Below are 55,728 nucleotides of genomic sequence, written 5' to 3'. Positions count from 1 at the left end.
TGGTGTAGCCGTCAGGTTCGGCGCGGGCGACGTTACCGGCGCCAAGATTGCCGCCGGCGCCGGCGACGTTCTGGACGATCACCTGCTGGCCGAGATCCTCCGACATCTTCTGGGCGACGATGCGGGCGACGACATCGGTCGAGCCGCCGGCCGCGAAGGGCACGACCATGGTGATTGCATGATCGGGAAAATCCGCAGCAGCGGCAGACGCGCCTGTTGCAAAGGCCGCAAGCACACCGAAACCGAGCGCAAGGCCCGCACGTCGCGTCATATCGAAAGGCGCCATTCCTATCTCCTCCCAAGAATCTCAACTGTAATTTCCCCACCCCGGGGCAGGAAGAGGGTAGGGCAGGAGACGCGAATGACAACCGCGGGGAGGCGCGTGACGGGTGAGACTTTAGTCGCTATCGGCGCAGTAGCGACGACCGCTTATTTCGCGCCAGCGAGCACATCTTCGTTGGCGGCGTCGAATTGCAGCCGCGCCAGCCGCGCATAGATGCCGCCGTGGCGGATCAGGCTCTGATGCGTACCCTCCTCGACGACGCGACCCTGATCCATGACAAGGATGCGGTCGGCCTTCAACACGGTTGCCAGGCGATGGGCGATGACGAGCGTCGTGCGGCCGTCGACAAGGCCGTCGAGCGCCTTTTGCACCAGCGTCTCGCTTTCGGCGTCGAGCGCGGAGGTTGCCTCGTCGAGCAGCAGCACGGGTGCATTCTTCAGGATGGCACGCGCGATGGCGATGCGCTGGCGCTGGCCGCCGGAGAGGGTAATGCCGCGTTCGCCAACCTCGGTCTCATAACCCTGATCCAGCCGGGTGATGAATTCATCGGCCTGGGCGGCGAGGGCTGCGGCGCGGATTTCGTCACGCGAGGCTCCGGGACGGCCGAAAGCGATGTTGTCATGGATCGAGGCGGCAAAGATGGTGACATCCTGCGGCACGATGGCAATGCGCTGGCGCAATTCGTCAGGGGTCGTCAGCTGCGCGTCGACACCATCGATCTTCACGCTGCCCTGCTGCGGATCGTAGAAGCGTAACAGCAGCGAGAAGACGGTGCTCTTGCCGGCGCCGGAAGGGCCGACGATGGCGACGGTCTCGCCTGGCGTGATGGCGAAGCTCAACCCATGCAGCGCCGATTTGCCGGGGCGCGAGGGATAGGCAAAGTGCACATCGGCAAATTCGACGCGGCCAAGGCTGGGCGAAGGCAGAGCCTGCGGACTGGCGGGGGCGGCGATCGGCGAAACTTCGTCGAGAAGCTCGGTCAGCCGGTCGGCGGCGCCGGCTGCCTGCGAGAGCTCGCCCCAGACCTCCGACAGCGCGCCCAGCGAACCGGCGGAGATGACGGCATAGAGCAGGAACTGGCCGAGCGTGCCTGCCGAAAGCGTGCCGGCAAGCACGCTGTGGGCGCCGACCCAGAGCACGGCGACGACGCTGCCGAAGATCAGCGTGATGGCGATCCCGGTCAGCAGCGCGCGCGAGCGGATAGCGGCGCGGGCCGCCTCATAGGCGGATTCGACGGCGGTGCCGTAGCGCGTCGCTGCGGTATCCTCCCCGTTGAAGGCCTGGACGGTGCGGGTCGCGGCGATCGTCTCGTTGGCGAAGGCGGAGGCATCGGCGAGCGTATCCTGGGCGGCGCGGGAGCGTTTGCGCACCGAGCGGCCGAAAGCCACGAGCGGAAAGACGATCAGCGGGATCGCCCCGATGACGAGGCTCGAAAGCTTCGGCGAGGTGACGATCATCATGCCCATGGCGCCGATGCAGAGGATGAGGTTTCTGAGCGCCACCGAGGCCGTGGCGCCGACCGCGGATTTGATCTGCGTCGTATCGGCGGTCAGGCGCGAGACGATCTCGCCGGACTGGTTGACGTCGAAGAAGGAAGGCGACAGCCGCGTCACATGGGAAAAGACGTCGCGGCGAAGATCGGCGACAATGCGCTCGCCGATGGTGATGACGAAATAATAGCGCAGCGCGCTCGCCACCGCGAGCACGACGGCCATGATCATCAGCATGGCGAAGTAGCTGTTGATGAAGCGGCCGTCGGACTGGGTGAAACCGTGATCGATCATGCGACGCACGGCGAGCGGCAGCGCCAGCGAGGTGATAGCCGCCAGCGCCAGCGACGTCAGCGCACCGGCCACCAGGCCTCGATAACGCATGACGTAGGGCGTCAGCCTGCCGAGCGGCCGTAGCGACCGCCTTTTGTTTTCCTCAGCCCGTGCCTGCTCTGCCAAATCGTCTCCGATCACCCGCAGGACCCGCGCAATGCGACCTGTTGGCTCTTGTTATCTAAGCGCCCTTCATGTATAGGCACGCCATCCTAATGGGAAGCCGTAGCCATCACGACTGCGGCTTCATTTATTCAATCGGTTCGGTGGCCGCAACTGCATGCGGCAAATTGAACTCCGGTATCGCAGGAAGATTGTTATGAAGGCAGGCATCCATCCCGACTATCACGTGATCAAGGTGGTCATGACCGATGGCACCGAATACGAAACCCGCTCGACCTGGGGTTCGGAAGGCGCTGTCATGAACCTCGAAATCGATTCCAAGTCGCACCCGGCCTGGACCGGCGGCAACCAGCAGCTCATGGACCGCGGTGGCCGCGTTTCCAAGTTCAACAAGCGTTTCGGCGGCCTCGGCCTCTAATCGCTTCTGCTCGACGGAATTCGAAAAGAGCCCGGTTTTACCGGGCTTTTTTGTGTGGCTCGGGAACCGGTGTTCATAGGCAAACAAAAACCGGCCGCGTCAGACGCGGCCGGTTTGAATGAATACTCGCAGATCTGGTCAGTTGTTGCCGAAGGCGGTCTGCAGCAGGGAAAGCTGGGCCTGGACGCTGTTCTGATTATCGTGAACGATCACGGCTTCGGACGGGCGGTAGATCTCGCGGTCGAGCAAGGCAATGCGGTTCTGCAGACGCAGCGAGCGCTCGACGAGGTCGCGGAAGGATTCCGGCAGGTCGCCCCAGCCCGGCGCGGCGCGATCGACATTGAATCCGTCGAGGCGAACCTTGTTCTTCTCGGCCAGCACCTGGTCACGGGACATTTCGCCGTTGTTGACGGCGCGCTGCAGCAGCAGCCAGGAGGCCATCTGCATGAGACGGGTGGTGAGACGCATCGATTCCGCGGCGTAGAGAACCGAGGCCATCCGCGGCAGAACCTTGGAAGCGGCGCGGCCCTGGCCGTCGAGATAGGCGGCGGTCTCTTCGACCAGCGACATGCCTTCCGCATAAAGTGCCTTGAACTGCGAGGATGCAGCGGCGCGACCTGCAAAACTGATCGTGTTCAATCCAACTTCCGACATCGCAATAGTCCCTGTTGCACGCAGCTACATATATTCAGGTAACGCGGGCGCCGACAGAAAAGTTTCCGAGCCCGGTTTTTATGACTTTAAGATGGTATCATTAGCCCAAATGCGCAAGCCGTTTCTTAAGAAAGGGTTAATCTCCACAGTTTCGTGGAGAAGCGCCGGGCACAAGGAAAAAGAAGAGCCGCAAACGCGGCTCTCAAGGTAAAACAGGGAGAAAAATCAGACCAATTCACCGCTTGGAAAACTGTCTGAAATCCAGAGAAAATCTGGATGAGTACAGTAATACCTTATAAAGCTTAATATTTTATTAACATTGTGCCGAAGCAAGACTTGAGGCGGGCTCATTTATCCGCCTATAGCCTTGTTTTTCGGGGGTTTATCGGATCACGAGCGGAAGAAGCCTTCCGCGGCCTGCCGCCCGGAGGCCTTGCGGGCGGCCTCGGCTTCGAGGCGGGCGATCTCCGCCTTCAGCAAATCCACCCGCGCCTTCAGTTCGTCGACCGAAAGCATGGAGAGATCGGCGCCGATCTCGTGGGCGGTCTTCTTCTGCGGCCGGTCGTCATCGATGAAGCTCATGGGTTCCTCCTCCGTTGCTGCCTCGAAAATAAAGACCCAAAGCGCGAGGAGCGAAGCTGAAAGATCGCGACGCGCTTTAGAGCGATTCAGCTTTTCATAGAAGCGCAGAACCGCTCTAGCTTTTTGCTTTATCGCAATTCCGGACGGAAAACCGCTTCGCACTTTTCCTGGAATTGCTTAGCCGAACTTTACAGCAGGATCGCTGCTTTCGGGAGACTTCCCCGTTTCAGAAGGTTTGCCGGTTTCGGCCGCTTTGCTGCTGCCGCGATCGGCGAGCGACATGCTTTGCGGTGTCAGCATCGGCGAGGTGCCGGTCGGGATCGTCGTATAGGCGTCGCGATCGCTGGCCGGGACGGCGGCGCGGATGCGGCTCCGGATGATGGCGTAAACGGTGATGAGCACGTGGGCGATGGCGGTGACCAGGAAAAGTGCATGCGGGGTAATCATCGACATGACGGGGCCGCCGATGGTCGGGCCGATCACCGTGCCGATGCCGTAAAGCAGCAACAGGCCGCCGGAGACCTTGACGAAATCCTCCGATGCAGCGAAGTCGTTCGCGTGGGCGACGGCGATCGGATAGAGCGTGTTGGCCACCGCGCCGTAGAGGACGACGAGCCCGATCAGCAGGGCGGGCGACGTCGGGTGGATCAAGAAGATCAGCAAGCCGGCAAGGGCGGCGATCCCGGACATGGCGGCGAGCACATAACGGCGGTCGATGCGATCGGAAAGCCGGCCGGCCGGCAGTTGCATCACGGCGCCGGCGAAGATGGTGGCGCTCATCATGACGGCGATGCTGGTATCGGAGAGGCCGGCGCCGGCGCCGAAGACGGCGCCGAGCGTGCCATAGGCGCCGTTGGCGATGCCGACGAGCAGGATGCCGAGGCAGGAGACCGGCGAATTGCGATAGAGCGCCGGCAAGTCGAGGCGGACCGCCTTCAGCGGCTGCGGCGAAGCGGCGGTGGAAAGCGTCGTCGGCAGCATGGCGATGCAATAGAAAATGCCGCAAATCATGAACAGTACCGGTGTGCGCACATCCTCGAGCGGGATCATCATCTGGCCGCCGACGACGCCGAGCAGCGTGATGCCGATATAGAGCGAGAAGATCGCGCCGCGGCTCTCGTTGCTGGCCCGCTCGTTCAGCCAGCTTTCGATGATCATCGAGGTGCCGGCGGTGGAGAAGCCGGTGACGGCGCGCAGGACCACCCACCAGATCGGATCGATGATGATTCCGCTGACCAGGGCGATGATGGCGATGATCGAGATGAAGCCCGAGAAGGCTCTGACATGGCCGACGCGGCGCACCAGTTTCGGCGCCACCAGGCAGCCGATGACGAAGCCCCCGGCCCATGAGGTGCCGAGCAGGCCGAGCGTCGTGGTGGCGTAACCTTCGAGATTGCCGCGCACGGGAAGCAGGATGCCCTGCAGGCCGTTGCCCATGAATAGGAAGAGCGTGCCAAAAAGCAGCGCGGCGACGGACAGAAGGTTTCTCTTCATTTCCCCAGACTCGGTCTCAGTGATTTTGGAATGACATAAGGCATGACCTGCGTCAGCCCAGCCTCAAGATGATTGATTGTGCCCCGGAATGTCTTTACGGCGTGCGAAGCACCTGTGTTGGCGCGGAAAAATGTCCGTCCTGTGACATTCCGAAAAATGGAAAAAATAAAGCATGACAAAGCTGATAGCCTTGCTGCTCATCCTTGCCATGGCGATACAACTGATCAAGCCGCTCGGGCTCCCCGGCCTTAGGCGGCGGACGGATTTCTGGAAGATCGCGCTGATCGCTTTCGGGATCTGGGCACTGGACCTGCTCTTGCGCGATTTCCTGATGTAGGCCTGTCGTCGGCCTGCGATCGTCAGTCCTGCAGGATGATTTCCCCGCGCATGACGGAAACGCAGCCACCCGAGATGACGACATCTGTAACGATGCCATTGGACTTCGTGACATCGAGGGCGATGATACTGCGCCGACCCATTTCGACGCCCTGTTCAACGGTGATGCGGACGTTCATATACGCATCAGGCGTAAGCGAGACAAGATAGGCGCCGAGGGCGGCTGAGGCGCTGCCGGTTGCCGGGTCCTCGGGCACGTTGTCGAGCGGTGCGAACATGCGGGCGCGAATATGCCAGGGGTTTTCAGATGTTCTGGCATAGACGAAGAGGGAGAAATCATGGCCGCTCGTCGTCTGGCGGCCGGCAGCCGCCTGGAAACCGGCAAGGTTGGGGCGAGCGGCGGCCAGCGCTTCAAGCCCGCTCACTTCGGCCACGGCGAAATTCAGGCCGACTGAGGCAAAGACCGGCGCGTGGGTGGTTTTGACGATGGCGCCGGGCTCGAGCGAGACGCAGCGGGCGATGGTTCCTTCGGCAATGACATCGCCGATCGCCAGCGGCTGCGGTGCGCGGATGGCGGTGGCCGCGACCCTTCCGCCGCTGCGTTTCAGGTCGACTTCGACGATGCCGGCCTTTTCCTCGAAGCGCAATTTTTCGCCGAGCGGCTTGCCGAAGATCTCCGCCTGCTGGCCGAGCACAAAGGCGGTGCCGACATTCGGATGGCCGGCGAAGGGAATTTCCATCGTCGGGGTGAAGATGCGCACGCGGGCGGAATTTTCCGGATTTTCCGGCGGAAGGACGAAGGTGACTTCGGAATAGTTGAACTCGGTGGCGATCTTCTGCATCGCCGCATCGCTCAGGCCCCGCGCATCGGAGATGACGGCAAGCGGATTGCCCTCAAAACGGGTGGAGGTGAAGACATCGACGGTGACGTAGGAGAGGGTGTCCATGGCGGCTCCTGTTGCGGCTGAGGCTATGGATAAGCACGATTTTCCGGCGAGGCGAGCCGGTTTCTTGTCGCCGTGACAATGCAAGAAGGGGCGGCAACGATGTGTTGCCGCCCCTTTTTCATCCGAGTTAAGGCTGCTGAAAAATCAGGCCGCCTTTTCCAGGTCCTTCTTCCAGCTGCCCTTGGCGGCGAGGCTGTTCATCTCGGCGCGGTGGGTGAATTCGCGCTGGCCGGCGGCGACGTTCTCAGGCTTGCCGTTCCAGGCCTTGAGCGCGCTGTCCTGCAGGGCGCGGCCGTAGGAGAAGGTGACGAGCCAGGGTAGGTCGGCGCTGGAATTGATGGCGGACAGGTGCGCGGTTGCTTCTTCCGTGGTCTGGCCGCCGGAGAGGAAGGCGATGCCGGGAACGGCTGACGGAACAGTCGCCTTCAGCACCTTGACCGTGCGCTCGGCGACTTCGGCGACCGAGGCCTTGCGGGCGTTCTTGCCGTCGATGACCATGTTCGGCTTCAGGATCATGCCTTCGAGGCTGACGCGGGCATCGGCCAGTTCTTCAAACACGATGCGCAGCGTGGCTTCGGTGACTTCGGCGCAGCGGTCGATGTTGTGGTCGCCCGGCTTGCCGTCCATCAGGCATTCCGGTTCGACGATCGGCACGATCTTGGCCTCCTGGCAGAGGGCGGCATAACGGGCGAGCGCCTGAGCGTTGGCGCGGACCGAGCCGCGGGTCGGCAGCGACGAGGAGATGGCGATGACGCCGCGCCACTTGGCGAAACGGGCGCCGGCTTCATAATAGCGGGCAAGCCGTTCGCCGAGACCGTCGAGGCCTTCGGTGATGGTTTCGCCAGGAAATTTGGCCATCGGCTTGGCGCCGGTGTCGACCTTGATGCCGGGAATGGAACCGGCAGCGCGGATGATGTCGACGAAAGGTGTGCCGTCTGCGGCCTTCTGGTAGAGCGTCTCTTCGAACAGGATGACGCCGGAGATATATTTCTTCATCGCCTCGTCGGAGCGGAAGAGCATCTCGCGGTAATCGCGGCGGCTCGTTTCGGTCGATTCGAGATTGATCGTGTCGAAACGCTTCTTGATGGTGGAGGTCGATTCATCGGCAGCAAGCAGTCCCCGGCCGCCCGCAACCATCTGCACTGCAATGTCTTCCAGTCGTTCGCTCATTCGATCTCTCCACAGCGTTAAACATCGGCGGTTTAAGAATATAGGACGGCGATAACAGAAGTTTATAGAGAGGAAAATGGAAGCCTAAGTCACTGAAACGATTGAAATCAATTCAATCGTTTGAAAAAGTGGGATTTCTTTCAGCCCGTGAGCAAAAGACCGCGGAAGGCCCTTCGCCGCAGCGGTCTATCCACATGTAAAACCTGTCAAATCAGGCTGAGGGCGTTGCGCGCCCTGTTCGGCGCGCAAAGGACGCGACAGCATTTCGAACAGAGGCATCGGCCCAAATATCGGGCCGATGCGCAGGCAGTTACCGGCCGGCGTTCAGGACGGCGACGCCGGGAAGCTCCTTGCCTTCCATCCATTCCAGGAAAGCGCCGCCGGCTGTGGAGACATAGGTGAAATCGTCGGCAACGCCGGCATGGTTCAGCGCCGAGACGGTGTCGCCGCCGCCGGCAACCGAGGTGAGTTTGCCGGCGGCGGTGCGGCCAGCGGCGTATTTCGCGGCAGCGACGGTCGCGGCATCGAAGGGCTCGATCTCGAAGGCGCCAAGTGGGCCGTTCCAGACGAGAGTGGAAGCGCGCTCGATCCAGGCGTTGATGGCCTGGACGGATTTCGGGCCGACGTCGAGCACCATGGCATCGGCCGGAATGGCCTCGATATCGACCGTCTCGTTGGCGGCACCCGCCTTGAACTCGCGGGCAATCACGCCGTCTTCCGGCAGAATGATGGCGCAGCCTGATGTCGCGGCCTCGATCATGATCTGCTTGGCGGTTTCGGCAAGGTCATGCTCGCAGAGCGACTTGCCGACATTGGTGCCGCGGGCGGCGATGAAGGTATTGGCCATGCCGCCGCCGATGACCAGTGCATCGACCTTTTTCACGAGGTTCATCAGGAGGTCAATCTTGGTCGAGACCTTGGCGCCGCCGACGATTGCGACGACCGGGCGGGCGGGATCACCGAGGCCCTTTTCCAGCGCCTCCAACTCGGCCTGCATGGTGCGGCCGGCATGGGCCGGCAGGTGGTGGGCGAGGCCTTCGGTCGAGGCATGGGCGCGGTGGGCGGCGGAGAAGGCGTCGTTGACATAGATGTCGCCGTTGGCGGCGAGCGCCTTGGTGAAGTCGGGATCGTTCTTTTCCTCGCCCTTGTGGAAGCGGGTGTTTTCCAGCAGCAGGATATCGCCGTCATTCATCGCGGCGACGGCGGAGGCGGCAGCCTCGCCGATGCAGTCGGAGGCGGTCGACACGGCATGATCGAGCACTTCCTCGACCGAAGGGGCGATCAGCGACAGCGACAGATCCGGCGAAGGGCCGTCCTTCGGCCGGCCGAAATGAGCCAGCAGGATCACCTTGGCGCCCTTCTCGGACAGTTCGAGGATCGTCGGCGCCACACGCTCGATACGCGTCGTATCGGTGACCTTGCCGTCCTTGACCGGGACGTTGAGATCGACGCGGACGAGAACGCGCTTGCCGCGGATGTCAGTGAGATCGTCGAGAGTCTTGAAGGAAGGCATGGGGAGATCCAGTCTTGGTTGGCGGAAATTGCGCCGACCATAGCAAGGATCATTCGAGACGCAAGGCGTTCAGCGACCGTTTTCGTGTGTGCCTTCGTCGCGTCCGGCCGCTGCTTTCGGAGCGGCTTCGGAGGCTGCGGCTTCTCGCTTCCGGCGCCCCTTCAGCCGGTCGCGGATCCGCGCGATAATGTCTTTGAGATTGATAAAGATCGGCAGGGTGATCGCCGGTTCGACGGCTTCGAGCGACATGCCGACGGAGGTGACGTGGTCGTGCTCATCGAGATCGCGGACGATCAGGATGATCGAACCGAGACGGACGCGGTCGGCATAATCGGCCTTGCCGCCGAGGCGCTGCCGCATCAGTTCGGCGATGGTCAGGCCCTTTTCGGATTCGTTGAGCAGGCCGGGGCCATAGGCGGCGTCGAGGTCGGCTGCGGGGCGGGCAGGGGAAAGCGCGAAGGCGCCGAAGAATTCGGCATCGTCCTCATCCACCGGCGCACGGCTGGCGAAAAGCCGGTCGAGCAGGCGGGAATAGCTCGGCACGATGAAGAGATAGACGAGATCGTTTTCGCGCAGCCGTCCGGCATATTGATAGCGCATCGACTTGCCGTCGCGGATGACGAGCGAAGGGGTTGCCCAGCGCGGAATGCGCTCGCCGCGCAGCACCGGGCTATCCTTGATGACGCGGTAGGAAAGCAGCTCGTGATTGGCGGCACCCGGCAGATCGACCTCGACCTTGTCGACCGCGCCGATGCGCGGCGGAATAATCAGGCCGAGCTTCTTGGCGACGGGTTTGATCGTCCAACCCTGGACGAGCAGCGAGACCAGCACGATGATGAAGGCCGTGTTGAAATAGATCTGGCCGTTTTCCAGGCCGCCGAGGATCGGCATGATGGCGAGCAGAATGGAGACGGCGCCGCGCAGGCCGACCCAGGCGACGAAGCCGATCTCCTGCTGCGTGTAATCGAAGGGGAGCAGCGACAGCCAGATCGCTAAGGGTCGGGCGATGAAGATCAGGAAGAGGGCAAGCAGAATGGCCGGCACGATGATCACCGGGAATTGCGACGGCGTGGCGAGCAGGCCGAGCACCAGGAACATGATGATCTGCGCCAGCCAGGTCATGCCGTCCTGGAAGCGTTTGATGGTGCCGATCGCCTGCATCTTGCGGTTTCCGGCGTAGATGCCGGCGACATAGACGGCGAGGAAGCCGCTGCCGCCGACCGCGCCGGTGAAGGAGAAGACGAGCAGGGCGAGCGCCAGCACGAAGATCGGCGTCAAGCCGCGGTCGGTGTCGAGCTTGCTGACGATCAGCACGATCATCATGCCGCCGAGCAGGCCGAGAATGACGCCGAGGCCCATCTGCTGCACGAACATGGCGAGCATGCCGATATTGATGCCGGCGTAACGTTCGCCGCTCGCCAGCACCTCGACGAGAGCGATGGTCAGGAAGATCGCCATCGGGTCGTTGGTGCCGGATTCGACCTCCAGCGTCGAGCGCACCTTGTCGCGGATATTGATGCCGCCGATGCGCAGCAGGAAGAAGACGGCGGCGGCATCCGTCGAGGCGACGATCGAGCCGAGCAGCAGGCCTTCCAGCCAGGTGAAGTTCAAGAGCCACATGGCGGCGAAGGCAAAGAGCGAGGCGGTAATCAGCACGCCGACCGAGGCGAGTGCCAGAGAGGGCACGGCCGCCAGCCGGAAGGCGTGCATCGGCGTGCCGAAGCCGGAATCAAACAGGATGACGGCCAGCGCGATGGAGCCGAGAATATAGGCGAGGTAATTATTACTGAACTCGATGCCGAGGCCGTCGACGCCGGCGGCAAGGCCGATCATCAGGAAAAGCAGCAGTAGCGGGGCGCCGAACCGGAAGGCGAGCAGGCTTGAAAAAGCGGCAAGAAGCACGAGCGCCGTCGACACCAGCACCACGATATAGAACGCTTCCATGCCCACCCCTTTCCATCGACTGCTTGACGAGGATAGCCACGTCAGGCCGACTCGTCGTAATCCAACCCCTCCTCACGCGTGGCGGCCCATCAGTAAACGGCAAAACGTCAGAGAAGGGTAGGCCTTGCGGGCTTAACCTCGTCGCGATGCTGCATCATGCTGCTGAACGGCTGCCGGACGGCCAACCGACACGGAATGCTACGGGAGAAAATCTCTATAAAGAATGTATAGGAAAATCAGGCGAGAGCAGGGCAAAAGAGACGCGCACAGATTTTTCCTGCCGGTCCGCCGCCGCTCTGCTATCCCAACACTGCCTGAACTATGATGATGGCGAGAAATGCAAGGCCGATGAACGCGGCAACCCAGATAACCAGACGATTAGCCTTTGCCAGAACGGCAGGTCGGACGTCCCGCTTGGGATGAAACCGCTGCCGCCGCTTGAGGGTGGTGTGGGACAAGCGTTTCTGCGCCCCTGCCATTTATCGCCTCCGCTTGGATCATTTCAGCCATTGTGCAGCGCTATGCATCTCTCAATCTATCACGTTTGGCCAGCGGATTGCCAACCGTGATTCTATCCTTGCGGTCACACCGCCCCGTCGCTTCGAAACGGCTTTCAAAGCCGGAAACGATGCTGATCGACTGTCAGTCTTCGGTGTCTTCGCTCTCGTCGGTCAGATCCTCGACCGGAACCAGGAAAACGACGAACTCGTCGTCGATGGTTCGTTGCGGATCATCGTCGAATTCATAGGCGTGCTCGACTTCGCTGGCTTCCTCTGCGGTCGCCTTGCGCAGGCTGAGCGCGGCCTTGCGGTCCCACAGCGGCTTGCCCTCGGACTCCAGGATCGTCAGGTCATCGCGAAAATCTTCCGCCTCGAAGAAATGCGTCGCTTCCTCGTGGTTTTTCGAGCGAAAGCTGGCAATGGCGCGGCCGGCGATCTCAACGGTAAAGTAATCCATCGATCTCTCTCTATCTCCCCGGCCGGCGATGCCGTTCAGGGCTTGGTGCGCCACCAGATTTTACAATCGATCCGGCGCAGTGACTATAACAAAACGGCCCGGTTTCCCGGGCCGCTTGCGAATATTCAATCGTCAGGCTCTCAGATGAGCTTGGCGAAAGCGACTGCCGTGTCGGACATGCGGCTGGAGAAGCCCCATTCGTTGTCGTACCAGGACAGGACGCGCACGAAGTTGCCTTCCATGACCTTGGTCTGATCGGTTGCGAAGATCGAGGAGTGGCTGTCGTGGTTGAAGTCACGCGAGACCAACGGCTCGTCGGTGTAGCCGAGGATGCCCTTCAGCTTGCCGTTTGCGGCAGCCTGGATGGCTTCGTTGATTTCGCCGACGCTGGTCGCCTTCTTGGCGACGAATTTGAAGTCGACGACGGACACGTTCGGGGTCGGAACGCGGATCGAGGTGCCGTCGAGCTTGCCCTTCAGATGCGGCAGAACGAGGCCGACGGCCTTGGCAGCGCCCGTCGATGTTGGGATCATCGAAAGGGCGGCGGCGCGGGCGCGATACAGGTCCTTGTGCATCGTGTCGAGCGTCGGCTGGTCGCCGGTGTAGGAGTGGATGGTCGTCATGAAGCCGTGGTCGATGCCGACGGCGTCGTCGAGCACCTTCACGACCGGCACCAGGCAGTTGGTGGTGCAGGAGGCGTTGGAGATGACCAAGTGCTCCTTGGTGAGCTGGTCATGGTTGACGCCGAAGACGACGGTCAGGTCGGCGCCATCCGCAGGCGCCGAAACGATGACGCGCTTGGCGCCGGCCGTCAGGTGAGCGGCGGCCTTGTCGCGGGCGGTGAAGATACCGGTGCATTCCATCGCGATGTCGACGCCGAGTTCCCGGTGCGGCAGCGTTGCCGGATCCTTGATCGCTGTAACCTTGATCGGCTTGCCGTTGCCGACGATGATCGTGTCACCCTCGACCTTCACCGTTGCCGGGAATCGGCCATGGATCGAGTCGTAGCGCAGCAGGTGGGCGTTGGTTTCGACGGGGCCGAGGTCGTTGATGGCGACGACTTCGATGTCGGTGCGGCCGGATTCGACGATGGCGCGCAGGACGTTGCGGCCGATGCGGCCGAAACCGTTAATGGCAACCTTGACTGTCATGTTCATTCACTCCCGATAGAGTAGGGCCCGAAAGATGGGGCCTGGAATTGAGGAGATGGAGAGCGCCTCAAGGCGCCCTCATTAAAGCTTTGCTTCCGCGGCCGCAACGACGGCGTCGGCGGTGATGCCGAAATGCTTGTAAACGTCCTTCACCGGGCCGGAAGCGCCGAAGCCCTTCATGCCGACGAAAGTGCCTTCCGGTCCGATAAAGGCATCCCAGCCTTCGCGGACGGCGGCTTCGACGGCGATCTTGACCGGCGAGTTGCCGAGGATTTCCTTGCGATAGGCGTCCGGCTGCTCGAAGAACAGTTCCGTGCAGGGAACCGACACGACGCGCACCGTGACACCCTTGGCTTCAAGGGCCGCGCGGGCGGCAACGGCGATTTCGACTTCCGAGCCGGAGGCGAAGATCGTCACCTTGGCGTCGGCATTGCCGGCCAGCGTATAAGCACCCTGCTCGCAGAGATTCTTTTCGCTGTATTCGGTGCGGACCGGGCTGAGGTTCTGACGCGTCAGGGCAAGGCCTGAAGGACGGTTGTGCGTCTTGACGGCGATCTGCCAGCATTCCGCCGTTTCCGTGGCGTCGGCCGGACGGAAGACCATCAGGTTCGGGATGGCGCGCAGGCCGGCGAGCTGTTCGACGGGCTGGTGCGTCGGGCCGTCTTCGCCGACGCCGATCGAGTCATGCGTCAGGACGTGAATGACGCGGATGCCCATCAGCGCAGCGAGGCGGATCGGCGGGCGGCAGTAATCCGAGAAGATCAGGAAGCCACCGCTGTAGGGAATGAGGCCGCCATGCAGCGCAATGCCGTTCATGGCCGAGGCCATGCCGTGCTCGCGGATGCCCCAATGCATGTACCGGCCGGCAAAATCCGTCGGCGTGATCGAGTGCATCTGGCTGGTCTTGGTGTTGTTCGACGGCGTCAGGTCGGCGGAGCCGCCGAGCGTTTCCGGCAGGAAGCCGTTGATGACCTCGAGCGCGTCTTCCGAAGCCTTGCGGGTGGCAACGGTCGGCTTGGTCTCGGCAAGCTTCTTCTTATAGCTGCTGATTGCGGCATCGAAGCCTTCCGGCAGTTCGCCTGCCATACGGCGGGTGAATTCGGCCCTGGCCGGAGCCTTGGCCACACCCTGCTCCCAGGCGTTGACAAGATCGACGGAGCGGGCGCCGGCTGCACGCCAGCTCTCCAGGACGTCCGAGGGGATGACGAAGGCTTCGGACTCCCAGTTCAGCGCCTTGCGGGTGGCGGCGATTTCCTCGGCGCCGAGCGGGTTGCCGTGGACCTTATGGGTGCCCTGCTTGTTCGGGGCGCCGAAGCCGATGATCGTCTTGCAGGCGATGAAGGTCGGTCGGTCGGACTTGTGGGCAGCTTCGATCGCTTCGGCGATCGCGGCCTGATCGTGACCGTCGATCTCGATCGTGTTCCAGTGAACGGCCTTGAACCGGGCGATCTGATCGGTGGAATCCGACAGAGACACGGCGCCGTCGATGGTGATCGAGTTGTTGTCCCAGAACAGAACGAGCTTGTTGAGCTTCAGGTGGCCGGCAAGCGCGATGGCTTCGTGACTGATGCCCTCCATCAGGCAGCCGTCGCCGCAGATCGCATAGGTATAGTGATCCTGAAGATCGGAACCGAACTCCTCACGCAGCTTGCGTTCGGCAATCGCCATGCCGACTGAATTGGCAATGCCCTGGCCGAGCGGGCCGGTCGTCGTTTCGATGCCGGTGGCATGACCATATTCCGGATGGCCGGCGGTCTTCGAGCCGAGCTGGCGGAACTGCTTCAGATCCTCGATCGTCATGTCGGGATAGCCGGTCAGATACAGCAGCGAATAGAGCAGCATCGAGCCGTGACCGGCTGAAAGCACGAAGCGATCGCGGTTCGGCCAATGCGGCTTCTTCGGATCGAACTTCAGATATTTGGTGAACAGGACCGTTGCCACATCGGCCATGCCCATCGGCATGCCCGGGTGGCCGGAGTTCGCCTTTTCGACGGCGTCCATGGCGAGGAAACGGATCGCATTCGCCATCCGGTCGTGTTGTTCGGGAGAGGTCATGGCTTTTCCGCAAGTTCCGGGTGTCGGGGGATGGCCTCGAGCCTCCAAGACCATCGAGTGAAAGCGGCAGACACATAGCAGTTGGCGCTGGCAAGTCAATAAATGGGGCGCCAAATCCCGGGCAGGCCGCCGCGATTTTTGACATTTGATCGCGCGATTGTACAAAAGACGAATCTTGTGCGGCGAGGATGTCTGAAACGCTCATCCACAGGATAGGCCGGTGGGCAAGTGACAGGATTTATTGACGGGCCGTCGGCGAGCTGCATATCCTTTTGAAATCGCAGGATCGGCGCGGCGTGCCGATTCGCGGATCCTGCGCGGGAATCGGGAAGGCATGATGCCCACAGGCAAAACCATGGAAGCAGCGCTCAACGAATTGAGACAGGCGATTTCAGGCCTCGAAAACGCCGTCGACATGCGTGTCGAGCGGGAGCGCGATCAGGGCGAGATCGAGGGCGAGGTGCGGCGTGTGCACGCCGACCGCTCCCGGCTGGCGCAGGAGCTCGATCAGGCCGAATTCCGTGCCAACCGGCTGGAGGAAGTCAACCGCGAGGTATCGCGGCGGCTGGTAACGGCCATGGAAACGATCCGCGCGGTTCTGGACCGCTAGAACAGGATGATTTTAGGCCAAGTTGGCCCAATATCTGAATCCTGTTCTAATTTGAAAGTTGAGCATGATGTCATGAGAAAACCGCTCACACTTTTCGGCACTATGTTCTCTTAGAAAGATTTTGGCATGGCGCAGGTAACGGTAACGATCGACGGCAAGGCCTACCGCATGGCCTGCGAGGAAGGGCAGGAGGATCACCTGACCGACCTCGCCACGCGTTTCGACCGCTATGTCGGCCATCTCAAGGGGCAGTTCGGGGAAATCGGCGATCTCAGGATCACTGTTATGGCCGGGATCATGATCATGGACGAGATCGCCGAGCTGACGCGCCGCGTCGCCGGGCTGGAATCCGAACTCGAGTCCTTGCGCGGCAACCGCGACACGGTGCTTGCAGCCACCGCCCGCACCGAGGAAAATCTCGCGGCGGCGCTCAGTGAGGTTTCAAGCCGCATCCGCGGCATTACCGACAAGCTGAACGGCCGGCCCGCCCCCGACCTCAATTGATCTTCAATTAAATAAGAACGACCTGCCGCCGCCACTGGCGCGTCAGCGTAAACGACCTTATATATCGCGATGCGGTCTGCGCCTCTCGACAGGAACCACAATCCCTGGGGCCATACTCGATCCAAAGGGAGCTGTCCCTGGCCAGGCCCGTGGGCCTGGGCACACGGCGCCCACCTACGTTTGTAGGCACCCAGGATCGTAAACATCCATCGGTGGTCGTGGATCGCACCTTCCCTTCCAGCTTTAGCGAAGATGCCGGCCCGACCGGGCGAACGCGGCCACCTAATCGGCCGGATAGGGGCCTTCGTCAAAGACCTTGTCGTGGTAGCCTTTCGAACCGACTTCCCGCGCCAGCGGGCTGCGCCATTCCCTGTTGTCGCCGAGGCAATCGAGCACGAAACGGAAATCATATCGCGGCTGCCAGCCGAGTTCCTGCCTTGCGCGGTCGTTGACATAGACGCGGTCGAGTGTCGGAAACATCTTCCAGCCGCGTGATGCATAGAGGGCGCCCGCGTCCGGGAACAGTCGTTCGACGATTTGAGACGCGTCGCGCCTGATCGCGGCAAGATCGTCTAATGAAAACGGCGTCGTGGCCGAGATGATATAGCGGCCGAAGCCGATTGCCGGCGCCTTCTCGAGCGCCAGCATATGGGCGCCGACCACATCGGCGATGTCGACGCGGCGGTGAAGAAGCTCGTTGGCCTGTGCATTCTCCGCCGAATAGCTGCCGCGAATGTCAGGATCGTCGTCGCTCTCGGGAAAGAAACGCGATGTCCTAAGAATGATGACCGGCAGGCCGGAGTTGCGGGCGAAGATTTCGCACAGACCTTCGGCGGCGAGTTTCGTCACGCCGTAGATGTTTTTGGCGACCGGGAGCACATCCTCGGTCACCCAGGCCGCCGGTTCGCCGGCCGCCGGCGTCAATGCCGCGCCGAAGGTGCTGGTGGTGCTGGTGAAGACGAAGCTGGCAACGCCCGCGGCGACCGCCTCTTCGAGCATGTTCAGCGTGCCGCCGGCATTGGTGTCGAGGAAATCGCGATTGCCGTGAGTTGCCACATGCGGCTTGTGCAGTGTGGCGGCATGCACGACATGCCGGATGCCCGACATCGCCCGCCTGAGGAAAGCGCGATCGGCAATCGAGCCGGCCATGTCGGTGAAGGCCGAGGGTTTGATATCGATGCCGCGCGCCGGCAGGCTTTGCGCTCGCAGGCTGCGCATCAGCGCCTCGCCGAGATGGCCGGCGCTTCCCGTCACCAGTATCGTCATCGCACGCCTCCTGGGTGTTTCTGACGAGGCTATGAGGGCCGGGATTGCCAGGCAACGCATGAATTATGCATGGGGGTGCAGGAAAACTGTAGGCCCGATCATTATTCCGGCTGGCCTTCGAGATCGCTTTTCAACCGGTCGAGAATCGATAGAGCGTGCCCGGCATAGGCGCTGATCCAGCGGTCGTGGATGTGCTTGATCGGCAGGCTGTTCAGGTGGTTCCAGCGTTCGCGGCCCTCTTTCCTGGCGATGACCAGGTCGGCGTCCTCCAGCACCTTCAGATGCTGCATCACCGTGCAGCGGTCCATCTGCGGAAACATCTCGCAAAGCGTTCCCGTGGTGCGGGGGGCGTCCTTGAGCAGGTCGAGGATTTCGCGGCGGCGGTGATGCGCCAGCGCCTTGAAAACGGGGTCGTCGGTCGATTCGCTTGACATGTTATGTTTTTATAACATAATGGCGTCAAGTACAATGGAAACAGGCACAATGGAGAAGAGGAGAAGCACCATGTCTCTCGGAATCCGCGTTTCCGGCCGTATCGGCCGTCCCGTCGCCGAGGTGTTCGACGCCGTCGTCAACCCGAAGAAGCTCAGCAGCTATTTCACCACGATCGGCGGGGCGAGCGCGCCGCTCGTCAAGGGTACGACGGTGACCTGGTGGAAGGACGCCCAGGTGGAGGTGGTCGAACTCGTGCCGGAAAGCCGCATCGTGCTCAGCTGGGATGGCGGCACCGGCGACGACAAGACGAGCTATAAGACGTCGGTCGAGATGAACTTCAAGCCACTGGAGGATGGCGGCACCTTGGTGACCATCGCCGAGAGCGGCTGGCGCGAGGACGATGCCGGCCGGCGCGGCACCTATCTCAACTGCGAAGGCTGGACGCAGATGCTCTGCTGCATGAAGGCTTTCGTCGAATACGGCATCAATCTGCGCGAGGGCATGTTCCTCAGCGAAATGAAAGGAGAGCCGGCCAGTGCGCCGGATGCCTGAGCGGTAAATCGGTCTAAGGCGAGCGGCGGCGTAATCGTCGCATTCGCCATCGGGGCCGAGACTTCGCTTGCCTGTCACACTGCGGGTGCTAATTTCCGGATTCGATACTTCATCTCGATTTCCAGGAGATTTCATTATGCAGCTTGGCATGATTGGTTTGGGCCGCATGGGCAACTACATGGTCCAGCGGTTGATGCGGGGCGGTCACGAATGCGTCGTCTACGACGCCAGGCCGGAAAGCGTTGCCGAACTCGCAGGCCTCGGTGCGACCGGCAGTGCTTCGCTCGAAGAGTTCGTCTCGAAGCTCACGCATCCGCGGGCGATCTGGCTGATGCTGCCGGCGGCGATCGTCGACAAGGTGCTGGCGAGCCTTTTGCCGCTGCTTGAGAATGGCGATATCGTCATCGACGGCGGCAACTCCTATTACCACGACGACATCCGCCGCGGCGCCGAACTCATCACCAAGGGCATCCATTATGTCGATGTCGGCACCAGCGGCGGTGTGTTCGGCCTGGAGCGCGGTTATTGCCTGATGATCGGCGGCGAGAAGGGCATCGTCCAGCATCTTTCGCCGATTTTCGCGACACTGGCGCCCGGCGCCGGCACGACGGAGGCCTCGCCGAACCGAACGGCCGAAGCGGCTGCGGTTAGCACCGCCGAGCAGGGCTATCTGCATTGCGGCCCGCATGGCGCCGGCCATTTCGTCAAGATGGTGCATAACGGCATCGAATACGGCCTGATGGCCGCCTATGCCGAAGGCATCAACATCCTGAAACACGCCAATATCGGCGCTGCCTCGCATGACGCCGACGCGGAAACCGCGCCGCTCTCCCACCCCGAACATTTCCAATACGACTTCAATCTGCAGGACGTCGCCGAGGTCTGGCGTCGCGGCAGCGTCATCACCTCCTGGCTGCTCGATCTCACCGCCGATGCGCTGCATGCCGATCCGGCGCTGTCGAAATATGCCGGCCGCGTCTCCGACAGCGGCGAGGGCCGCTGGACGATCATGGCGGCAATCGACGAAAGCGTGCCGACGCCGGTGCTGAGTGCGGCGCTCTACGGCCGCTTCTCCTCGCGCGATAACGACGAATTCGCCAACAAGGTGCTGTCGGCAATGCGTGCAGGTTTTGGCGGCCACGTGGAAAAGCCGGCTCCGAAATCCTGAAGGCCAGGGGCTTTCGGCGCCGTCCGGACAAGGAGGCGCCTTCCCTTCCTCGCCATCGGTATGATGTTCCTACCGCTTGCTGGCGGCAGCCGTCGCGAGTATCCATTGCCGAACGGGAAATGTCGGGGCTGCTTCGTCCAAGTGGCCGACACTCCATTGGAGAGCAGTGATGGAGCGTGACGGGGCAGGGGTTTTGAAGGTCGCCATTTCAGGAATACTGACACTCGTCGTGCTTCTTGGGTTAATTTCGCCGAGTTTTGCCCAGACGTCGCCGGCGCAGGCGCCGGCCGCGGCAGGTCCGCCGGCAGAAGTGCGTGAGATGATGGAGCTCATGCAGAAACCCGAAGTCAAGCAGTGGATGTCGGCTCAGATGGCGGCGGCACCTGCTGGCGCTTCTGCGGCTGCGGATCAGATGTCGGTGCTGTCGGGCCTGCTGCAGCACGCCCGCCGGCACGTCTCGATGGTCTCCGATGCGGCGATGACGCTGCCCTTCCAGATCGGCAACGCGTCCTCGCTGTTCTTCGGTGAAATCGCCGCGAACGGCTGGCCGCGCATGGTGGCGCAGTTCCTGGCCATCTTCCTGCTCGGCGCGATTGTCGAGAGCATTGCCCGTTATGCTTTCCGCCGCCGCCGTCGCCGGCTGGCCGAGATGGCCGGCATGCATCTGGCGCCGCGCGTCATCCCGGCGCTGATCTTCGCGGCGGCAACGGTGCTTGCGCTTCTCAGCCTCGCCTGGCCACCGCTCAGCCAGAGCATCGCGATCGTCTGCGTCGTCGCGCTCATTGTCCAGCGTTTCACGATCTGCCTCGGCGGTGTGCTGGTCGATCTCATCGGGCTGGCGCGGACGCAAGAAGAACGGCAGGGCATTACCACTCCCATCATGCCGGGGCGCGCCGTTGCGCACTTCTGGTACCGCCGCTGTGCGACCTTCGTCATCTATTTCATGCTCGGCTGGGCGGCGATCCAGTCGATGGAGCCGCTTGGCTACTCCCCGAGTGCGCGGCTCCTCGTCGGCTACATCCTGGGTATCGGCCTGCTGCTGATTGCGATCGAAGCGGTCTGGTCGCGGCCGCACAAGGACGAGAGGCGCGGTCACGGGACCTCCTGGGCGCTCACCGTTTATTTCCTGTTGCTCTGGAGCCTTTGGGTCGCAGGCTTCAACTGGCTGCTCTGGCTCGGCATCTATGTGCTGCTGCTGCCGCGCGTGCTTGCCGTCTCGACGATTGCGGTGAAATCGCTGCAGCAGACCGAAGCGAGCTTCCTGGCCACGCGCCGCATTGCCGCCGTGCTGCTCGACCGCGGCGTGCGGGCGCTCATCATTGCCGTTGCCGCCATCTGGCTCGGGCGCATGCTCGGGGTCGGCGCCGATACGATGGCGGCCGGCGACACCATGGTCGACAAGATCGCGCGCGGCGTCATCGGCGGGATCGTCATCCTGCTTGCTGCCGATCTGCTCTGGCATGTCATCAAGGCCTATATCGACGGCAAGCTGCTCGATTCATCGGTGGATGGCGGGGCAACGGATGAGGAGAAGGCCAAACGCGCACGGATACAGACGCTGTTGCCGATCTTCCGCAATATCCTTGCCGTCGTCATCGCGGTCATTGCCGTTTTGATGGTGCTCTCCGGCCTCGGCATCGAGATCGGGCCACTGATCGCCGGCGCCGGTGTCGTTGGCGTGGCAGTCGGTTTTGGTGCGCAGACGATCGTCAAGGACGTGATCAGCGGCATGTTCTATTTGTGGGACGATGCCTTCCGCATCGGCGAATATATCGAAAGCGGCAGCCACAAAGGCGTGGTCGAGGCTTTCAGCCTGCGCTCGGTGAAGCTCAGGCATCATCGCGGGCCGTTGACGACGGTGCCGTTCGGCGAACTCGGCGCGGTGAAGAACCTCAACCGCGACTGGACGATCGACAAGATCAGCCTCAACGTCAAATACGACACCGATCTCGTCAAGGCAAAGAAGGTGATCAAGCAGATCGGCCAGACCCTGCTCGAAAATCCGGAATTCGGCCCTCATATCATCGAGACGCTGAAGATGAAGGGTGTCGAGCAGTTCGGGGAATTTGCGATCGAAATCCGACTTTCAATGATGACGAAGCCCGGCGAGCAATTCGTCATCCGCCGCAATGCGCTGGCGATGATCCGCAATGCCTTCAAGGAAAACGGCATCGAATTCGCCGTGCCGACGGTGCAGGTGGCAGGTGATCGCGACGCGGAAGTGGATGCTGCCGTTGCGCGCTACGCCGCCCATGCGCGGGCGAATGGCGAGCCGGCGGCATGAACCCCGCGTAGCAAATCCCCCTCCATGACGTGACAAGTCCCTTTATAAGCTTACGAAAATGCAATGCGGCGTTATGTCCGCCTGCGCAAATTCGCCCCAATTGAGGGTGATGGAGGCCCAGGCGGCGGGGCTGGGTAGCGGCGGCATGGCTTCATGGAGCTTATATGCCTCTCGTGTTACGTCTTTCAAAAATGATTCCCGCCGAGCTGGCAATTGCAGCAGGATAAGAGATGTCGGGTCACGACAATTTGAAAGAGATGGAAGACGCGGACGGATTTTCTTTTCGCGGTTTATTCAGACGTTACAGGACACCGCTGACGGCAGCGGCGACGCTCGTGGTCTTCTGCCTCGTCGGCTATGCGATCATGCAGCTCACCAACGAGGTGCGCTATGACGACGTCGTCGATGCGCTGGCGGCGACCAGGCCGAGCGCCATCCTGCTTGCGCTGTTCTTCACCGCACTCAGTTTCCTCTCGCTGGTCTTCTACGATCTCAATGCCATCGACTATATCGGCAAGAAGCTGCCCTTCCCGCATGTGGCGCTGACGGCGTTCAGCGCCTATGCCGTCGGCAATACCGCCGGCTTCGGGGCGCTTTCGGGCGGCGCGATCCGCTACCGCGCCTATACGCGTCTCGGGCTATCGCCTGAAGATATCGGCCGCATCATCGCCTTCGTCACGCTCTCCTTCGGTCTCGGGCTGGCGGGTGTCGGGGCGATCGCCCTCATCATCATCGCCGATGAGATCGGCCCGCTGATCGGCGTCAGCGCCTTCCTGCTGCGGTTGATCGCCGGTTCGATCGTCGCCCTTCTGGGCGCAGTGATGATCATCGGCCGTGACGGGCGCGTGCTCGATCTCGGCCCGGTCGCAATCCGCCTGCCGGATTCGCGCACCTGGTCGCGGCAGTTCCTCGTTACCGCCTTCGATATCGCCGCCTCGGCGTCCGTGCTTTATGTGCTGCTGCCGCAGACGGCCATCGGCTGGCCGGTCTTCCTCGCCGTCTATGCGATCGCCGTCGGTCTTGGCGTGCTCAGCCATGTTCCGGCCGGGCTGGGCGTGTTCGAGACCGTGATCATCGCCTCGCTCGGCAGCGCGGTAAATATCGATGCCGTGCTCGGATCGTTGGTGCTCTACCGGCTGATCTATCATGTGCTGCCGCTGTTGATCGCCGTGCTTGCGGTCTCGGCGACGGAGCTGCGTCGTTTTGTCGATCATCCGGCCGCCTCCAGCGTCCGGCGCATCGGCGGAAGGCTGATGCCGCAGTTGCTGTCGGCCTTAGCGCTGCTGCTCGGCGTCATGCTGATCTTTTCGAGCGTCACGCCGACGCCGGACCAGAACCTCGAATTCCTCTCGAACTATCTGCCGCTGCCGATGGTGGAAGGGGCGCATTTCCTGTCCAGTCTATTGGGGCTCGCGCTCGTCGTCGCGGCGCGCGGCCTCGGCCAGCGGCTCGACGGCGCCTGGTGGGTGGCGGTATTCTCGGCTCTTGCCGCGCTGACCTTGTCGCTCCTGAAAGCGATCGCGCTCGTCGAAGCCGCCTTTCTTGCCTTCCTCATCTTCGGGCTCTTCGTCAGCCGGCGGCTCTTTACCCGCCATGCCTCGCTGCTCAATCAGGCGCTGACGGCGTCCTGGCTGATGGCGATTGCGGTCATCGTCGTCGGTGCCGTCGTTATCCTGCTCTTCGTCTATCGCGATGTCGAATACAGCAACCAGCTCTGGTGGCAGTTCGAATTCACTGCCGAAGCGCCGCGGGGTTTACGCGCCGTGCTCGGCATCACCATCATCTCGTCTGCGATCGCCGTCTTCAGCCTGCTTCGGCCGGCGGCCTTTCGGCCGGAACCGGCGACGGAAGAGGCGCTGGTGCGGGCCGTCGAGATCGTTGGCAGGCAGGGCAATGCCGACGCCAATCTGGTGCGCATGGGCGACAAGAGCATCATGTTCTCGGAAAAGGGTGACGCCTTCATCATGTACGGCCGGCAGGGCCGGTCCTGGATCGCGCTGTTCGACCCGGTCGGCGAACATCGCGCCGTGCAGGAGCTCGTCTGGCGTTTCGTCGAAGCGGCACGCGCTGCCGGCTGCCGGGCCGTGTTCTATCAGATCTCGCCGTCGCTGCTTTCCCATTGCGCCGATGCCGGCCTTCGCGCCTTCAAGCTCGGCGAACTGGCAGTGACCGATCTTCGAACCTTCGAGATGAAGGGCGGCAAATGGGCGAACCTTCGCCAGACCGCAAGCCGCGCCCAGCGCGACGGGCTGGAATTTGCCGTCGTCGAACCCGAGGCCGTGCCCTCGGTCATCGATGACCTCTCTGCCGTTTCCACGGCCTGGCTCGAGCATCACAACGCCAAGGAAAAGGGTTTTTCGCTCGGCGCCTTCGATCCCGGCTACGTCTCCTCCCAGCCCGTCGGCATCTTGAAAAAGGACGGCAGGATCGTCGCTTTCGCCAATATTCTCGTCACCGAATCCCGGCAGGAAGGTACGATCGATCTCATGCGCTTCTCGCCGGATGCGCCGAAGGGCTCGATGGATTTTCTCTTCGTGCAGATCATGGAATATCTGCGCGGCCAGGGTTTCACCCACTTCAATCTCGGCATGGCGCCTCTCTCCGGCATGTCGAAACGCGAGGCGGCGCCCGTCTGGGACCGTATCGGCAGCACCGTCTTCGAACATGGCGAGCGCTTCTACAACTTCAAAGGCCTTCGGGCATTCAAATCAAAGTTTCATCCGCACTGGCAACCGCGCTATCTTGCGGTCTCCGGAGGGGGCAATCCGATGATCGCGTTGATGGACGCGACATTTCTGATCGGGGGCGGATTGAAAGGGGTAGTGAGAAAATGATCAGGACAATCCTTCTTGCCACGGCATGCGCCTGCATGCTCGCGGCCGCACCGGCTCATGCCGCCGAGGAGACCACGCAGAGCTTCGAAACCGGCCTTATCCCATCGCCGCACATCTTCCTGCCGGAAGGAGAGGTGAAGGGCACGGTGATGCTGATCTCGGATGCCGCCGGCTGGGGTGACTATGAGAAGGGGGAGGCCGACAGGCTGGTCGCTGAAGGCGCCGTTGTCATCGGCGTCGACTTTCCCTCCTATATCCAGGCCCTCAGCCGATACGACGTCAGCCTCAACGACGGCTGCGTCTACATGGTTTCGGATATCGAATCGCTGAGCCAGCAGGTGCAGCGCGCGACCGGCAACAACGCCTATCACCTGCCGATCGTCGCCGGCATCGGCGAGGGCGGGGCCCTGGCACTGGCGATTGCGGCGCAAACGCCGGATGCGACGATCGGCCAGACCCTTGCCGTCGATCCGAAGGCCGGCATTCCGCTGACCAAGGAACTTTGCACGCCGGCTTCCAAGCAGGTGGTCGGCCAACGCACTATCTACGGCCTCAGCGACGGCGTCCTGCCGGATCCGATCGTCACCGTCTTCACGCCCAATGCCGACAAAGATGGCAGGGCGCATGCCGAAGCGCTGCAGAAGAAACATACCACGATCGAAATCCGCGATTCCACCGACGATGCGCAGACGGTGTTTGCCGATACGCTCGACGATCTCGTCACCGCCTCCGGCGCCTTCGGCAATCCGCTCGGCCTGCCGCTGGCGATCCTCGAGGCGACGCCCGCCCTCGATACGATGGCGGTGATCTATTCCGGCGACGGCGGCTGGCGCGACATCGACAAGGAGGTCGGCGGCACGCTGCAGAAGGAAGGCATTCCGGTCGTCGGCGTCGATTCACTTCATTATTTCTGGTCGGAGCGCAAGCCGGAGGAGACCGCCGCCGATCTTTCGAAGATCATCGATTTCTACCGCAAGCAGTGGAAGGTGAAACACGTGCTGCTCGTCGGTTATTCCTTCGGCGCCGACGTCGTGCCCGCCACCTACCAGCTCCTCAAACCGGCCGAAAAGTCGGCGGTGGCGCAATTATCGCTGCTGTCGCTCTCGCACCAGGTCGATTACGTCATCTCCGTTCTCGGCTGGCTCGGCCAGAAGACGGAGGGGGCTGGAGGCGATCCCGTCGCAGATCTGAAGGATATCGATCCGAAGCTCGTGCAATGCATCTACGGCAAGGACGACGATGATGATGTCGCCTGTCCGGCGGTGAAGGATAGCGGCGCTGAGGTCATCGAGCTGCCCGGCGACCATCACTTCGACGAGAATTACGATCTTCTCACCAAGACGATCATCGACGGGCTGAAAAAACGGCTGCAAAATTAACGCATCAGGCTTTCTTCGCTCCAATCAAGCCCGGCGAGTTCGCGTCCGCGAAACCGCGCGTCGTCGGCGACGATGAATTCGTCGAGCTGCGGCGGAGCGACGCTGGTGCCGGAGAGCATCGCATGCGCCTGGCCGCGATGATGGGTCTGGTGCTGGAAGAGGTGGGCGAGCACGTCGTCCATCCGCTCCTCCTGGATGCGGTCTCCGCGATGGAGGCGCACCGCCGATACCAGCCTTTCCGGCGTCAGGGCCTCGCAAAGCGCGACCAGGCGCTGATCCACCTTCGCCTGCGCTTGCGCCAGCGATGCAATGTCGTCGAAGGGTTCGTCGATCTCGAAGGCCTGGTAGCCGAGCGTGCCGCCTTCCAGTCCGTCGACATAGAACCAGTCGACCGTGATGATGTGGTTCAAGGTTTCCTTGATCGAGGGGAAAAAGCTCGTGCGCCGCGCTTCGAATTCGCCGGGCTTCAATGCTGCGCAGGCCTGAAGCAGGCGGTGGTTCGCGAGAGCGTTGTTATAGGCGAGCTTGCGGAATGATCGGGTGGGATCGAAGGTCGGCATCGGCGCATCTCCTGTTCACACACTGCTGGAATGTTTGCGTCAGTCCTCGTCATCGAGATTGCCGTCGCGCCAGACGAGATGACGGGGCGCTGCGGGCAGGTTCTCGATTTCATCAGCGATGAAATAGGGCGGGATGTCGAGCGCGGTCAGGGCCTGGCGCGTCGCAAGCACCCATTTGAATTCGAGATGGTTGTCGCCGTCTTCGACGCGATGGATGATTTCGTGCGGCCGGAAGGGGAATTCCGGCGGGATGTGCATCAGATAATAGAAGCCCAGCTCATGCCAGTCGCGCTCTTCGTAGCGGAAAAAGTTCTCGACGATCCAGAGCAGGCGGGAGACGGTAACGTCGACGCCGAGTTCTTCCACCATTTCCCGTTTCAGCGTTTCCTCCGACGTCTCGCCGATTTCCGCCCTGCCGCCCGGAAAGGTCCAGAAGGGTTCATGCACGGCGCGATGAACAAGAACGTGGCCATCGCGGAAACCGAGGCCGGCGATGCGATAATTGAAACGCTCAGCGCCCGCAGTCAGGCGGATGAGTGTGCGCTTGCTCATGGCATTTTATCCGAGATCGATCACGACGATTTCCGGCGGCACGCCGAAGCGCACCGGCGCAATGGAGCAGCCGAGACCGCCGGAGACGATGATATTACGCCCCTCCTCGACAATATGGCCATAGGCGTAGCGATTGCCGTAACGCGAGGGGACGATTGGCGAATGGCCGAGGAAACGGATCTGTCCGCCATGGGTGTGGCCCGACAGCGTCAGCGAGACCCGCTCGGGCACGCGCGGAAAAATATCGGGTTCATGGGCGAGCAGAATGACGGGCGCATCGTCGGTCACCTCAGCCAGCGTTCCATCGAGATCGTCGAGACCGAGCATATGTGTGCGGCCCCATTTCCGGCCGGGTAGCAGTGCCAGCTGATCTTCGAGGCCTGCCAGCCAGAAGCCGCGACCGTCCTTTTCGAGCCGGACGGCGCGGTTGCCATAGACCGGGATGCCGACGTCGGCGAGCGCCCGGTGCCCGAACGTTTCCATGCCGCCGTTCTTCTGGGCGGTCTTGTCTTCCCACCAATCGTGGTTGCCCATGATCGCATGGACGCCGAGAGGGGCCTGCAGGGTGGCGAGTGCCTTCGACCATTGGCTCGAATGCACGTATTGGGTCACCATGTTCATGCCGGCGGCGTCGTCGCCGAGCAGGACGGTGATATCGCCTTCGAGTTCGTTGGCCCTGTGACAGATCGCGGTAATGCGACTTGCCGACATCCAGGGTTCGCAGGCATGAAGATCGGCGAGCGCGACGATGCGGAGCTTCAGTCTAGGCGTCCATCCCGGCGGCGTCAGCCGGTAGCGGGCGATGCCGAGCCGTGCCAGCGGCTCATAGGCGAAGGCGTAGCCACCCAGCGACATGACACCTGCGATACCGCCGCCAAGAACCTTGAAAAATCCGCGGCGGGTGATCACTCAGTTGTCCTCCTGGAACAGCCGGAACTGCGCAGCCTCCAATTCCTTGGGCGGTTGCATTCCGAGATGTTTCCACGCGATTGCGGTCAGAACACGGCCGCGCGGCGTGCGCTGAATGAAACCCTGCTGGATCATATAAGGCTCAATGATGTCCTCGATCGCGTCGCGCGGCTCGGAAAGGCCGGCGGCGATGGTTTCGATACCGACCGGCCCGCCGCCGAAATTGACGGCGATCATGTTGAGGTAACGTTTGTCGAGCTGGTCGAAGCCGACATTGTCGACGAGCAAGCGGGTCAGCGCCTCGTCGGCGATCTCGCGGGTGACGGCCTCGGCCCTTGCCACCTCGGCGAAGTCGCGCACGCGCCGCAGCAACCGGCCGGCGATGCGCGGCGTGCCGCGGGCGCGTCTTGCGATCTCGCGGGCGCCCTCTTCGGTTATCGGCAGGTTCATCAGCCGCGCGCCGCGGCGCACGATCAGCTCCAGCTCCTCGACCGTATAGAAGCTCAGGCGCACCGGGATGCCGAAGCGGTCGCGCAGCGGCGTCGTCAGCAGGCCGAGACGGGTGGTCGCCGCCACGAGGGTGAATTTCGACAGATCGATTTTCACCGAGCGGGCGGCAGGGCCTTCGCCGATGATCAGGTCGAGCTGGAAATCTTCCATGGCCGGATAGAGGATTTCTTCAACGGCGGGATTGAGGCGATGAATCTCGTCGATGAAGAGAACGTCGCGCTCTTCGAGATTGGTGAGCAGGGCGGCGAGATCGCCGGCCTTGGCAATCACCGGACCGGACGTCGAGCGGAAATTGACGCCGAGCTCCTTCGCCATGATTTGCGCCAGCGTCGTCTTGCCGAGGCCGGGTGGGCCGACGAAGAGCACATGGTCTAGCGCCTCGCCGCGATTCTTCGCCGCCTCGATGAAGACTTTCAGATTGGCGCGCGCTTCCGCCTGGCCGGTGAATTCGTCCAGCGATTGCGGGCGCAACGTGATGTCTAGATCTTCGCCCCGCTTTTCCGGCGATATCAGGCGGGCGGGTTCGCTCATGCTCTCATTCCGTTTTGAAACCTGTCACAGCAATACACCAAAAATCGGCTGCCTCGACATCCAATCATCGGTTTTCCGGCCTTCACCGCGCCAATTCCTTCAATCCCAGTCTGATCAGCTTGGCGCTGTCGGCGCCATCGCCGGCCACCTTCATCGCCGCGGCAACGGCATTCGCCGCCTGGTCTCTGCTGTAGCCGAGGTTGGTCAGCGCGGAAACCGCGTCGGCAACGGGTGCGGCCGCGACCCCTTCGCCGAGTTCCTGCTTGAGGGCGATGTTGATCGCTTCCCCGGCATAGGCCGGCGCCCGGTTCTTGAGCTCGGTGACGAGGCGCATTGCCACTTTCGGGCCGACGCCCGGCGCGCGGGAGACGGCGGCGCGGTCCTGCAGGGCGATCGCATTGGCGAGTTCGCCCGGCGTCAACGTCGAGAGCACGGCAAGCGCCACCTTGGCGCCCACCCCCTGGACGCTCTGCAGCAGGTTGAACCATTCCCGCTCCAATGCGGTCATGAAGCCGAAGAGCTTCAACTGGTCCTCGCGCACATAGGTCTCGATGAACAGCACGCAGGCCTCGCCGGCTGAGCCGAGCTTGGACAGGGTGCGGGCCGAGCAATGGGCGACGTAGCAGACGCCGTGCACATCGACGAGCACATAGTCTTCGCCGATCTCGTCTATGGTGCCTTTCAGCTTGCCGATCATGGGGCGCGGTCTCTCAAGGGTGCGTTTCGGGCGTGATAAGTTCCACGGAGGGGAAATAAGACCTGTATCCACTGGGATCGCGGGTCAAAATTTTATAGCCCCTGATCGCCGCATGGGCGCCGATGAGGAAGTCGGACAATATCCGTTCGCGTCCTCCGCCGGCGCGACGGTACAGCCGGAAGGCTTGAGCCGCGGCAAAAGCTGCCGGCCAGGGTAGGTTCTCGCGGCGGAATTCATCCTGCGGAAGCAGTTGCTCAACTTCATCCATATCGTCGTAGCGAACGGAAAATTCGGAATAGATGATCGGATTTATGAGGACCGGCCCATCTCTGAAGACGTCGAGCATTTTCCGACGCGACCAACAGTGCCAGTCCGAACCGGCCACAGCCAGATCGACGAGTATGTTTGTATCGACAAGCGTCGCCATCAGCGATCACGGGTCATCGACATGAGGTCTTCGGCATCGATCGCCTGATCACCGGTTCCTTCGAGACGGCGGATCGTTTGCAGGAAGCGGTCCAGCCGACCTCGATCCTCGATCTCCTGCTTGCCATTCTTCGGCGAGAGGACGAGCTTGCCGCCCTCGATCGAGAAGATGACCTCGCTGTTGGTCTCGATGCCGGCAAGCTCCCTGAGATCGCGAGGAATGGTGACCTGGCCTTTGGAGGTGACGCGCATCTTGTTGCTCCTTCAAAGTAAGAATTATCCTTACCTCCGGAACAAGTCAAGAACAGATTAGTCGGCCAATGCCTGCCGCATCCGGTTGCTGCCGCGATTATGCGCATGGCAGATGGCGATCGCCAGCGCGTCGGCGGCGTCGTCGCCCTTGAATTCGACCTTCGGCATCAGGATCTTCAGCATCATGTGAATCTGACGTTTTTCGCCGTGGCCGACGCCGATGACGGCCTTCTTCACGGCATTCGGGGCGTATTCTGAGACGTGCAGCCCGGCGCGCGCCGGCACCAGCATGGCGATCCCGCGGGCCTGGCCGAGCTTGAGGGTCGCCACCGCATCCTTGTTGACGAAGGTCTGTTCGACAGCGGCTTCATCCGGCTTGTAAGCATGGACGACCTCCGCCAGGCCGTCATGCAACTGGCAGAGGCGAGAGGCGAGGTCCATGTCTCCATCGGAGGTCACGGTGCCGGAGGCGACAAATCGCAGGGAATTGCCCAGCGTGTCGATAATTCCCCAGCCGGTGCGGCGAAGGCCGGGATCGATGCCGATGATGCGAATCGTATTTTGCATGGTTCAACCTAGAACGACTGCGAAATAACTGCCATCGATATGTGAACAAAACAAAAACATTCTCGGATTTAAGACGCTCCATTTACCGCGAATTAAAACAGATGCTTGAATTCTAGTGTCAAATACGAAGGGGGTCTCGTGTCGCAAGGAGATAAGCCCCCCGATGTTCTGTTCAAAGATCAGTCGATCAGGCATGCGCTGCGTGCCCACGCCGGCAGGTGTGTCAGAGGGGGTTCGTCGTACATGGCTCAGAGATTTCAGTCCCTGTCCTTCAAGGTCATTGCCACATTCATTCTGCTGACCGTGCTGTCGATTGCCGTGATCGACGTGCTTGCCTATTTCGCCAGCAGCCGGATCTCCGACGAGCAGGCGCTGAAGGCCAAGGAGAGCGTGCTGATCTTTCGCGGCGACATGCTGCAGGACCAGCTAACGCAGCTTGAAAACCAGGCAAATTCCATCGCACGCATCGAAGCGCTGCAGATGTCGATCACCAGCCTGAAGAGCGGCTGGAAGACCATCGAGAAAACCTCCGGCGATGCCCGCGCCGAGTTGAAGAAGGTTTTCATCACGGCCAATCCCAACCCGGCCGATCAGCGCGAGAAGCTGATGAAGCCGGAAGGGCCGAGCGGCTTTTATTATTCGAACCATGAGAAGACGCAGGGCGAGGTCGCCCGCGATCTTGAGGATACCGCCTTCAGCGATCTGTTGATCGCCGATCTCGACGGCACCGTGCTTTATTCCTACAAGAAGCAGGACGACTTCGCCGAAAACCTGAAGTCGGACGCCTGGAAGGCAACCGGCGCCGGCATCGCCTTCGCCAAGGCGATCGAGAATACCGCCAAGGCGACCGATGATGCCGCACCGACGGGCTTTTCCGGCCTTCGCGTCGATGCCGCAAGCGGCAAATCGGCGATCTTCTATGCCGTGCCTATCGTCAAGCTCGGGGCGGCCAAGGGCATCTTCCTCTTCAAGGTGCGCGACGACATCGTCACCAGCATCCTTGGTAAGGGCATTGTCCAGGACAGCACGGCGCGGGCGGCGATCGTCTCCGGCGATGGTTCCGCTATCGGTCTCGACCCGAGCGGCAAGCTTGCGACGCTCGATGCGACCCCATTCACCTTCATCAAGGACGCGCTTGCCAGTTCGGCGATGTCGGTGGCCGATTTCGACAGGACGGACGGGCCGGCCCGCGCCTATGTCCGCGGCATCGACTACCGCGGTGACCGCTTTCTCGTCGTCGAAAGCGTGCTCTTGAGCGAGCTCAATGCTGGCTCGATCGAGATCGCCACGCTGCTGACGATGATCGGCATCGGCGTGCTCGTCGTCATGGCGGTGGCGACCGGCCTCGTCACCAATTTCCTGTTTTCGCCGCTTGCGCGGCTTGCCGGCGTCACCCGCGACGTTGCCGACGGCAAGCTCGATAGCGAGATCGGCAGCCTGAACCGCAAGGACGAGATCGGCACGATGGCGAATGCGCTCGCCCGTTTCCGGCAGTCGCTGATCGAAAGCCGCGAACTCGAGGTCGCCAGCGAAGAGACACGCCTGCAGGCCGATCGCGACCGCCAGCAGAATCTGGCTGAGCGCGAGGCCGAGGCGAAGACGCTGCAGCAGGTGGTCGAGGCGATCGATGAAGGCCTGCATCATCTGGCGAGCGGCGATCTCGCCTATCAGATCGATCGGCGCTTCCCGAACGAGCTCGAAAGCCTGCGCATCAATTTCAACGAAGCGCTGGCGACTCTCAGCGAAACCATGACGGCCATCGGCGGCAACTCGATGGCGGTGCGTGCCGGCTCCGAGGAGATGCGCACCGGCGCCGACGAGCTTGCCGGCCGCACCGAGCGCCAGGCCGGCTCGATCACCGAGACGGCGAATGCGATCAGCGCCATCACCCAGTCCGTCCGCCAACAGATCGAGCGGGCCGAACAGGCCGAGCGTATCGCCCGCGACGCCAAGAAGGAGACGACCGGCTCCGGCGAGATCATGCGCGAGACGATCGCAGCGATGGAGGCCATCCAGACCTCCTCGCGCCAGATCAACACGATCATCTCGGTCATCGACGATATCGCCTTCCAGACCAACCTCCTGGCGCTCAATGCCGGCGTCGAGGCGGCGCGTGCCGGTGAATCGGGCAAGGGCTTCGCCGTTGTCGCCATGGAAGTGCGCGAACTCGCCCAGCGCTCGTCGAGCGCGGCCAAGGAGATCTCCAGCCTGCTGCAGAAATCGACGCATGAGGTCGAAAGCGGCGTGTCGCTTGTGGAAAAAGCGGGCGTTGCGCTGACCGGCATCGGTGCCCGTGTCGAGGCGATCAACGCACAGATCAACGACATCATGGGTGCGACGCGCGAGGAAGCCAATACATTGCGGGAGATCAACAGCGCCGTCGCCGAGCTCGACGCAATGACGCAGCAGAATGCCTCGATGGTCGAGGAGACGACGGCGGCGATCCACAGGCTGGCGACGGAAGCCCTGGAAATGGACCGCCAGCTCGGCAATTTCACGTTGCCGCCTGACCACCACACGCCGAGCGCCGAGGTGCATGTGCTGCGCCGTCACCGGTAGACATCGGTTCCAGTATTGCAATCAAAAGGGTCGCGCTCGCGCGGCCCTTTTGATTGCGCACATGGTTTGGAATGGCGCGGGGGCGAACCTACATAGGCTGCATCTTTCACTTGCCCGGCAGGTTTCCCATGGTTCCCTTCTCCATACTCGACCTTTCCCCCATTGCCGACGGCAGCACCGTTAGCCAGTCTCTCGAGAGCTCTGCGCGGATGGCGCGCAAGGCCGAGGAATTCGGTTACAAGCGCTTCTGGCTCGCCGAGCATCACGGCATGCCGGGGATCGCCAGTGCGGCCACATCAGTCGTCATCGGTCATGTCGGGGCGGCGACGAAAAGCATCCGCATCGGCTCCGGCGGCATCATGCTGCCCAATCATTCGCCGCTCGTCATCGCCGAGCAGTTCGGCACCTTGGAGGCGCTTTTCCCCGGCCGCGTCGATCTCGGCCTCGGACGTGCGCCGGGGACGGACATGCGCACGGCACAGGCACTGCGGCGCAACCTCGAGGCCGGCGCCAACAGCTTTCCGAACGACGTGGTCGAACTGCAGCAGTTGCTCGGCACGCCGGTCGAGAACCAGGCGATCCTCGCCGTTCCCGGCAACGGTTCGCATATTCCGATCTGGCTGCTCGGTTCCAGCCTCTACAGCGCCCAGCTTGCCGCCATGCTCGGGCTTCCCTATGCCTTCGCCTCGCATTTCGCGCCCGACATGCTGCTCGATGCGATCGCGATCTACCGTGACCGCTTCCAGCCCTCGGCGACGCTCGACAAGCCCTATGTGATGGTCGGCGTCATGGGCGCGGTGGCCGATACGGACGAGGAGGCACGCTACCATTTCACCTCCGCCGAGCAGCAATTCGTCAACCTGCGCCGCAATGTCCGCGGCCCGTTCCCACGCCCGGTGGCCGATATGGAAAATTTCTGGTCGCCGATGGAGAAGATGAACGTCGAGCATACGCTGCGTTATGCCGTGGTCGGATCGCCGAAGACGGCGGAGGCGAAACTGACGGAGTTTCTCAAGGAAACGCAGGCCGACGAGGTGATCATCTCGATGCCTATCCATGATATCGAGACGCGGCTGAGATCGGTCGAACTCTTTGCGGGCTTGGGAAGCTTCATGCGCGCCGCCGCATAGATCCGCAAAGGCGCAGCTCGGCACAAAAAACCCGGCGTCACGGCCGGGTTTTCCATGGGCGATCGATTGAGGAGAATCAGGCCGAGAGCTTGGCCAGCACTTCTTCCGAGACCTCGAAGTTGGAATAGACGTTCTGCACGTCGTCATCGTCTTCCAGGCTGTCGATGAGTTTCATCAGCGACTGGGCCTTTTCTTCGTCCACCGGCACGTTGTTCTGGGCGCGCCAGACGGCCTTGACGGTTTCGGCTTCGCCGAGGCTTGCTTCCAGCGCTTTCGCCACTTCGCCGAGGGCTTCGAAACCGCAGGTGATGTAGTGGCCTTCCTCGTCGGTCTCGACATCGTCGGCGCCGGCTTCGATTGCCGCTTCCATCATCTTGTCGGCATCGCCGACGGAAAGCTTATAGGTGATTTCGCCGACATGGTCGAAGGAGAAGGAGACCGAACCGGTTTCGCCAAGCGCTCCGCCGGCCTTGGTGAAGATCGAGCGGACGTTGGAGGCGGTGCGGTTGCGGTTGTCTGTCAGGGCTTCGACGATGATCGCCGTGCCGCCGGGGCCGTAACCCTCATAGCGGACTTCATCGTAGTTTTCGCCGTCGGCGCCGGCTGCCTTCTTGATGGCGCGGTCGATATTGTCCTTCGGCATGGACTGGGCCTTGGCGTTCTGGATTGCCAGGCGAAGACGGGCGTTCATCATCGGGTCGGGCAGGCCGGCCTTGGCGGCTACGGTGATTTCGCGCGCAAGCTTGGAGAACATTTTCGACCGCACGGCATCCTGACGGCCCTTGCGGTGCATGATGTTTTTAAACTGTGAATGGCCAGCCATGGCACCCCTGTTCACGTCTCATTGTTCGGAATGGGCCGCCTTATAAGAGCGAAACGGCACCCGTTCAAGGAAAAAGCGGTGGATTTGCCGCACGATGCGCAGGCCCGCCGCCCGTCTCAGTCAACCGTCAATCGCTTGCGGCTGGCCAAGAAACCATGTCCGTCCCGGCGTCGGCAACGCAGCCCCTCCGTGCCGGAGGTGCAGGAATAGGGCCCACCCGTCCAGCTATCGCCATAGTCGAGAATATGGTCATCGCTGCAGCAGGCGGTATCGCCTTCCATCTCGAAGATAAAGGCCTTGCCGCTTGCCGACAGGATGAGGCGGACGTAGAGCGGCTCTTTGCGTTCGCAGGCAAGCTCCGGACCGCCGTCTTCGGGAACATACATTTCGACGCCGCCCTTTGGCGTATAGACACAGCCGATATTCCTTGTGGGGGTGACGAAGACGACTTGGCCGTTCTCGTCGGGCTTGAAGGTCTTTTCTGCCGCAATGACTGTTGGCGCAAAAGCTGCGCAAAAAATCAAAACCAGGATCGAATGTTTTGTTCGCATGGTGATCTTTTCTCGTTCAGGCGCACTATCGCATATTCCCGCACGCTGAAAAGGCGGCGTCGTCCCGCTGCCTCTGCGGGGAACAAAGGCGAGGGGATGACGTTTCAAGAACTCCATCCAACGGAAAGGAACGGTCATGGCAAGTCTCAGCGATGCGCAGGAACAGCCAGCACGTCAGCTCTGGGATCAGGTCAACGCTGTCCATGCCGGCATGCTCGGAATTTCCGGGCTGGATATGCACATGCAGCCGATGGCGCCGCATGCCGATCCCACCACCAACACGATCTGGTTCTACACCAAGGCCGATGCCGACATCGTGCGCGCCATCAAGCCCGGCAGCCGCGCGCATTTCTGCGTCATCGGCAAGGATCACGACTATCACGCCTGCCTTTCCGGCATGATCGACGTGCGTCCCGACCCCGCCAAGATCGAGGAGTATTGGAGTTCGATCGTCGCGGCCTGGTATGACGGCGGCAAGAAGGATCCGAAGCTCACCATGCTTTCCCTCCATGTCGACGATGCCGAGATTTGGGTTTCCACAGGCAACACGCTGAAATTCGGCTGGGAGATCGCCAAGGCCAATCTCGATGACGACAAGTTGCCTGACGTCGGCATCAAGCGCCATCTGCAGTTCGCCTGACGCGTCACGGCCCGGAGCAGACTGCCGGGCCTTCTACTGCACACCCTTCAGCACATAGATCAGGGGCTTCTTCGGCAGCGTGCGCATGGAGACGGTGATACTGTCATCAGGCGCATTGGCGACGTCGAAATCCTTGCCGAACATCGAGACGAAGGCTTCGACCGGCGGGCCGCGCCGGTGCATCGGCAAAATCAACGACGAGCGCAGCCGCTTGATGACACGGCTCATGCTGTCGGCGCCCATCGTCAGGCCGCCATCGACCGGAACCATGACGACGTCGAGGCGGCCGATCTCGCTATAGTGGGCATCCGTCAATTCGTAGTGCAGGTGGCCGAGATGGCCGATGCAGAGGCCGGCAATTTCGAAAATGAAGATCGAATTGCCGTTCTCCTGCGAGCCGCCGAGGCCGTAGCTGAAGCGGATATCCGTAGGCACATTGCGGATATAGGCATCGCCGACGACGAGATCGACATCGGCCTTTTCGCCTGGAACGTCGCTCCATCCATGCAGCACATGCTTGATCTCGGGATCGGGCGTCAGCGTGTAGTGGGTCGGGTGCGCCTTGTTCATGGTCACGACATCGGGCATCGTCGCCGGCCTGTACCAGCCGTTATAGTCTGTCGCGATGACGATGCCGCCGGGAGTGTCGATCTCGAAGGTGGAATGGCCGAGGAAGGTCAATTTGACCTCTTCGCCCTCGGAAACGGCCGGCGTCAGCGGCGCGGCGCGGGAAAAGTTGGCGAAGGTTACCTTCGGGATAGTCTCAGCGATCGCCTGGCACTGGCTGACGGGCGTTCGCTGTTCCTGCGCTCCGGCAGGACTTGCCGCGGCGAAGGACGCAAGGCATGCGATAGCGAGGACGAGGTATTGCGGCTTCATGCCAGCCCTCCGGCGCTCTACCACTTTGAATTGGCGGCGGGAGGATGCGGCATGAGGTCGCAGCGGTCCAGACCAGGGATGCTCACGATTGCGTGTTGGGCGCGCCTTGCACCGGGTAGACTAGCGCCAGAACTCCGGCACCGTCTCGGCCAGCCGCGGTCCGAGCCGGAGCGGCGCGATCTTTTCGGCCAGGCCTGTGCTGTCCGAAATTTCCACACCGACGCCGCAGATCGTCGCCGGGCCGCTCGCCGCTTCCATGCGGCCCTTCGGCATCTTGGAGATGAAGCGGTTGAGCGGCTCTTCCTTATCCATGCCGAGGGAGGAGTCGTAATCGCCGCACATGCCGGCATCGGACATATAGGCGGTGCCGCCGTTCAGGATCTGCGCGTCGGCCGTCGGCACATGCGTGTGGGTGCCGACGACGAAACTGGCGCGGCCGTCGACGAAATGGCCGAAGCACTGCTTCTCGCTGGTCGCTTCCGCGTGAAAATCGAAGATGATCGCATCGGCCTGCTCCTTCAGCGGGCAGGCGTCGAGGATCATCTCCGCCGATTTGAAGGGATCGTCGAGTTCCGGATGCATGAAGACCCGGCCCATGACATTGGCGACGAGCACGCGTGCGCCGTTCCTGGCATAGAACAGTCCGGAGCCGCGGCCGGGCGTGCCTTGCGGATAGTTGGCCGGTCGCAGGAATTGATCGTGCCGCCCGGCAAAAGCCACGGCTTCCTTCTGGTCCCAGACGTGATTGCCCGTCGTCACCACATCGGCGCCGGCATTGATCGTTTCCAGAAAGATGTCCTCGGTGATGCCGAAGCCGCCGGCGGCATTCTCGCCGTTGACAACGACGAAATCGAGCTTGAGGTCGGAGATCAGGCCGGGAAGGCGGTCCCAAACCGCCGTGCGTCCCGTCTTGCCGACCATGTCACCCAGAAAAAGCAGCCGCATTCCCTATCCAATCCAAGAGGCAAAAAAGCGAAGGCCGCTTTCTGTCAGGATGGCATCCAGGCTTATGTCATGCGGCTCGTCCGGCACATGTGCCACTTCCTGGCAGTCGAATGCAATGCCGATCAGCTTCGGATGCAGGCCTTTTTGCCTCAGCCGGCTGATGGCGCGGTCGTAATGGCCGGCGCCGTAGCCGATGCGGTGGCCGCGGGCATCGAAGGCTGAAAGCGGCACCAGCATGATTTCCGGATCAAGAATGGCGGCATCGTCGCCAGGGCCGACCGTGCCGAAACCGGTATCGACAAGCGGTGCACCCTCTGCCAGTTCGCGAAAGACGATGGTCTGCCGGTCGAGGATCGCCGGCACGCAGAGCCGCGCACCGCGCAGGGCAAAGCGTGCCATCAGCGGCCTGAGATCGGCTTCCGAACGGATCGGCAGGAAGCCGGAGACAATCGTTCCCAGCGCAAAACCAACCGCCTCGCCGGCATGATCGGCCATTGCAAGGCTTTTGGAAGCACGCTTCTCAGGGCAAAGGGCGTCGCGCGCCGACAGTCGTTCGTTGCGCAGCTGCGTTTTCAGTTCTTTCACGGTCATTCGATCCGCCGGATAGGAAAGGTTCAAGCGAGCATAGACGGCTGGGTGCTCGATGCAAATGCCGGATGCGACAGCGCTGCGCCCGTTTCACGTCTTGCCGGGGATGCGGCCGAAGGTCAGACGACGATACTTGTCGGGATTGTCGCTGTGCCGATGGAGAAACCTGCCATATCGGCAGCGGCATTCGCCCCGGCCTGCCGGTTCTGCTGCTGCAGGTCGTGCATCGCCTTTTCGAGCAATTGCTTAAGTTCGCGCACGACCGCCTTGAACTCTTCCATCGTATCTCGATCATCGGCCGAGATCCCCGAGAATTTTGGCGCGTCCTCGGCTGTGCTCTGGTAGGCCTCGCGGGCCTGGGCGGCGTCGACTGGTTCCTGCGATCCGGTCGCTTCGGCCGCGGTTATTCCGGAGGCATCCGTCAATGCAGCCTCAGTCGCGCTCGTCGCGGCGGCCGCTGCATCCGTGGTTGCGTCCACCGAGGCGACTGCTGCCGGGCTGCTGGTCGCAACCGATGATGCGAATTCGGAGGCGGCGGTACCGACCTTGCGCGCCAGTTCGGCGGCCAGACGGGCGACCACCTCGGGCGGCATGTTGGAGCTGCGCAGCATCTCCAACTGCTGCTTTGCCTCTTCCAGCTTGCGTTGCGCCTTCGTCTTGGTTTCGTCCTCGGAATTCGCCGAGGTCTGGCGCATCTGCTGCAGCGTCTGGGTGCTGCGCTGCAGTTTCAGCACACCCTGATCGGTCTCGTCTAAGGCGGCGGATATGGCTGCCGTCGAAGTGCCGCGCAAGATGATGGAGGCAGACGTGGTTGCGACCTGCATAGACAATCCCCCGATAATTCGGGTCCCCGATTGCAATTCGGCCTATCCTGCCACGTCAGACTTGTGTGGACCTGTGTTCCCGAGGCCTCGGGTGCACCGCGGCGAGCCGGCGCATCGTCTCTTCGAACAGCGCGGCTCCGCCCGGCATCCAGCCGAGCGCGCGGATTTTCGCCGTACTCATGGGATTGAGCGCCATCCTGTCGGCGGGGGGCGGCAGCACGTGCCGACAGCCGGTCTCGCGCCGGATAGGCGAAAGGATATCGCGCGTGTCGACCGATATGTCCGAGACGTTGAAGACCTCACCGGAGATGCGGGTGCTTTCCGTCTCCAGCATCAGCCGTACCGCACGCCCGAGGTCGCGGCCGTGAACCTCCGTTCCCACTCGCGAAGCAACCGGGCGGCCGGCGAGATAATCGGCGATGAGGCCGTCCCACTTGTTGGGCGAGAGCTCGCCATAGATGCCGGTCGCCCTCAGGCTCACGCCGGCAAAACCCGGCGTGGAGAGGTGGGCCAGCGCGCGTTCGGCATCGAGTTTGACCTGGCCGTAGAGCGCTTCGGGCTTGGCCAGCATCGTTTCCGCGAGCTCGGTTCCAGCAGGATGTTCGCCATAGGCGGCACGGCTGGAGAGGAAGACGCAGCGGCGCGTGCCGGCGCGTTTGGCGGCGTCGAAAAGCCGGACGGTGCCGTCGAGATTCAGACTGTGGAAACTCTTCGGATCGTCGCCTTCGCCGCCGCGGTATTTGCCCGTGATATGGCTGAAGGCGGCGTGAACGAAAAAATAGGCGTCGTCGAAAATGTCGATCTGATCCTTGTCGGGATCGAGCGAAAGCGCGGCGAACTCGACCGGGCGGGAGAAGAGGCGGGGCGGCGGCGCACGGCGTCCGCCGACGATCACCTGATAGCCGGCGGTCAGAAGTTCCTCGACGACATAGCGGCCGACGAGACCCGTTCCGCCAGATACCAGTACCTTCATGCTGCCCCTTCCGGATTGTCCAGCGCCGCGATCTCGGGCACCTCGCCATTGTCGTGGAAACGGTGCCACAAGTCGATCAAAGGTTGTAGCCGCGCTGCCTTGGGATGATTCTTTTCCCACGGTTTTTCATACTGGTAGTGCAGGATCGAAATGCTCTTCCAGTCCCAAAGCTCCGGCATGGTGAACCATACATATTGCAGCATGTTGAAATAAACCGGCAGGCCGTGCCAATCCGGGAAGAAGGTCTCGAGAAAGGTCTGATCGGTGCGCCGCCAGAAGGTGTCCGGCCTGTCAAGGCTTTCGAGCATGTGCCGGAATGTCTCATGCGAGGGAGAGGCGATGAAGACGCCGGAGTTCATGCGGCGGAAGTCGGCAAGGCTTTCATAGACATTGGGCGCAGCTGAGAATTCCGGATAGAGGAAAAGCCTGTCGACGTTCTTCAGCACCAGCGCGTCGGCGTCGATAAAGACGCAGCGCTCGTATTCGACGAGCTGCCACAGCCTGAGCTTGCAGAAATTGTCGAGCGGCGAATGGAAATCCGGCTTGCGGCCCTTGGTGAAAGGGGCTGCCGAATGGAGATGGCTGCGGGCGTGGCGCTCGTTGAAGGCGGCAGACAGCGGCAGGTGCTCGACTTCAATCAGCCGGCAGCCGAGGGTCTTGAGCGGAGCGAGGGCGGCCGCATCGACGCCGCCGGTGTGGAGGACGACGATGCCGGCGGTGGTGCCGGTGCGACGCAGGGAGTGGGCGAGGGCGGTGGCGCCCATGGCGTAGTCGGCATTGGTGACGAGGGTGACGTAAGCAAACAAAGACGAACGGTTCATCGGATTCCGCCGCCTCGATATGCTCCCTCATTCCTGTGCTCGTCACAGGAATCCAGCGCGCCCAAGTCCTTGGGCGCCGGAGACTTTTTTAGCAGTCGATAAGAGTTATTCACGGCGCGGATGCGCCTTCCAACGCGAACTCGCCCTCACTCATGACACCGACTTCAGCCGCTTGCCTTCCGGATCGTGGTTGATTGTCGCGGCGATATCCTTGGTCCAGGCGGAGATGGCCGGGACGCGCGCGCGGTCGACGCGATAGGCGAATTTTTTCGCGACATCGACGATCTCGCCGAGCAGGCCTGTTTCCAGTGTGATCGGTTCGAGGCCGAGATTGCGGAATTTCTCGTTTTCAACGATCAGCTCGTTCTCGGCGGCTTCCTTGCGCGGGTTGGGCAGCCAGGCGATGTCGGCGCCGCTGATGCCCGCGATCATTTGGGCGAGGTCGCGCACCCGGTGGGTTTCCGTCATCTGATTAAAGATTTCGACGCGCGCGCCACGGGGCGGCGGATTCCTCAGAGCCAGCTCGATGCAGCGCACCGAATCCTGGATATGGATGAAGGCGCGGGTCTGGCCGCCGGTGCCGTGCACCGTCAGCGGATAGCCGATCGCCGCCTGGATGAGGAAGCGGTTCAGCACAGTGCCGTAATCGCCGTCGTAATCGAAACGGTTGATCAGCTGCGCATGGCGGCGCGTCTGCTCGGTATGCGTGCCCCAGACGATGCCCTGGTGCAGGTCGGTGATCCTCAACCCGTCGTTCTTGGCGTAGAACTGGAAGAGAAGCTGATCCAGGCACTTGGTCATGTGGTAGATCGAGCCGGGATTGGAGGGGTAGAGGATCTCCTGGCTGACCGTCGCGCCAGCCGCGGTTTCGATGCCGACCGGCAGGTAGCCTTCGGGGATCGCCGCGCCCACAGTCGAATAGCCATAGACGCCCATGGTGCCGAGATGAATGAGATGGGCGTCGAGGTTGAGCTCGGTCAACGCGTTCAAGAGGTTGTGCGTGGCGCTGACATTGTTGTTGACTGTGTAATTCTTGTGGCGGTCGCTTTTCATCGAATAGGGTGCGGCCCGCTGCTCGGCGAAATGGATGACGGCATCCGGGCGGTGTTCGGAAAGCCAGTTCTTCAGCAGTTCGTAGTCCTTGGCGAGATCGATCAGATTGAAGTGGATGCGGCGCCCGGTTTCGGCATGCCAGATGCGAGTGCGCTCCTGGATCGAATCCATTGGGGTCAGCGACTGAACGCCAAGTTCCGTGTCGATCCAGCGGCGTGAGAGATTGTCGAGGATATGAATGTCGTGCCCGGCGTCGGAGAGATGCAGCGAGGTTGGCCAGCCAATGAAACCGTCTCCGCCCATAACCGCAATCTTCATCACATCGTCTCCTGATCTGTCGCTCGATATCGGGGATAGTTAGGAATTATGACAATCATTCAATGCCTATCGGGTGGGCATTCAATGCCTGCCTGCCGGTCATTCAATGCTTGCCTGTGGGCAAGCGTTGCGCCAAAGAGGGCACCGCAGTTTGGAGAAAATTATGACGGAGCGCCCTTTTTCCATTTCGGGAGAGCTGACGGAGGCCGGTCACCGGCTCGTGCAACGGGTCTATTATGAAGATACCGACTTCTCCGGTCTGGTCTACCACGCCCGCTACCTGCATTTCCTCGAGCGCGGCCGCACCGATTATCTGCGCTGCCTCGGCGTCGAGCAGCGCGAACTCGTCAGCGCCGACGAGGAAGGCCTCGTCTTCGTCGTCCATCGCATGGAGATCGACTTCAAGAGCCCGGCGCGCATGGACGACGTACTGACGATCCTGACCCACACGGAAAAAGCCGGCGGCGCCAAGATGGTCCTCAATCAGCAGATCCGCTCGGGCGAAACGCTGCTGATATCAGCCAAAGTGATCATTGCCGTCATCAACGCCAGGGGGCGGCCGCGGCGGCTACCGGATACGCTGGCGGCGAAATTCCTGGAAGGCAGCATGCCGCTATAGCCGCGAATCGCCCGGAATTCAGGCTTGTCAAAACTTGAGTTTTATGTGAAGGAATTCCTGCGCCGCAGGATGAGCGCTCTTTCGGCAGCCGGATCTTGCTCCGGTCAAGTAAACCATGGAACGAAATCTTCCAAACACAGGCTTACTGTCACAGTCCGGCACTAACGATCTATTAACCATAATAGTGTCTTACTGGGAAAGTCGGAGTTTGTGCGGCGCACGCCTTCCTTTGACCAAATTTGACGGCAAGAAGGCGGAAGATGAGCTTGGAAGCTTGACCAGGGCTTTGGGCGGCGGCCACCGGACACTTCTTGCGAGATCAATTTGTGCCGCCCGGTCCAGCACCGGGCGTTTGGATTCGGGGATTTTGGATCAATGGAACAAGTAGGATTGGCAGCAGCAACGACGGACGTCAGCCTCTGGTCGCTTTTCATGCAGGCCGGCATCGTCGTCAAGCTCGTTATGCTCGGGCTTATCGCAGCGTCGGTATGGACCTGGGCGATCGTCATCGACAAATACCTGGCCTATGGCCGCGCACGGCGCCAGTTCGACAAGTTCGAGCAGGTCTTCTGGTCCGGCCAGTCGCTGGAAGAACTCTACCGCTCGCTGTCGGAACGCAACAATACTGGTCTCGCGGCGATTTTCGTGGCCGCCATGCGCGAATGGAAGAAATCCTTCGAGCGCGGCGCCCGTTCGCCGATCGGCCTGCAGATGCGTATCGACCGGGCGATGGACGTGACGCTGTCACGCGAATCGGAATTTCTCGGCGCCCGCCTCGGATCGCTGGCGACGATCGGTTCGGCCGGTCCGTTCATCGGCCTCTTCGGCACGGTCGTCGGCATCATGACTTCGTTCCAGGCGATTGCCGGTTCGAAGTCGACCAACCTTGCGGTCGTCGCGCCCGGTATCGCCGAAGCGCTGCTTGCCACCGCAATCGGCCTTGTCGCCGCTATTCCGGCGGTTATCGCCTACAACAAGTTCTCTGCCGATGCCGGCAAGCTCTCGGGCCGCATGGAAGGTTTCGCGGATGAATTCTCCGCCATACTTTCGCGCCAGATCGACGAGAAGCTGCAGCCGCGCGCTGCAGCTCAGTAACCAGCGGAGTATACTGACATGGGTATGGCTGTTGGAGGCAATGGCGGCGGGGGCGGCGGACGCCGCCGTCGCGGCGGTCGGAACAAGGCCGTGATTTCAGAAATCAACGTGACGCCGCTCGTCGACGTCATGCTCGTGCTTTTGATCATCTTCATGGTCGCGGCACCGATGATGACCGTCGGCGTGCCGATCGACCTGCCGGAAACGCAGGCCAAGGCGCTGAATTCCGAGACCCAGCCGATCACCATCTCCGTCAAGAACGACGGCGAGGTGTTCCTGCAGGAAACGCCGATCCCGGCCGCTGAGATCGCCGCCAAGCTCGAGGCGATCGCCACCACCGGCTACAACGAACGTATCTTCGTGCGCGGCGACGCGACAGCGCCCTACGGCGTCATCGCCGACGTCATGGCCCGTATCCAGGGCGCAGGCTTCAAGAATATCGGCCTCGTGACGCAGCAGAAGAAGGACCAATAGCGTTCAAGATGAAGACCAGCGTCGTCACATCTGCTGTTCTGCACTGCCTGGTGCTTACCTGGGCGATGGTGTCGCTTAGCGCCCCGGAATCCTTCAAGGTGGAGGATTTCGAGGCGATGCCGGTCGATCTCGTGCCGGTGGAATCGATCACCCAGATGCAGCAAGGCGACAAGAAGGCTCCGAAGAAGGAGACATCAGCGCCGGTGCCGACGACACGTCCGCCGATTGCGCAGCCGGCCGAGAATGCCGGCGACAACAATGTCGACCTGAAGACGCCGCCGGTCCCGAACGCCAAGCCCAGTAATAGCGAAGCCGCCGCGGCGAATTCGAGCGAAAAGCCGCTGCCGAAGACCGATCCGAAGCCGAATGATGTCAAGGACATCGTCAAGGAGGAAACGGAAGTCGAGCAGCCGAAGGAAGTCGCTTCCATTCCGCCGCCGAAGCCCGTCGAGGTGACGCCGCCGAAGCCCGAGGAAAAACCGCCGGAAGAGCAGGCTAAGCCCGAGGAACCGCCGAAGCCGGACGCCGAGGCGCTGCCGGACAATGTGCCGACTCCAGTCGCCAAACCGCAGGTGAAGCCGCCGGAACCGCAGAAGCCGGCCGAAAAGCCGCCGGAAAAGACCCCGGATCAGCCGAAGACCGCCGACGTGCCGACGGACAAGAAGAAGGCGGACAAGAAGCAGGAAACGGCGAAATCCGCTTCATCGATGAAGAGCGATTTCAATGCCGACGAGATTTCGATCTTGCTGAACAAGACCGATCCTTCCGCGGGCGGCGCCAAGCGCTCGACGCAGGAGGCATCGCTGGGTGCGAAGAAGAGCAATGGTGGTTCCAAGCTCAGCCAGAGCGAAGAAGATGCGGTGCGCGGCTTGATCGAGGGAAATTGGCTTGTCACCCCGGGGATGGAAGGCCTTTCCGGCATGGTCATCAAGGTGCATATGAAACTCGACAGGGATGGCAATATTATTGGTCAGCCGGAGGTCGAGTCATCGGGCGGCAGTGGCAGCGATGCCACACGCCGTGCGTTGGAAGGCGGGGCCTACAGAGCTGTTATGAAATCTGCCCCCTTCTCAATGCTTCCGAAGGACAAGTATGAGGCTTGGAATGAATTCGACCTGAATTTCGATCCGAGCTCTATGGGAATCTAGATGCTGACGGATCTGTCCCATGGCAACAAGTCTTTTGCAGCCGGCATCATGCTCGGAGCGATTCTGGCTGGTGCGCCTGAGGTGCTGGCACAGTCGGCCGACGCAGCGGCCTCCGAGAGGTCAGCCATAGATTTACAGGCCGCAATCGCTTCCTCCTTCAATGTTCCTCCCGGGCAGGCGACGGGCGGCAGAGTGGTGATCACCATTCATCTGCGGCTTGACAAGAACGGGGCAATCGTTGGTTCACCCGAGGTAGCAGCTTCGGGCGGCAGCGAAGCTGCTCGAAAAAGCCTGTCGGCTGCGGCTCTCCGGGCGGTACGGCGCTCGTCACCATTCCCGATGCTCCCAAAAGAAAAATACGAATCTTGGAACGAAGTCGTCCTGCACTTCGACTCCGGCGATCCGACTCCATAGATGCTGAAAGGCTGTTTGGTATGACAAAGTATTCCTTTTTTCGCGCCATTTTGGTCGCAGCCGGTCTAATGACCGCTGCCGTCTTTGCGACGCCGGCCAATGCGCTGGTTACTCTCGACATCCGAAAAGGCAACGTCCAGCCGATGCCGATTGCTGTGACGGACTTCCAGGGCGACATGGGCGCGCAGGTTTCGCAAGTCATAGCCGCGGACTTGCAGCGGTCCGGTCTCTTCGCACCCATCAACAAAACCGCCTTCATCGAGAAGATTTCTAATCCCGACGCTTCGCCGCGCTTCGAGGACTGGAAGGTCATCAATGCGCAGGCACTGGTTACCGGCCGGGTTACCAAGGAAGCGGATGGCCGCCTTCGCGCCGAATTCCGGCTCTGGGACCCGTTCGCCGGGCAGCAGATGACCGGTCAGCAGTTCTATACGCAGCCGGAGAACTGGCGGCGTGTGGCCCACATCATCGCCGATGCGATCTACAAGCAGATCACCGGTGAGGAGGGTTATTTCGACACTCGCGTCGTCTTCGTCTCCGAATCCGGCACCAAGCAGCAGCGCAAGCGTCAGCTGGCGATCATGGACCAGGACGGCTTCAATGTGCGGATGCTGACGGATGGCAGCGATCTGGTGCTGACGCCGCGCTTCTCGCCGAGCCGGCAGGAAGTCACCTACATGTCCTTCGCCAACCAGCAGCCGCGGGTCTATTTGCTGCAGCTCGAAACCGGGCAGCGTGAGGTGGTCGGCAATTTTCCCGGCATGACCTTCTCGCCGCGCTTTTCGCCGGATGGCCAGAAGGTGATCATGAGCCTGCAGCAGGACGCCAATTCCAACATCTATACGATGGACCTGCGCTCACGCACGACGACGCGCCTGACCTCGACGGCTGCGATCGACACGTCGCCTTCCTATTCGCCCGATGGCGCGCGCGTCAGCTTTGAAAGCGACCGCGGCGGCAAGCCGCAGATCTATGTGATGAACGCCGATGGTTCCGGCCAGACCCGTATTTCCTTCGGTGACGGCTCCTATTCGACACCGGTCTGGTCGCCGCGCGGCGATCTCATCGCCTTCACCAAGCAGGCCGGCGGCAAGTTTTCGATCGGCGTGATGAAACCGGATGGTTCGGGCGAGCGCATTCTGACGACCGGCTTCCACAATGAGGGCCCGACCTGGGCACCAAACGGCCGCGTGCTGATGTTCTTCCGCCAGGCGGCAGGCTCAGGCGGCCCGCAGCTCTATTCGATCGATCTTACCGGTTATAACGAGCAGCTTGTGAAGACGCCAAGCTACGGTTCCGACCCGGCCTGGTCGCCGCTTATGGAATAGGCGATGCGCTGCTGCCTTCATGTCGTCCCAAAGTCATGGAATCGAGCGACCAAGGGACAAATCAGTAATTCGTTAACCATGATTTTTGAGGGGCGGTTAACCGAGTGCGGTTACTGTCCGGAAACCCTGATGAACCCGCAAGGAGACCGGCCATGAGCCGAATTCATACCCCGGCAATGAGCCGCATGCAGAATTTCGCCCGCAACCCCGTCATGATCGCGCTTGTCGCCGGCCTCGCGCTTGCGAGCTGCGCCAAGAAGCCGCCGAACAGCGCCGGCGATCTCGGCCTCGGCGCTGGCGGCGCCGGTGGCTCCGCGACGCCGGGCTCGGCCCAGGACTTCACGGTCAATGTCGGCGACCGTATCTTCTTCGATACCGACTCCTCGTCGATCCGCGCCGATGCTTCGCAGACGCTCGATCGTCAGGCGCAGTGGCTCGGCCGTTACCCGAACTACCAGATCACCGTCGAAGGCCATGCCGACGAACGCGGCACGCGCGAATACAACCTCGCGCTCGGTGCCCGCCGTGCGGCTGCCGCCAAGGATTATCTCGCTTCGCGCGGCGTTCCGGCGCAGCGCCTGAAGACGATTTCCTACGGCAAAGAACGTCCGGTTGCCGTCTGCGACGATATTTCCTGCTGGTCGCAGAACCGCCGCGCGGTCACGGTTCTCGGCGGCGCCGGCATGTAATCTGCCGATTCAATTGGCTTTCGCAAGGCGGTCCTCTCGGGGGCCGCCTTTCTTTTTGACCACACTTTGGCCAGACTCCGTTGCTTTTTGACAGCAATTGGAAAAATCTCCTGTTCGTGCCATCGAGGTGCGAAGAATCACTGGGACAGGACGATACATATGAAGAAACTTGTCGTGGCAGGCATGCTGTGCCTCGCGGCTGTGACCGGGAGCGAACGGGCGGCCTATTCTGCCTCGTTCTTTGGGCTGCATCTCGGCGGCCGGTCGGCGGAAAACCAGTCGGCGCCGCCTGTTGTCAAGGTGCAGAGCGGCGATGCCGAGGTTCGCGTGCAGCAGCTCGAAGAGCAGTTGCGGCAGCTGAACGGCCGGATCGAGGAGATGAGCTTCCAGCTGCTGCAGATGCAGGAGACGATCCGCAAGCAGCAGGAAGACAATGAATTCCGCTTCCAGCAGTTGGAAAAGACGGGTGCCAGCGGCGGTGGTGCCAAAGCTCCTGTCAAAAAGAGCGAGACCGATACCGCTCCGGCAGCGTCCGGCGGCGATGACGTTGCCAGGGTGATCCAAGCACCGCAGGGAGCCGAAACGGCTCCCTCCACCAACGTGCCTGGCAATAGCGGCCTCGGCCAGCCGCCGAAGGAGCTCGGTTCGATCGATTTCGATCAGAACGGCAATCCGGTCGGCGGAACCGTCGATGCAAATGCGGGAGTGGGCTCCGGCCCTATCCCCAATGCCAATCCCGGCGCGCCGCAGCAAACCGCCTCGCTCGGCGGTGAGGCGGACCAGTACAAGTCGGCCTATGGTCACGTCTTATCAGGCGATTACAGCACGGCCGAACAGGAATTCACCCAGTACATCACCCGCTACCCGAGCAGCGCGCGGGCGGCGGACGCCAATTTCTGGCTCGGCGAAGCGCTCTATTCGCAGGGCAAGTACAATGAGGCGGCCAAAACCTTCCTCAATGCGCACCAGAAATACGGGACATCGGAAAAGGCACCTGAGATGCTACTGAAACTCGGCATGTCGCTGGCCGCGCTCGACAATACCGAGACGGCCTGTGCGACGCTGCGCGAGGTTTCGAAGCGTTATCCGAAGGCTTCGCGTGCCGTCATAAGCAAGGTTGCGAGCGAACAGAAGCGCCTCGCCTGCTAAGGTCTTCCGGCATGTCTCCGGAAGCCCGATCGCCGCGAGAGGCGATCCTCCAGTTTCTCACGCTGCTTCAAAGCCCAGCACGCATTCTTGTCGCGATATCGGGCGGCAGCGATTCCACCGGCCTGCTTCTCCTTCTCAATGAAGCCGTGAAGGCCGCGCCGCATCTCAAAATCTCCCTATGCGCTGCGACCGTAGACCACGCGTTGCGCGCCGGCTCCGCAGACGAGGCGCGAGAAGTCGCAGCCCTCTGCACGTCGCTCGGCATTGCCCACGCCATCATGAGCTGGCAGGGCGGCAAGCCGAAAACCGGCATCATGGCCGCGGCCCGCGAGGCGCGTTACGGCCTGCTCGCCGAAGCGGCGGAAACGTTTGGCGCCGATCTCATCGTCACCGGACACACATACGACGACCAGCGCGAAACACTTGCCATGCGCGGCGTGCGAACAGACCAGGTTTCATCAGGCATTGCCGATGCGGTGCTCTTCAACCGGCGTTTCTGGATCTTGCGGCCGCTTCTCTTTTCCAGCCGGGCGGATATTCGCGCTTTCCTCAGAGAGCAGGGCGCAGGTTGGATCGACGATCCGAGCAACGAAGATGTGAAATACGAGCGCGTGCGAATTCGGCGGCAACTTTCGGCCGATGCGGGTGCCGAGAGGAATATTCGTGCCATCTGGGACGAGCGACTGGCTCTTTCGGCCGAGGGAGCGGAATGGCTGGATCGTCATTTCAGGCTTCACGGCGGCCTGCTCGGGCAGGTGATGCCTGACGGGTTGCGGCAGGATCGCGCCGTTCTCGACTATGCGCTCGGCCGGCTGACGGGCGTTTTCGGCGGACAGCCGTTTGCGCCGGGCAGGGTGCAGATGGAGCGCCTTTTCTCATTTGCCACCGGTGAGGAGCCGGGGCGGATGACCGCGGGCAGGGTGGTGTTCGACCTCAGGCGGGATGGGCTTTATCTCGCGCGTGAGAGCCGGGGGATATTGCCGCTGGTGGTGAAGCCGGGAGAGGCGGGGGTGTGGGATGGGAGGTTTTGGGCGCGCAACGGGTCGGCAGCTCCAATTGCAATCGAAACCGCCGCTACACACTCCCCCTCATTCCTGTGCTTGTCACAGGAATCCAGCGCGCCCAAGTCCTTGGGCGCGGAAGACACTTCGAGCTGGACGGAGTCAATCACCGCGCGGACGCGCGGTGGCTGGATTCCTGTGACAAGCACAGGAATGAGGAGGAATATGCGGGACCTGCCCAAGGCCGCATGGAAACGCGCCGTCGCCTCCGCGCCAACTTTATCCGTCGAGAAAGCCTCTCTATCTCCGGAATCCACGCCGCCGATCGACCTAATGCCTTATTTCGCACCCTTCGACCGCTTTTTGACACGATTTGATTTCATCTTTGCCAACAGGCTTTCGGCGGTTTTCGCGACGGCGCCCTATGCGAGGCCGCCTTTAAGAAGTATTGACGGAAAAACCATCTGACCTGGGGGATCGCCTTGGCAATCGCACGGCGCAACCCTATGTTAGAAACGAATAAGACGGTCGCCATGAGGCGGCTGTTCCAGTGCTGGGGAGTTCAATGAACCCTAACTTACGTAACTTCGCCTTGTGGGCGATCATAGCGCTTCTGCTGATCGCCCTTTTCAGTATGTTTCAGACGGCGCCGGCGCAGACGGGCTCCCGCGAAATCCCTTATTCGCAGTTCCTGCGTGAGGTCGATGCGGGCCGCGTGAAGGATGTCGTGGTCACCGGCAATCGGCTGAGCGGAACCTATCTGGAGAATAACAATAACTTCCAGACCTATTCGCCCGTCATCGACGACAGCTTGCTCGACCGCCTGCAGGCCAAAAACGTTGCTGTCACTGCGCGTCCGGAGACCGATGGGTCCTCCGGCTTTCTGAGCTACCTCGGAACGCTGCTGCCGATGCTGCTCATCCTCGGTGTCTGGCTGTTCTTCATGCGGCAGATGCAGGGCGGCTCGCGCGGCGCGATGGGCTTCGGCAAGTCGAAGGCCAAGCTGCTCACCGAAGCGCATGGCCGTGTAACCTTCGAAGACGTCGCCGGTGTCGACGAGGCCAAGCAGGATCTCGAAGAAATCGTCGAATTCCTGCGGGATCCGCAGAAGTTCCAGCGTCTCGGCGGCAAGATCCCGCGCGGTGTGCTGCTCGTCGGCCCTCCGGGCACCGGCAAGACGCTGCTCGCCCGCTCGGTCGCCGGCGAAGCCAACGTCCCCTTCTTCACCATCTCCGGTTCCGACTTCGTCGAAATGTTCGTCGGCGTCGGCGCCAGCCGTGTGCGCGATATGTTCGAGCAGGCGAAGAAGAACGCGCCCTGCATTATCTTCATCGACGAAATCGATGCTGTCGGCCGTCATCGCGGCGCCGGTCTCGGCGGCGGCAATGACGAGCGCGAACAGACGCTGAACCAACTGCTGGTCGAGATGGATGGCTTCGAGGCGAATGAAGGCGTGATCCTGATTGCCGCCACCAACCGTCCCGACGTGCTCGACCCGGCGCTGCTGCGTCCCGGCCGTTTCGACCGTCAGGTCGTGGTGCCGAACCCGGATATCGTCGGCCGCGAGCGCATCCTCAAGGTGCATGCCCGCAACGTTCCGCTGGCGCCGAATGTCGATCTCAAGGTTCTTGCCCGCGGCACGCCCGGTTTTTCCGGCGCCGATCTGATGAACCTCGTCAACGAAGCTGCCCTGATGGCCGCCCGCCGCAACAAGCGCGTCGTCACCATGCAGGAATTCGAAGACGCCAAGGACAAGATCATGATGGGCGCCGAGCGCCGTTCGTCGGCCATGACCGAGGCGGAAAAGAAGCTCACCGCTTACCATGAGGCCGGTCACGCCATCACCGCGCTGAATGTCGCCGTCGCCGATCCGCTGCACAAGGCGACGATCATTCCGCGCGGCCGTGCGCTCGGCATGGTCATGCAGCTTCCCGAGGGCGATCGCTACTCGATGAGCTACAAGTGGATGGTGTCGCGCCTCTGCATCATGATGGGCGGCCGTGTCGCCGAAGAACTCACCTTCGGCAAGGAGAACATCACCTCGGGTGCCTCCTCCGACATCGAGCAGGCGACCAAGCTTGCCCGCGCCATGGTCACGCAATGGGGCTTCTCCGACCAGCTCGGTCAGGTCGCCTATGGCGAGAACCAGCAGGAAGTGTTCCTCGGACACTCGGTTTCGCAGTCGAAGAACGTTTCGGAAGCAACCGCGCAGAAGATCGACAATGAAGTGCGCCGCCTGATCGACGAAGCCTATACGCAGGCCCGGACGATCCTGACCGACAAGCACGACGAATTCGTTGCGCTTGCCGAAGGCCTGCTCGAATACGAGACGCTGACCGGTGAGGAGATCAAGGCACTGATCCGCGGCGAGAAGCCGTCGCGTGATCTCGGCGATGATTCGCCGCCAAGCCGCGGCTCGGCCGTTCCGAAGGCCGGCGCGCGGCCTGCCGCCAAGGGCGACGAGCCGGAAGCCGGCCTCGAACCGCAGCCGCATTGAGCGGCTGGCATCATCTTGAAGAAGGCCGGATTTCCCCAGCGGGAGATCCGGCCTTTTCTATTGGTAACGGGATATAATCATTTTTCTTGCTAATTTACGTGCCGATCGCCGCATTTTGTGGCATTCCGCTGAATTGAGGCAAGCGTGAATCACGCTCCTGGATTGACGACATTCCATGGAAGCCGGATTCGCTTGGAACGGTGCGCTGCCTTGAATGGCGCGCGGAAAGCGCAGGAGTGCAGATGAAGAGACGCTATTTCGGAACCGACGGCATTCGCGGCCAATCCAACGTCTTCCCGATGACGCCGGATCTCGCCATGCGGGTCGGCATTGCCGCCGGCACGATCTTCCGCCGCGGCAACCACCGCCACCGCGTCGTCATCGGCAAGGATACGCGCCTTTCCGGTTATATGCTTGAGAACGCCATGGTCGCGGGCTTCACGGCCGCCGGCCTCGACGCCTTTATCCTCGGCCCGATTCCGACGCCTGCCGTCGCCATGCTGACGCGCTCGCTGCGCTGCGATATCGGTGTGATGATCTCGGCTTCGCACAATCCTTACGAGGATAACGGCATCAAGCTCTTCGGTCCGGATGGTTACAAGCTTTCCGACGATCTCGAGGCAGAGATCGAGGATCTGCTCGAAAAGGACCTGAACGCCCAGCTTGCCAAATCCGATGATATCGGCCGCGCCAAGCGCGTCGATGGCGTGCATGACCGCTATATCGAACATGCCAAGCGTACGCTGCCGCGCGACGTGACGCTGCAGGGTCTGAGGATCGCCATCGACTGCGCCAATGGTGCCGCCTACAAAGTGGCGCCGGCCGTGCTTTGGGAGCTCGGCGCCGAGGTCGTCACCATCGGCAACGAGCCGAACGGCACCAACATCAATCTCAATTGCGGCTCCACCAGCCCGGTCGCGCTGCAGAAGAAGGTCGACGAAGTTCGCGCCGATATCGGCATTGCGCTCGATGGCGATGCGGATCGTGTCATCATCGTCGATGAAAACGGCTCGATCGTCGACGGCGACCAGCTGATGGCTGTTATCGCCGAAAGCTGGGCCGAGAGCCAGCAGCTGCGCGGCAACGGTATCGTCGCCACAGTGATGTCCAATCTCGGCCTCGAGCGCTTCCTCGACGAGCGCGGCATGGCGCTTGCCCGCACGCGGGTCGGCGACCGCTACGTCGTCGAGCATATGCGCCAGCACAATTACAATGTTGGCGGCGAGCAGTCGGGCCATATCGTGCTTTCGGACTACGGCACGACAGGCGATGGTCTGGTCGCAGCGCTGCAGATCCTGGCCGCGGTCAAGCGGACCGGCCGGACCGTCAGCGAGGTCTGCCGCCGCTTCGAGCCGGTGCCGCAGCTCCTGCGCAATGTCCGTATCAGCGGCGGCAAGCCGCTGGAGGATATCCAGGTGCAGAAGGCGATCGCCGATGCCGAAGCCGAACTCGCCAAAAACGGCCGCCTCGTCATCCGCCCCTCGGGCACCGAGCCGCTGATCCGCGTCATGGCCGAGGGCGACGACCGCGCCCAGATCGAGCGTATCGTCAACGAGCTGATCGGCACAATCTCGAACGTGCGGACTGCTGCCTGATTCTTTGAGGCCAGATCGAGTTCGACCGCAAGCTTCGCGACATAGTTGGAGGATGGGCACGTCCCTCTCTCCGCCCTCATCCTTGTACGTTGCCGTTGCTGTATAATGGGGCTGTGCGACGGGGATGCG

General features: G+C 61.9%; 55 protein-coding genes and 1 other RNA gene (1 of these 56 only partly in view). 24 read left to right on the top strand and 32 right to left on the bottom strand.

Going from position 1 to position 55,728, the window contains the following annotated elements:
* Both AF337_RS27595 and AF337_RS27590 read right to left on the bottom strand, forming a co-directional pair.
* Positions 1-286, bottom strand: partial view of a Bug family tripartite tricarboxylate transporter substrate binding protein gene (locus AF337_RS27595; RefSeq protein WP_049734640.1) — the 5' portion only. It extends 707 nt beyond the left edge of the window; the window shows 286 of its 993 coding nt (coding positions 1-286); the start codon lies at positions 284-286; the stop codon falls past the left edge of the window.
* Positions 287-429: 143 nt separating this feature from the next.
* Positions 430-2,232, bottom strand: coding sequence for an ABC transporter transmembrane domain-containing protein (locus tag AF337_RS27590; protein ID WP_049734639.1), 1,803 nt, complete (start codon positions 2,230-2,232; stop codon positions 430-432).
* Between the two features lie 193 nt (positions 2,233-2,425).
* Here AF337_RS27590 and rpmE point away from each other — a divergent pair, with 193 nt between their 5' ends.
* On the top strand, positions 2,426-2,647 hold the full coding sequence (gene rpmE / locus AF337_RS27585; protein ID WP_008533100.1) for a 50S ribosomal protein L31: 222 nt from the start codon (positions 2,426-2,428) through the stop codon (positions 2,645-2,647).
* A 138-nt stretch (positions 2,648-2,785) separates the two neighbouring features.
* Here the strand turns inward: rpmE and rcdA are convergent, their stop codons facing one another.
* The 3 genes from rcdA to AF337_RS27570 all read right to left on the bottom strand — a co-directional run bounded on the left by rcdA (position 2,786) and on the right by AF337_RS27570 (position 5,377).
* Positions 2,786-3,301, bottom strand: coding sequence for a protease adaptor protein RcdA (gene rcdA / locus AF337_RS27580; protein WP_003542804.1), 516 nt, complete (start codon positions 3,299-3,301; stop codon positions 2,786-2,788).
* Positions 3,302-3,691: 390 nt separating this feature from the next.
* Positions 3,692-3,883, bottom strand: coding sequence for a DUF1192 domain-containing protein (locus AF337_RS27575; protein ID WP_049734638.1), 192 nt, complete (start codon positions 3,881-3,883; stop codon positions 3,692-3,694).
* Between the two features lie 177 nt (positions 3,884-4,060).
* The gene (locus tag AF337_RS27570) at positions 4,061-5,377 is read right to left on the bottom strand and encodes an MFS transporter (protein ID WP_049734637.1); all 1,317 of its coding nucleotides are present in this window, start codon (positions 5,375-5,377) and stop codon (positions 4,061-4,063) included.
* A 172-nt stretch (positions 5,378-5,549) separates the two neighbouring features.
* On the opposite strand from AF337_RS27570, the gene AF337_RS43800 reads away from it, so the two are divergent.
* Positions 5,550-5,714 (top strand): hypothetical protein, encoded by a 165-nt coding sequence (locus AF337_RS43800; RefSeq protein ID WP_012558870.1) that lies wholly within the window; start codon positions 5,550-5,552, stop codon positions 5,712-5,714.
* A 22-nt stretch (positions 5,715-5,736) separates the two neighbouring features.
* On the opposite strand, the gene AF337_RS27565 is transcribed toward AF337_RS43800, so the two are convergent.
* From AF337_RS27565 to tkt, 8 genes are all read right to left on the bottom strand, one after another.
* Entirely contained in the window at positions 5,737-6,660 is a 924-nt protein-coding gene (locus AF337_RS27565; RefSeq protein ID WP_049734636.1) for a PhzF family phenazine biosynthesis protein, read from the bottom strand.
* Positions 6,661-6,804: 144 nt separating this feature from the next.
* A complete protein-coding gene (locus tag AF337_RS27560; protein ID WP_049734635.1) occupies positions 6,805-7,830 on the bottom strand; it encodes a class I fructose-bisphosphate aldolase in 1,026 nt (341 codons plus the stop codon).
* Positions 7,831-8,140: 310 nt separating this feature from the next.
* Positions 8,141-9,343 (bottom strand): phosphoglycerate kinase, encoded by a 1,203-nt coding sequence (locus tag AF337_RS27555; protein WP_049734634.1) that lies wholly within the window; start codon positions 9,341-9,343, stop codon positions 8,141-8,143.
* Between the two features lie 69 nt (positions 9,344-9,412).
* Positions 9,413-11,287 carry a potassium/proton antiporter gene (locus AF337_RS27550; RefSeq protein WP_049734633.1) on the bottom strand — a complete coding sequence of 625 codons (1,875 nt, stop codon included), beginning with the start codon at positions 11,285-11,287 and terminating at the stop codon, positions 9,413-9,415.
* A gap of 299 nt (positions 11,288-11,586) precedes the next feature.
* Positions 11,587-11,766, bottom strand: coding sequence for a hypothetical protein (locus tag AF337_RS27545; protein WP_049734632.1), 180 nt, complete (start codon positions 11,764-11,766; stop codon positions 11,587-11,589).
* A gap of 163 nt (positions 11,767-11,929) precedes the next feature.
* Entirely contained in the window at positions 11,930-12,244 is a 315-nt protein-coding gene (locus AF337_RS27540) for a hypothetical protein (RefSeq protein WP_049734631.1), read from the bottom strand.
* Positions 12,245-12,384: 140 nt separating this feature from the next.
* Positions 12,385-13,395, bottom strand: coding sequence for a type I glyceraldehyde-3-phosphate dehydrogenase (gap, locus tag AF337_RS27535; RefSeq protein ID WP_049734847.1), 1,011 nt, complete (start codon positions 13,393-13,395; stop codon positions 12,385-12,387).
* Between the two features lie 81 nt (positions 13,396-13,476).
* A complete protein-coding gene (tkt, locus tag AF337_RS27530) occupies positions 13,477-15,450 on the bottom strand; it encodes a transketolase (protein WP_049734630.1) in 1,974 nt (657 codons plus the stop codon).
* A gap of 334 nt (positions 15,451-15,784) precedes the next feature.
* On the opposite strand from tkt, the gene AF337_RS27525 reads away from it, so the two are divergent.
* The 3 genes from AF337_RS27525 to ssrS all read left to right on the top strand — a co-directional run bounded on the left by AF337_RS27525 (position 15,785) and on the right by ssrS (position 16,793).
* Positions 15,785-16,060 carry a DUF4164 domain-containing protein gene (locus AF337_RS27525; protein WP_049734629.1) on the top strand — a complete coding sequence of 92 codons (276 nt, stop codon included), beginning with the start codon at positions 15,785-15,787 and terminating at the stop codon, positions 16,058-16,060.
* A 126-nt stretch (positions 16,061-16,186) separates the two neighbouring features.
* Positions 16,187-16,564 (top strand): cell division protein ZapA, encoded by a 378-nt coding sequence (locus AF337_RS27520; protein ID WP_049734628.1) that lies wholly within the window; start codon positions 16,187-16,189, stop codon positions 16,562-16,564.
* Between the two features lie 70 nt (positions 16,565-16,634).
* Positions 16,635-16,793: non-coding RNA, 6S RNA (ssrS, locus tag AF337_RS39315), on the top strand.
* A 53-nt stretch (positions 16,794-16,846) separates the two neighbouring features.
* On the opposite strand, the gene AF337_RS27515 is transcribed toward ssrS, so the two are convergent.
* Together AF337_RS27515 and AF337_RS27510 are read right to left on the bottom strand one after the other, a co-directional pair.
* The gene (locus tag AF337_RS27515; RefSeq protein ID WP_049734627.1) at positions 16,847-17,830 is read right to left on the bottom strand and encodes an NAD-dependent epimerase/dehydratase family protein; all 984 of its coding nucleotides are present in this window, start codon (positions 17,828-17,830) and stop codon (positions 16,847-16,849) included.
* Between the two features lie 101 nt (positions 17,831-17,931).
* Positions 17,932-18,264, bottom strand: a complete 333-nt coding sequence (locus AF337_RS27510; RefSeq protein ID WP_049734626.1) for an ArsR/SmtB family transcription factor — start codon at positions 18,262-18,264, stop codon at positions 17,932-17,934.
* A 70-nt stretch (positions 18,265-18,334) separates the two neighbouring features.
* Between AF337_RS27510 and AF337_RS27505 the strand changes: the two genes are divergently transcribed.
* The 5 genes from AF337_RS27505 (at position 18,335) to AF337_RS27485 (ending at position 26,482) form a co-directional block, all read left to right on the top strand.
* On the top strand, positions 18,335-18,817 hold the full coding sequence (locus tag AF337_RS27505) for an SRPBCC domain-containing protein (protein WP_049734625.1): 483 nt from the start codon (positions 18,335-18,337) through the stop codon (positions 18,815-18,817).
* Between the two features lie 136 nt (positions 18,818-18,953).
* The gene (gene gnd / locus AF337_RS27500; RefSeq protein ID WP_049734624.1) at positions 18,954-19,985 is read left to right on the top strand and encodes a phosphogluconate dehydrogenase (NAD(+)-dependent, decarboxylating); all 1,032 of its coding nucleotides are present in this window, start codon (positions 18,954-18,956) and stop codon (positions 19,983-19,985) included.
* Between the two features lie 169 nt (positions 19,986-20,154).
* A complete protein-coding gene (locus AF337_RS27495; RefSeq protein WP_049734623.1) occupies positions 20,155-22,269 on the top strand; it encodes a mechanosensitive ion channel family protein in 2,115 nt (704 codons plus the stop codon).
* A 230-nt stretch (positions 22,270-22,499) separates the two neighbouring features.
* A complete protein-coding gene (gene mprF, locus AF337_RS27490; protein ID WP_049734622.1) occupies positions 22,500-25,103 on the top strand; it encodes a bifunctional lysylphosphatidylglycerol flippase/synthetase MprF in 2,604 nt (867 codons plus the stop codon).
* A complete protein-coding gene (locus tag AF337_RS27485; RefSeq protein WP_049734621.1) occupies positions 25,100-26,482 on the top strand; it encodes a virulence factor family protein in 1,383 nt (460 codons plus the stop codon). The genes mprF and AF337_RS27485 overlap by 4 nt, the downstream gene beginning before the upstream one ends.
* Here AF337_RS27485 and AF337_RS27480 read toward each other — a convergent pair.
* The 8 genes from AF337_RS27480 to ruvC form a co-directional block, all read right to left on the bottom strand.
* Positions 26,479-27,042: a DinB family protein gene (locus tag AF337_RS27480; RefSeq protein WP_049734620.1), complete on the bottom strand. Its 564-nt coding sequence runs from the start codon at positions 27,040-27,042 to the stop codon at positions 26,479-26,481. The two genes, AF337_RS27485 and AF337_RS27480, sit on opposite strands and share 4 nt — an antisense overlap.
* 39 nt (positions 27,043-27,081) lie before the next feature.
* Positions 27,082-27,594 (bottom strand): NUDIX hydrolase, encoded by a 513-nt coding sequence (locus AF337_RS27475; protein ID WP_049734619.1) that lies wholly within the window; start codon positions 27,592-27,594, stop codon positions 27,082-27,084.
* A 6-nt stretch (positions 27,595-27,600) separates the two neighbouring features.
* Positions 27,601-28,503, bottom strand: a complete 903-nt coding sequence (locus AF337_RS27470) for a metallophosphoesterase (protein WP_049734618.1) — start codon at positions 28,501-28,503, stop codon at positions 27,601-27,603.
* The gene (gene ruvB, locus AF337_RS27465) at positions 28,504-29,544 is read right to left on the bottom strand and encodes a Holliday junction branch migration DNA helicase RuvB (protein WP_049734617.1); all 1,041 of its coding nucleotides are present in this window, start codon (positions 29,542-29,544) and stop codon (positions 28,504-28,506) included.
* 82 nt (positions 29,545-29,626) lie between these two features.
* Entirely contained in the window at positions 29,627-30,241 is a 615-nt protein-coding gene (gene ruvA / locus AF337_RS27460) for a Holliday junction branch migration protein RuvA (RefSeq protein ID WP_049734616.1), read from the bottom strand.
* 13 nt (positions 30,242-30,254) lie between these two features.
* Positions 30,255-30,668 (bottom strand): type II toxin-antitoxin system VapC family toxin, encoded by a 414-nt coding sequence (locus AF337_RS27455; protein WP_049734615.1) that lies wholly within the window; start codon positions 30,666-30,668, stop codon positions 30,255-30,257.
* Positions 30,668-30,919: an AbrB/MazE/SpoVT family DNA-binding domain-containing protein gene (locus AF337_RS27450; protein WP_049734614.1), complete on the bottom strand. Its 252-nt coding sequence runs from the start codon at positions 30,917-30,919 to the stop codon at positions 30,668-30,670. Before AF337_RS27450 ends, AF337_RS27455 begins: the two co-directional genes overlap by 1 nt.
* 57 nt (positions 30,920-30,976) lie before the next feature.
* The gene (gene ruvC / locus AF337_RS27445; RefSeq protein ID WP_049734613.1) at positions 30,977-31,486 is read right to left on the bottom strand and encodes a crossover junction endodeoxyribonuclease RuvC; all 510 of its coding nucleotides are present in this window, start codon (positions 31,484-31,486) and stop codon (positions 30,977-30,979) included.
* Positions 31,487-31,729: 243 nt separating this feature from the next.
* Here ruvC and AF337_RS27440 point away from each other — a divergent pair, with 243 nt between their 5' ends.
* The gene (locus tag AF337_RS27440) at positions 31,730-34,045 is read left to right on the top strand and encodes a methyl-accepting chemotaxis protein (RefSeq protein ID WP_049734612.1); all 2,316 of its coding nucleotides are present in this window, start codon (positions 31,730-31,732) and stop codon (positions 34,043-34,045) included.
* 128 nt (positions 34,046-34,173) lie between these two features.
* Complete coding sequence (locus AF337_RS27435) at positions 34,174-35,175, top strand: LLM class flavin-dependent oxidoreductase (RefSeq protein ID WP_049734611.1); 1,002 nt, start codon at positions 34,174-34,176, stop codon at positions 35,173-35,175.
* Between the two features lie 76 nt (positions 35,176-35,251).
* Here the strand turns inward: AF337_RS27435 and AF337_RS27430 are convergent, their stop codons facing one another.
* Both AF337_RS27430 and AF337_RS27425 read right to left on the bottom strand, forming a co-directional pair.
* On the bottom strand, positions 35,252-35,998 hold the full coding sequence (locus tag AF337_RS27430) for a YebC/PmpR family DNA-binding transcriptional regulator (RefSeq protein WP_049734610.1): 747 nt from the start codon (positions 35,996-35,998) through the stop codon (positions 35,252-35,254).
* A gap of 116 nt (positions 35,999-36,114) precedes the next feature.
* The gene (locus AF337_RS27425; protein ID WP_049734609.1) at positions 36,115-36,549 is read right to left on the bottom strand and encodes a DUF6636 domain-containing protein; all 435 of its coding nucleotides are present in this window, start codon (positions 36,547-36,549) and stop codon (positions 36,115-36,117) included.
* A gap of 136 nt (positions 36,550-36,685) precedes the next feature.
* On the opposite strand from AF337_RS27425, the gene AF337_RS27420 reads away from it, so the two are divergent.
* Positions 36,686-37,189 carry a pyridoxamine 5'-phosphate oxidase family protein gene (locus AF337_RS27420; RefSeq protein ID WP_049734608.1) on the top strand — a complete coding sequence of 168 codons (504 nt, stop codon included), beginning with the start codon at positions 36,686-36,688 and terminating at the stop codon, positions 37,187-37,189.
* A gap of 33 nt (positions 37,190-37,222) precedes the next feature.
* On the opposite strand, the gene AF337_RS27415 is transcribed toward AF337_RS27420, so the two are convergent.
* The 7 genes from AF337_RS27415 to AF337_RS27385 all read right to left on the bottom strand — a co-directional run bounded on the left by AF337_RS27415 (position 37,223) and on the right by AF337_RS27385 (position 43,590).
* On the bottom strand, positions 37,223-38,068 hold the full coding sequence (locus tag AF337_RS27415) for an MBL fold metallo-hydrolase (RefSeq protein ID WP_049734607.1): 846 nt from the start codon (positions 38,066-38,068) through the stop codon (positions 37,223-37,225).
* A 120-nt stretch (positions 38,069-38,188) separates the two neighbouring features.
* Positions 38,189-39,013: a TIGR00282 family metallophosphoesterase gene (locus AF337_RS27410; RefSeq protein ID WP_049734606.1), complete on the bottom strand. Its 825-nt coding sequence runs from the start codon at positions 39,011-39,013 to the stop codon at positions 38,189-38,191.
* A 3-nt stretch (positions 39,014-39,016) separates the two neighbouring features.
* Positions 39,017-39,604, bottom strand: a complete 588-nt coding sequence (locus AF337_RS27405) for a 5-formyltetrahydrofolate cyclo-ligase (protein WP_049734605.1) — start codon at positions 39,602-39,604, stop codon at positions 39,017-39,019.
* Between the two features lie 116 nt (positions 39,605-39,720).
* Entirely contained in the window at positions 39,721-40,425 is a 705-nt protein-coding gene (locus tag AF337_RS27400; protein ID WP_049734604.1) for a hypothetical protein, read from the bottom strand.
* 55 nt (positions 40,426-40,480) lie between these two features.
* On the bottom strand, positions 40,481-41,398 hold the full coding sequence (locus AF337_RS27395) for an NAD-dependent epimerase/dehydratase family protein (RefSeq protein ID WP_049734603.1): 918 nt from the start codon (positions 41,396-41,398) through the stop codon (positions 40,481-40,483).
* Positions 41,395-42,219 (bottom strand): glycosyltransferase, encoded by an 825-nt coding sequence (locus AF337_RS27390; protein WP_049734602.1) that lies wholly within the window; start codon positions 42,217-42,219, stop codon positions 41,395-41,397. The genes AF337_RS27395 and AF337_RS27390 overlap by 4 nt, the downstream gene beginning before the upstream one ends.
* Before the next feature lie 150 nt (positions 42,220-42,369).
* The gene (locus AF337_RS27385; RefSeq protein WP_049734601.1) at positions 42,370-43,590 is read right to left on the bottom strand and encodes an NAD-dependent epimerase/dehydratase family protein; all 1,221 of its coding nucleotides are present in this window, start codon (positions 43,588-43,590) and stop codon (positions 42,370-42,372) included.
* Between the two features lie 163 nt (positions 43,591-43,753).
* Here AF337_RS27385 and ybgC point away from each other — a divergent pair, with 163 nt between their 5' ends.
* From ybgC to glmM, 11 genes are all read left to right on the top strand, one after another.
* A complete protein-coding gene (ybgC, locus tag AF337_RS27380) occupies positions 43,754-44,209 on the top strand; it encodes a tol-pal system-associated acyl-CoA thioesterase (RefSeq protein ID WP_049734600.1) in 456 nt (151 codons plus the stop codon).
* A 375-nt stretch (positions 44,210-44,584) separates the two neighbouring features.
* The gene (gene tolQ / locus AF337_RS27375; protein ID WP_003582115.1) at positions 44,585-45,304 is read left to right on the top strand and encodes a protein TolQ; all 720 of its coding nucleotides are present in this window, start codon (positions 44,585-44,587) and stop codon (positions 45,302-45,304) included.
* Between the two features lie 18 nt (positions 45,305-45,322).
* On the top strand, positions 45,323-45,778 hold the full coding sequence (gene tolR, locus AF337_RS27370) for a protein TolR (protein ID WP_003566333.1): 456 nt from the start codon (positions 45,323-45,325) through the stop codon (positions 45,776-45,778).
* Positions 45,779-45,786: 8 nt separating this feature from the next.
* A complete protein-coding gene (locus tag AF337_RS27365) occupies positions 45,787-46,926 on the top strand; it encodes a hypothetical protein (protein ID WP_049734599.1) in 1,140 nt (379 codons plus the stop codon).
* Positions 46,927-47,340, top strand: a complete 414-nt coding sequence (locus AF337_RS27360) for a TonB C-terminal domain-containing protein (RefSeq protein WP_049734598.1) — start codon at positions 46,927-46,929, stop codon at positions 47,338-47,340. It begins immediately after the preceding gene.
* Positions 47,341-47,360: 20 nt separating this feature from the next.
* Positions 47,361-48,668, top strand: a complete 1,308-nt coding sequence (gene tolB / locus AF337_RS27355) for a Tol-Pal system beta propeller repeat protein TolB (RefSeq protein WP_049734597.1) — start codon at positions 47,361-47,363, stop codon at positions 48,666-48,668.
* 152 nt (positions 48,669-48,820) lie between these two features.
* Entirely contained in the window at positions 48,821-49,357 is a 537-nt protein-coding gene (pal, locus tag AF337_RS27350; RefSeq protein WP_003590347.1) for a peptidoglycan-associated lipoprotein Pal, read from the top strand.
* 159 nt (positions 49,358-49,516) lie between these two features.
* A complete protein-coding gene (ybgF, locus tag AF337_RS27345) occupies positions 49,517-50,506 on the top strand; it encodes a tol-pal system protein YbgF (RefSeq protein ID WP_049734596.1) in 990 nt (329 codons plus the stop codon).
* An 11-nt stretch (positions 50,507-50,517) separates the two neighbouring features.
* A complete protein-coding gene (gene tilS, locus AF337_RS27340; RefSeq protein ID WP_049734595.1) occupies positions 50,518-51,975 on the top strand; it encodes a tRNA lysidine(34) synthetase TilS in 1,458 nt (485 codons plus the stop codon).
* A gap of 97 nt (positions 51,976-52,072) precedes the next feature.
* Positions 52,073-54,004, top strand: a complete 1,932-nt coding sequence (gene ftsH, locus AF337_RS27335; RefSeq protein WP_003590353.1) for an ATP-dependent zinc metalloprotease FtsH — start codon at positions 52,073-52,075, stop codon at positions 54,002-54,004.
* A 242-nt stretch (positions 54,005-54,246) separates the two neighbouring features.
* Positions 54,247-55,599, top strand: a complete 1,353-nt coding sequence (gene glmM / locus AF337_RS27330; protein WP_003582103.1) for a phosphoglucosamine mutase — start codon at positions 54,247-54,249, stop codon at positions 55,597-55,599.
* Positions 55,600-55,728: the final 129 nt, after the last annotated feature.

The sequence above is a fragment of the Rhizobium ecuadorense genome (genome assembly GCF_001187535.1).
Classification (GTDB): domain Bacteria; phylum Pseudomonadota; class Alphaproteobacteria; order Rhizobiales; family Rhizobiaceae; genus Rhizobium; species Rhizobium ecuadorense.
Note: the sequence above shows the minus strand (reverse complement) of the source record. Positions and strands in the feature narration are given on the sequence as shown.

What these genes read in the sequence shown, in the direction of transcription:
- AF337_RS27495 (WP_049734623.1), top strand. Translation starts at nt 20,155, where the DNA reads ATGGAGCGTGACGGGGCAGGGGTTTTGAAGGTCGCCATTTCAGGAATA.
- AF337_RS27485 (WP_049734621.1), top strand. Translation starts at nt 25,100, where the DNA reads ATGATCAGGACAATCCTTCTTGCCACGGCATGCGCCTGCATGCTCGCG.
- AF337_RS27540 (WP_049734631.1), bottom strand. Translation starts at nt 12,244, where the DNA reads ATGGATTACTTTACCGTTGAGATCGCCGGCCGCGCCATTGCCAGCTTT.
- AF337_RS27575 (WP_049734638.1), bottom strand. Translation starts at nt 3,883, where the DNA reads ATGAGCTTCATCGATGACGACCGGCCGCAGAAGAAGACCGCCCACGAG.
- AF337_RS27510 (WP_049734626.1), bottom strand. Translation starts at nt 18,264, where the DNA reads ATGTCAAGCGAATCGACCGACGACCCCGTTTTCAAGGCGCTGGCGCAT.
- AF337_RS27515 (WP_049734627.1), bottom strand. Translation starts at nt 17,830, where the DNA reads ATGACGATACTGGTGACGGGAAGCGCCGGCCATCTCGGCGAGGCGCTG.
- AF337_RS27475 (WP_049734619.1), bottom strand. Translation starts at nt 27,594, where the DNA reads ATGAGCAAGCGCACACTCATCCGCCTGACTGCGGGCGCTGAGCGTTTC.
- AF337_RS27360 (WP_049734598.1), top strand. Translation starts at nt 46,927, where the DNA reads ATGCTGACGGATCTGTCCCATGGCAACAAGTCTTTTGCAGCCGGCATC.
- AF337_RS27560 (WP_049734635.1), bottom strand. Translation starts at nt 7,830, where the DNA reads ATGAGCGAACGACTGGAAGACATTGCAGTGCAGATGGTTGCGGGCGGC.
- AF337_RS27440 (WP_049734612.1), top strand. Translation starts at nt 31,730, where the DNA reads ATGGCTCAGAGATTTCAGTCCCTGTCCTTCAAGGTCATTGCCACATTC.
- tilS (WP_049734595.1), top strand. Translation starts at nt 50,518, where the DNA reads ATGTCTCCGGAAGCCCGATCGCCGCGAGAGGCGATCCTCCAGTTTCTC.
- AF337_RS27390 (WP_049734602.1), bottom strand. Translation starts at nt 42,219, where the DNA reads ATGAACCGTTCGTCTTTGTTTGCTTACGTCACCCTCGTCACCAATGCC.
- AF337_RS27365 (WP_049734599.1), top strand. Translation starts at nt 45,787, where the DNA reads ATGAAGACCAGCGTCGTCACATCTGCTGTTCTGCACTGCCTGGTGCTT.
- AF337_RS27420 (WP_049734608.1), top strand. Translation starts at nt 36,686, where the DNA reads ATGGCAAGTCTCAGCGATGCGCAGGAACAGCCAGCACGTCAGCTCTGG.
- tkt (WP_049734630.1), bottom strand. Translation starts at nt 15,450, where the DNA reads ATGACCTCTCCCGAACAACACGACCGGATGGCGAATGCGATCCGTTTC.
- AF337_RS27430 (WP_049734610.1), bottom strand. Translation starts at nt 35,998, where the DNA reads ATGGCTGGCCATTCACAGTTTAAAAACATCATGCACCGCAAGGGCCGT.
- gnd (WP_049734624.1), top strand. Translation starts at nt 18,954, where the DNA reads ATGCAGCTTGGCATGATTGGTTTGGGCCGCATGGGCAACTACATGGTC.
- AF337_RS27410 (WP_049734606.1), bottom strand. Translation starts at nt 39,013, where the DNA reads ATGCGGCTGCTTTTTCTGGGTGACATGGTCGGCAAGACGGGACGCACG.
- AF337_RS27545 (WP_049734632.1), bottom strand. Translation starts at nt 11,766, where the DNA reads ATGGCAGGGGCGCAGAAACGCTTGTCCCACACCACCCTCAAGCGGCGG.
- ftsH (WP_003590353.1), top strand. Translation starts at nt 52,073, where the DNA reads ATGAACCCTAACTTACGTAACTTCGCCTTGTGGGCGATCATAGCGCTT.
- AF337_RS27425 (WP_049734609.1), bottom strand. Translation starts at nt 36,549, where the DNA reads ATGCGAACAAAACATTCGATCCTGGTTTTGATTTTTTGCGCAGCTTTT.
- AF337_RS27565 (WP_049734636.1), bottom strand. Translation starts at nt 6,660, where the DNA reads ATGGACACCCTCTCCTACGTCACCGTCGATGTCTTCACCTCCACCCGT.
- AF337_RS27480 (WP_049734620.1), bottom strand. Translation starts at nt 27,042, where the DNA reads ATGCCGACCTTCGATCCCACCCGATCATTCCGCAAGCTCGCCTATAAC.
- AF337_RS27520 (WP_049734628.1), top strand. Translation starts at nt 16,187, where the DNA reads ATGGCGCAGGTAACGGTAACGATCGACGGCAAGGCCTACCGCATGGCC.
- ruvB (WP_049734617.1), bottom strand. Translation starts at nt 29,544, where the DNA reads ATGAGCGAACCCGCCCGCCTGATATCGCCGGAAAAGCGGGGCGAAGAT.
- AF337_RS27415 (WP_049734607.1), bottom strand. Translation starts at nt 38,068, where the DNA reads ATGAAGCCGCAATACCTCGTCCTCGCTATCGCATGCCTTGCGTCCTTC.
- AF337_RS43800 (WP_012558870.1), top strand. Translation starts at nt 5,550, where the DNA reads ATGACAAAGCTGATAGCCTTGCTGCTCATCCTTGCCATGGCGATACAA.
- AF337_RS27505 (WP_049734625.1), top strand. Translation starts at nt 18,335, where the DNA reads ATGTCTCTCGGAATCCGCGTTTCCGGCCGTATCGGCCGTCCCGTCGCC.
- ruvA (WP_049734616.1), bottom strand. Translation starts at nt 30,241, where the DNA reads ATGATCGGCAAGCTGAAAGGCACCATAGACGAGATCGGCGAAGACTAT.
- AF337_RS27400 (WP_049734604.1), bottom strand. Translation starts at nt 40,425, where the DNA reads ATGCAGGTCGCAACCACGTCTGCCTCCATCATCTTGCGCGGCACTTCG.
- AF337_RS27385 (WP_049734601.1), bottom strand. Translation starts at nt 43,590, where the DNA reads ATGAAGATTGCGGTTATGGGCGGAGACGGTTTCATTGGCTGGCCAACC.
- AF337_RS27555 (WP_049734634.1), bottom strand. Translation starts at nt 9,343, where the DNA reads ATGCCTTCCTTCAAGACTCTCGACGATCTCACTGACATCCGCGGCAAG.
- AF337_RS27570 (WP_049734637.1), bottom strand. Translation starts at nt 5,377, where the DNA reads ATGAAGAGAAACCTTCTGTCCGTCGCCGCGCTGCTTTTTGGCACGCTC.
- AF337_RS27435 (WP_049734611.1), top strand. Translation starts at nt 34,174, where the DNA reads ATGGTTCCCTTCTCCATACTCGACCTTTCCCCCATTGCCGACGGCAGC.
- tolQ (WP_003582115.1), top strand. Translation starts at nt 44,585, where the DNA reads ATGGAACAAGTAGGATTGGCAGCAGCAACGACGGACGTCAGCCTCTGG.
- AF337_RS27550 (WP_049734633.1), bottom strand. Translation starts at nt 11,287, where the DNA reads ATGGAAGCGTTCTATATCGTGGTGCTGGTGTCGACGGCGCTCGTGCTT.
- pal (WP_003590347.1), top strand. Translation starts at nt 48,821, where the DNA reads ATGAGCCGAATTCATACCCCGGCAATGAGCCGCATGCAGAATTTCGCC.
- gap (WP_049734847.1), bottom strand. Translation starts at nt 13,395, where the DNA reads ATGACAGTCAAGGTTGCCATTAACGGTTTCGGCCGCATCGGCCGCAAC.
- mprF (WP_049734622.1), top strand. Translation starts at nt 22,500, where the DNA reads ATGTCGGGTCACGACAATTTGAAAGAGATGGAAGACGCGGACGGATTT.
- rpmE (WP_008533100.1), top strand. Translation starts at nt 2,426, where the DNA reads ATGAAGGCAGGCATCCATCCCGACTATCACGTGATCAAGGTGGTCATG.
- ruvC (WP_049734613.1), bottom strand. Translation starts at nt 31,486, where the DNA reads ATGCAAAATACGATTCGCATCATCGGCATCGATCCCGGCCTTCGCCGC.
- AF337_RS27455 (WP_049734615.1), bottom strand. Translation starts at nt 30,668, where the DNA reads ATGGCGACGCTTGTCGATACAAACATACTCGTCGATCTGGCTGTGGCC.
- rcdA (WP_003542804.1), bottom strand. Translation starts at nt 3,301, where the DNA reads ATGTCGGAAGTTGGATTGAACACGATCAGTTTTGCAGGTCGCGCCGCT.
- AF337_RS27525 (WP_049734629.1), top strand. Translation starts at nt 15,785, where the DNA reads ATGATGCCCACAGGCAAAACCATGGAAGCAGCGCTCAACGAATTGAGA.
- tolB (WP_049734597.1), top strand. Translation starts at nt 47,361, where the DNA reads ATGACAAAGTATTCCTTTTTTCGCGCCATTTTGGTCGCAGCCGGTCTA.
- AF337_RS27395 (WP_049734603.1), bottom strand. Translation starts at nt 41,398, where the DNA reads ATGAAGGTACTGGTATCTGGCGGAACGGGTCTCGTCGGCCGCTATGTC.
- AF337_RS27405 (WP_049734605.1), bottom strand. Translation starts at nt 39,604, where the DNA reads ATGACCGTGAAAGAACTGAAAACGCAGCTGCGCAACGAACGACTGTCG.
- tolR (WP_003566333.1), top strand. Translation starts at nt 45,323, where the DNA reads ATGGGTATGGCTGTTGGAGGCAATGGCGGCGGGGGCGGCGGACGCCGC.
- ybgF (WP_049734596.1), top strand. Translation starts at nt 49,517, where the DNA reads ATGAAGAAACTTGTCGTGGCAGGCATGCTGTGCCTCGCGGCTGTGACC.
- AF337_RS27450 (WP_049734614.1), bottom strand. Translation starts at nt 30,919, where the DNA reads ATGCGCGTCACCTCCAAAGGCCAGGTCACCATTCCTCGCGATCTCAGG.
- ybgC (WP_049734600.1), top strand. Translation starts at nt 43,754, where the DNA reads ATGACGGAGCGCCCTTTTTCCATTTCGGGAGAGCTGACGGAGGCCGGT.
- glmM (WP_003582103.1), top strand. Translation starts at nt 54,247, where the DNA reads ATGAAGAGACGCTATTTCGGAACCGACGGCATTCGCGGCCAATCCAAC.